Origin of the sequence: Neptunitalea lumnitzerae (genome assembly GCF_027924185.1) — a bacterium.
GTDB classification, from domain to species: Bacteria; Bacteroidota; Bacteroidia; order Flavobacteriales; family Flavobacteriaceae; genus Neptunitalea; species Neptunitalea lumnitzerae.
The window spans coordinates 230,686-288,356 of the sequence record NZ_BRVO01000004.1 but is presented as its reverse complement, the minus strand read 5'-3'; the positions used below and the strand labels follow the sequence as shown (position 1 = coordinate 288,356).

At 35.6% G+C, this 57,671-nt stretch carries 40 protein-coding genes (1 of these 40 running past the window's edge); 23 read left to right on the top strand and 17 right to left on the bottom strand.

Going from position 1 to position 57,671, the window contains the following annotated elements:
* The 3 genes from sufC to Y10_RS15970 all read right to left on the bottom strand — a co-directional run.
* Positions 1-257 carry the beginning of a Fe-S cluster assembly ATPase SufC gene (gene sufC / locus Y10_RS15980; protein WP_281766422.1) on the bottom strand. It extends 496 nt beyond the left edge of the window, so 257 of the gene's 753 nt are visible here — the first part of the coding sequence; it begins with the start codon at positions 255-257; its stop codon lies off the left edge, out of view.
* A gap of 113 nt (positions 258-370) precedes the next feature.
* Positions 371-1,816, bottom strand: coding sequence for a Fe-S cluster assembly protein SufB (sufB, locus tag Y10_RS15975; RefSeq protein WP_281766421.1), 1,446 nt, complete (start codon positions 1,814-1,816; stop codon positions 371-373).
* A 306-nt stretch (positions 1,817-2,122) separates the two neighbouring features.
* On the bottom strand, positions 2,123-2,452 hold the full coding sequence (locus Y10_RS15970; RefSeq protein WP_281766420.1) for a HesB/IscA family protein: 330 nt from the start codon (positions 2,450-2,452) through the stop codon (positions 2,123-2,125).
* A gap of 178 nt (positions 2,453-2,630) precedes the next feature.
* On the opposite strand from Y10_RS15970, the gene thiL reads away from it, so the two are divergent.
* Positions 2,631-3,707, top strand: coding sequence for a thiamine-phosphate kinase (thiL, locus tag Y10_RS15965; RefSeq protein ID WP_281766419.1), 1,077 nt, complete (start codon positions 2,631-2,633; stop codon positions 3,705-3,707).
* A 35-nt stretch (positions 3,708-3,742) separates the two neighbouring features.
* On the opposite strand, the gene Y10_RS15960 is transcribed toward thiL, so the two are convergent.
* From Y10_RS15960 to Y10_RS15945, 4 genes are all read right to left on the bottom strand, one after another.
* Entirely contained in the window at positions 3,743-4,606 is an 864-nt protein-coding gene (locus Y10_RS15960; protein ID WP_281766418.1) for a cupin-like domain-containing protein, read from the bottom strand.
* Between the two features lie 96 nt (positions 4,607-4,702).
* A complete protein-coding gene (locus Y10_RS15955; RefSeq protein ID WP_281766417.1) occupies positions 4,703-5,179 on the bottom strand; it encodes a hypothetical protein in 477 nt (158 codons plus the stop codon).
* A 69-nt stretch (positions 5,180-5,248) separates the two neighbouring features.
* A complete protein-coding gene (locus tag Y10_RS15950) occupies positions 5,249-6,682 on the bottom strand; it encodes a flotillin family protein (protein WP_281766416.1) in 1,434 nt (477 codons plus the stop codon).
* 15 nt (positions 6,683-6,697) lie between these two features.
* Positions 6,698-7,273 (bottom strand): hypothetical protein, encoded by a 576-nt coding sequence (locus Y10_RS15945; RefSeq protein ID WP_281766415.1) that lies wholly within the window; start codon positions 7,271-7,273, stop codon positions 6,698-6,700.
* 375 nt (positions 7,274-7,648) lie between these two features.
* Between Y10_RS15945 and Y10_RS15940 the strand changes: the two genes are divergently transcribed.
* From Y10_RS15940 to Y10_RS15930, 3 genes are all read left to right on the top strand, one after another.
* Positions 7,649-10,123, top strand: coding sequence for a DUF5916 domain-containing protein (locus Y10_RS15940; RefSeq protein WP_281766414.1), 2,475 nt, complete (start codon positions 7,649-7,651; stop codon positions 10,121-10,123).
* A 93-nt stretch (positions 10,124-10,216) separates the two neighbouring features.
* Positions 10,217-11,767: a glycine--tRNA ligase gene (locus Y10_RS15935; RefSeq protein ID WP_281766413.1), complete on the top strand. Its 1,551-nt coding sequence runs from the start codon at positions 10,217-10,219 to the stop codon at positions 11,765-11,767.
* 156 nt (positions 11,768-11,923) lie between these two features.
* Positions 11,924-12,517 carry a DUF3575 domain-containing protein gene (locus Y10_RS15930; protein WP_281766412.1) on the top strand — a complete coding sequence of 198 codons (594 nt, stop codon included), beginning with the start codon at positions 11,924-11,926 and terminating at the stop codon, positions 12,515-12,517.
* A 59-nt stretch (positions 12,518-12,576) separates the two neighbouring features.
* On the opposite strand, the gene Y10_RS15925 is transcribed toward Y10_RS15930, so the two are convergent.
* Both Y10_RS15925 and Y10_RS15920 read right to left on the bottom strand, forming a co-directional pair.
* The gene (locus Y10_RS15925) at positions 12,577-14,121 is read right to left on the bottom strand and encodes a ribonuclease E/G (protein WP_281766411.1); all 1,545 of its coding nucleotides are present in this window, start codon (positions 14,119-14,121) and stop codon (positions 12,577-12,579) included.
* 264 nt (positions 14,122-14,385) lie between these two features.
* Positions 14,386-14,685: an HU family DNA-binding protein gene (locus Y10_RS15920; protein ID WP_281766410.1), complete on the bottom strand. Its 300-nt coding sequence runs from the start codon at positions 14,683-14,685 to the stop codon at positions 14,386-14,388.
* Between the two features lie 131 nt (positions 14,686-14,816).
* Between Y10_RS15920 and mutY the strand changes: the two genes are divergently transcribed.
* From mutY to Y10_RS15870, 10 genes are all read left to right on the top strand, one after another.
* On the top strand, positions 14,817-15,851 hold the full coding sequence (gene mutY, locus Y10_RS15915) for an A/G-specific adenine glycosylase (protein ID WP_281766409.1): 1,035 nt from the start codon (positions 14,817-14,819) through the stop codon (positions 15,849-15,851).
* A gap of 44 nt (positions 15,852-15,895) precedes the next feature.
* Positions 15,896-16,372: a single-stranded DNA-binding protein gene (locus Y10_RS15910; protein ID WP_281766408.1), complete on the top strand. Its 477-nt coding sequence runs from the start codon at positions 15,896-15,898 to the stop codon at positions 16,370-16,372.
* A gap of 26 nt (positions 16,373-16,398) precedes the next feature.
* Positions 16,399-17,724 carry a gliding motility-associated protein GldE gene (locus Y10_RS15905; RefSeq protein WP_281766407.1) on the top strand — a complete coding sequence of 442 codons (1,326 nt, stop codon included), beginning with the start codon at positions 16,399-16,401 and terminating at the stop codon, positions 17,722-17,724.
* A complete protein-coding gene (gene gldD / locus Y10_RS15900) occupies positions 17,714-18,298 on the top strand; it encodes a gliding motility lipoprotein GldD (protein ID WP_281766406.1) in 585 nt (194 codons plus the stop codon). Before Y10_RS15905 ends, gldD begins: the two co-directional genes overlap by 11 nt.
* Before the next feature lie 134 nt (positions 18,299-18,432).
* Positions 18,433-20,736 carry a type IX secretion system anionic LPS delivery protein PorZ gene (gene porZ, locus Y10_RS15895; protein WP_281766405.1) on the top strand — a complete coding sequence of 768 codons (2,304 nt, stop codon included), beginning with the start codon at positions 18,433-18,435 and terminating at the stop codon, positions 20,734-20,736.
* The gene (gene recO / locus Y10_RS15890) at positions 20,737-21,456 is read left to right on the top strand and encodes a DNA repair protein RecO (protein ID WP_281766404.1); all 720 of its coding nucleotides are present in this window, start codon (positions 20,737-20,739) and stop codon (positions 21,454-21,456) included.
* 78 nt (positions 21,457-21,534) lie between these two features.
* Positions 21,535-24,933, top strand: coding sequence for an isoleucine--tRNA ligase (gene ileS / locus Y10_RS15885; RefSeq protein ID WP_281766403.1), 3,399 nt, complete (start codon positions 21,535-21,537; stop codon positions 24,931-24,933).
* A gap of 5 nt (positions 24,934-24,938) precedes the next feature.
* A complete protein-coding gene (locus Y10_RS15880) occupies positions 24,939-25,325 on the top strand; it encodes a TraR/DksA family transcriptional regulator (protein WP_281766402.1) in 387 nt (128 codons plus the stop codon).
* A gap of 43 nt (positions 25,326-25,368) precedes the next feature.
* On the top strand, positions 25,369-25,992 hold the full coding sequence (locus Y10_RS15875; RefSeq protein ID WP_281766401.1) for a hypothetical protein: 624 nt from the start codon (positions 25,369-25,371) through the stop codon (positions 25,990-25,992).
* Between the two features lie 53 nt (positions 25,993-26,045).
* Positions 26,046-26,687, top strand: a complete 642-nt coding sequence (locus tag Y10_RS15870) for a lipoprotein signal peptidase (protein WP_281766400.1) — start codon at positions 26,046-26,048, stop codon at positions 26,685-26,687.
* Here Y10_RS15870 and Y10_RS15865 read toward each other — a convergent pair.
* Entirely contained in the window at positions 26,684-27,256 is a 573-nt protein-coding gene (locus Y10_RS15865) for a 5-formyltetrahydrofolate cyclo-ligase (RefSeq protein WP_281766399.1), read from the bottom strand. The genes Y10_RS15870 and Y10_RS15865 overlap by 4 nt on opposite strands.
* A gap of 222 nt (positions 27,257-27,478) precedes the next feature.
* Between Y10_RS15865 and uvrC the strand changes: the two genes are divergently transcribed.
* Both uvrC and Y10_RS15855 read left to right on the top strand, forming a co-directional pair.
* Positions 27,479-29,266, top strand: coding sequence for an excinuclease ABC subunit UvrC (gene uvrC, locus Y10_RS15860; RefSeq protein WP_281766398.1), 1,788 nt, complete (start codon positions 27,479-27,481; stop codon positions 29,264-29,266).
* Positions 29,267-29,297: 31 nt separating this feature from the next.
* A complete protein-coding gene (locus Y10_RS15855) occupies positions 29,298-31,523 on the top strand; it encodes a patatin-like phospholipase family protein (RefSeq protein WP_281766397.1) in 2,226 nt (741 codons plus the stop codon).
* 333 nt (positions 31,524-31,856) lie between these two features.
* Here Y10_RS15855 and Y10_RS15850 read toward each other — a convergent pair whose 3' ends face one another.
* The 3 genes from Y10_RS15850 to Y10_RS15840 form a co-directional block, all read right to left on the bottom strand.
* Positions 31,857-32,729 (bottom strand): hypothetical protein, encoded by an 873-nt coding sequence (locus tag Y10_RS15850; protein WP_281766396.1) that lies wholly within the window; start codon positions 32,727-32,729, stop codon positions 31,857-31,859.
* 25 nt (positions 32,730-32,754) lie between these two features.
* A complete protein-coding gene (locus Y10_RS15845) occupies positions 32,755-40,383 on the bottom strand; it encodes a T9SS type A sorting domain-containing protein (RefSeq protein ID WP_281766395.1) in 7,629 nt (2,542 codons plus the stop codon).
* 130 nt (positions 40,384-40,513) lie between these two features.
* Entirely contained in the window at positions 40,514-41,080 is a 567-nt protein-coding gene (locus Y10_RS15840; RefSeq protein ID WP_281766394.1) for a phage tail protein, read from the bottom strand.
* A gap of 606 nt (positions 41,081-41,686) precedes the next feature.
* Here Y10_RS15840 and Y10_RS15835 point away from each other — a divergent pair.
* The 7 genes from Y10_RS15835 (at position 41,687) to Y10_RS15805 (ending at position 51,781) form a co-directional block, all read left to right on the top strand.
* The gene (locus Y10_RS15835; protein ID WP_281766393.1) at positions 41,687-42,472 is read left to right on the top strand and encodes a DUF3108 domain-containing protein; all 786 of its coding nucleotides are present in this window, start codon (positions 41,687-41,689) and stop codon (positions 42,470-42,472) included.
* Entirely contained in the window at positions 42,472-43,431 is a 960-nt protein-coding gene (locus Y10_RS15830; protein WP_281766392.1) for a tryptophan 2,3-dioxygenase family protein, read from the top strand. Before Y10_RS15835 ends, Y10_RS15830 begins: the two co-directional genes overlap by 1 nt.
* Positions 43,432-43,440: 9 nt before the next feature.
* Entirely contained in the window at positions 43,441-44,718 is a 1,278-nt protein-coding gene (locus tag Y10_RS15825; protein WP_281766391.1) for a M23 family metallopeptidase, read from the top strand.
* Positions 44,719-44,727: 9 nt separating this feature from the next.
* Positions 44,728-46,371 (top strand): glucose-6-phosphate isomerase, encoded by a 1,644-nt coding sequence (gene pgi, locus Y10_RS15820; RefSeq protein WP_281766390.1) that lies wholly within the window; start codon positions 44,728-44,730, stop codon positions 46,369-46,371.
* Between the two features lie 157 nt (positions 46,372-46,528).
* The gene (locus tag Y10_RS15815) at positions 46,529-49,117 is read left to right on the top strand and encodes a TonB-dependent receptor (protein ID WP_281766389.1); all 2,589 of its coding nucleotides are present in this window, start codon (positions 46,529-46,531) and stop codon (positions 49,115-49,117) included.
* A 117-nt stretch (positions 49,118-49,234) separates the two neighbouring features.
* Positions 49,235-51,004 (top strand): MutS-related protein, encoded by a 1,770-nt coding sequence (locus tag Y10_RS15810; protein WP_281766388.1) that lies wholly within the window; start codon positions 49,235-49,237, stop codon positions 51,002-51,004.
* A gap of 3 nt (positions 51,005-51,007) precedes the next feature.
* Positions 51,008-51,781, top strand: a complete 774-nt coding sequence (locus tag Y10_RS15805; RefSeq protein WP_281766387.1) for a nitrilase family protein — start codon at positions 51,008-51,010, stop codon at positions 51,779-51,781.
* A 37-nt stretch (positions 51,782-51,818) separates the two neighbouring features.
* On the opposite strand, the gene Y10_RS15800 is transcribed toward Y10_RS15805, so the two are convergent.
* The 4 genes from Y10_RS15800 to Y10_RS15785 all read right to left on the bottom strand — a co-directional run bounded on the left by Y10_RS15800 (position 51,819) and on the right by Y10_RS15785 (position 57,614).
* On the bottom strand, positions 51,819-53,435 hold the full coding sequence (locus tag Y10_RS15800) for an Ig-like domain-containing protein (protein WP_281766386.1): 1,617 nt from the start codon (positions 53,433-53,435) through the stop codon (positions 51,819-51,821).
* Positions 53,436-53,487: 52 nt separating this feature from the next.
* Positions 53,488-54,174, bottom strand: a complete 687-nt coding sequence (locus tag Y10_RS15795) for a ComF family protein (RefSeq protein WP_281766385.1) — start codon at positions 54,172-54,174, stop codon at positions 53,488-53,490.
* Between the two features lie 104 nt (positions 54,175-54,278).
* Positions 54,279-55,496: a porin gene (locus Y10_RS15790; protein ID WP_281766384.1), complete on the bottom strand. Its 1,218-nt coding sequence runs from the start codon at positions 55,494-55,496 to the stop codon at positions 54,279-54,281.
* A 288-nt stretch (positions 55,497-55,784) separates the two neighbouring features.
* Positions 55,785-57,614 (bottom strand): TonB-dependent receptor, encoded by a 1,830-nt coding sequence (locus Y10_RS15785; RefSeq protein WP_281766383.1) that lies wholly within the window; start codon positions 57,612-57,614, stop codon positions 55,785-55,787.
* Between the last annotated feature and the right edge of the window lie 57 nt (positions 57,615-57,671).

Below are 57,671 nucleotides of genomic sequence, written 5' to 3'. Positions count from 1 at the left end.
TATTGAAATGACATAAAGATACCTTTGTGCGCTCTTTCATCAGCTTCCATTTCTGTAATATCTTCTCCATTAAATTCAATAGTACCTTCAGTAACTTCAAATTCTTCTCTTCCTGCAATTACAGAAGAAAGGGTACTTTTACCAGCTCCGTTAGGTCCCATAATAGCGTGTACCTCTCCTGGCTTTACTTCTATACCTAAGCCTTTTAATATTTCTTTATCTTCTACTGAAGCATGTAAATTCTCTATCTTTAACATTGTCTTTTTAAGTTTAGAGTTGATGGTTGAAAGTTAACACTACTTTGTTCCAAAAACCTTTATTGCTATTTATATCGTATTCTTAATTTTAATTTCTTATTGCTATATGTGCATTAACCTACAGATCCCTCTAAGCTAATTTCAAGTAATTTTTGAGCTTCTACCGCAAACTCCATTGGTAATTTGTTTAATACCTCTTTACTAAAACCATTTACAATTAAAGCAATGGCTTTCTCAGTATCAATACCTCTTTGGTTACAATAGAAAATTTGATCTTCACCAATTTTACTTGTGGTAGCCTCGTGCTCTATTTGTGCTGTTTTGTTTTTAGCCTCAATATACGGGAAGGTATGTGCACCACAATCGTTCCCCATTAGTAACGAATCACATTGAGAAAAGTTACGGGCGTTGTCTGCTCTTGAGCTTACTTGTACCAAACCTCTATAAGAGTTTTGAGATTTACCAGCAGAGATACCTTTAGATATAATGGTACTACGTGTGTTTTTACCAAGGTGAATCATTTTTGTACCCGTATCAGCTTGCTGATAGTTGTTGGTTACAGCAATAGAGTAAAACTCACCAATTGAGTTGTCACCTTTTAATACGCAAGAAGGATATTTCCAAGTAACTGCAGAACCTGTTTCTACCTGTGTCCAAGAAATTTTAGCATTCTTTTCGCATAAACCTCTTTTGGTTACAAAGTTGAAAACTCCACCTTTACCATCTTTACCACCAGGGAACCAGTTTTGCACTGTAGAATATTTAATTTCAGCATCATCTAATGCAATTAATTCTACTACCGCAGCGTGTAATTGGTTTTCGTCACGCATGGGTGCGGTACAACCTTCTAAGTAACTTACATAACTACCTTCGTCAGCTATAACCAAAGTTCTTTCAAACTGTCCGGTACCTGCTTGGTTAATTCTAAAGTAGGTAGATAATTCCATAGGGCAACGAACGCCTTTAGGAATGTAACAAAAAGAACCATCTGAAAATACAGCTGAATTTAAGGCTGCATAGAAATTGTCTTTTTGCGGTACTACAGTACCCAAATATTTCTTTACTAATTCCGGATGCTCTTTAATAGCTTCAGAAATAGAACAGAAAATAATTCCTTTTTCTGCCAATGTTTTTTTGAAAGTAGTAGCAACAGAAACCGAATCCATTACAATATCTACAGCAACACCGGCTAATTTTTTCTGCTCGTCAATAGAAATTCCAAGTTTGTTGAAAGTGTCTAATAGCTCAGGGTCAACTTCGTCTAAACTTTCGTATTTAGGTTTTTTCTTAGGAGCAGAATAATAAGAAATGTTCTGAAAATTTGGTTTTTCATAATGTACGTTTGCCCAATCTGGCTCTTTCATTTCTTCCCAAGCACGAAAAGCCTCCAGACGCCATTCGGTCATCCATTCTGGTTCTTCTTTTTTCTTAGAAATTGCACGTACAATATCTTCATTTAAACCAACCGGTAGCGTATCTGCTTCAATATCGGTATAAAATCCGTACGCATACTCTTGTGTTTCCAGTTCTTTTTTTAATTCTTCTTCGGTATATGCCATGTGTTATCTATGATAATTCAATGTTCTATATTTGGTATTCAATGTTTGAGGTTCAAGGCTTAACGTTGTGGGTTATTGAATTTTGATCCTTTAAAACTTCTTTTTTCCGTTACTCTCAAAACTCATTTAGATGTTGTTCATATAAATCTTGAAGTCCCATCTGTTTGTGAGTAGCGCCTGTAATCGTTCTTTAGTTTGGTTTGTTGCGCAATCTTATAAATGTTTGAACACAGTGTTCTGGCTAAATTCTAAATTTTTAAAATCCCGCCGTTACTTATAATATTGAACTTTAAACTTAGCCAAATGTTATAGCGAAAAACTTTCACCACAACCACAAGTGCGTTGTGCATTGGGGTTGTTAAAAACAAAACCTTTTCCGTTAAGTCCTCCAGAATATTCGAGGGTTGTACCTATCAGATACAAAAAGCTCTTTTTGTCTACAGCTATTTTTATATTATTGTCTTCAAACACTTTGTCCGTCTCTGTAATGTTGTGGTCAAAATTTAATTCGTAAGACAATCCGCTGCAGCCTCCGCTTTTCACACCTACTCGTACGTAATCTACAGTAGCATCAAAGCCGTCGTCAGACATTAGCTCCGCTACTTTTTTCTTTGCAGTTTCAGATACTTTAATCATTGCTCTTACCTTATTTAGTTTTCGAGTATTCAGTTATTTACAAATAACGAATACTTTATGATAATGCAAAAATACTATATTATATATGATATTCCATATCGAAAACATATATTAATTAAATTCTACGATAGTTTTATCTTATACCTAAGGAAATTGAGAAAATTGATACCTTTGCAATATGATAGAAGATAAAAATCCGCAACGAACTTCGTTGTCTGAGTTAGGTGAGTTTGGGCTTATTGAACATTTGTCTAAAAATCTGAAAATTAAACAGGAATCTACCTTGAAAGGAATAGGGGATGATGCTGCTGTGTTAGATTTTAAAGATAAGAAAACAGTGGTGTCTACCGACCTCTTGGTGGAAGGTGTACATTTTGATTTGGCTTATGTGCCTTTAAAACATTTAGGATATAAAGCTGTAATGGTAAACCTGTCTGATATTTACGCAATGAATGCAAAAGCAACACAGGTTACGGTTTCTATTGCTGTTTCTAACAGATTTCCGTTAGAGGCTTTAGAAGAGTTGTATGAAGGTATTGCTGTTGCTGCTAAAATTTATAATGTAGATGTTGTTGGTGGAGATACCACCTCGTCTACTAGAGGACTTATCATTTCGGTTACGGCTATTGGTGAAGCTGATGAAAATGATTTGGTGTACCGTGATGGTGCTAAAGAAAACGACTTACTTGTGGTAAGTGGTGATTTAGGAGGTGCTTACTTAGGATTGCAGGTGTTAGAGCGTGAGAAAGAAGTTTTTAAGGTAAACCCTAATAACCAGCCAGATATTTCTATGTATAGTTATATTATTGAACGCCAGTTAAAACCAGAGGCGCGTAAAGATATTCCTGAATTATTAAAAGAGTTAGGGGTAAAACCTACCGCTATGATTGATATTAGTGACGGACTTTCTTCTGAAATTCTGCATATAAGTAAGCAGTCTAAAGTGGGGTGTAATTTGCATGAGGATAAAATACCACTAGACCCTCAGGTAATTTCTACTGCAGAAGAGTTTAATATGAATAGTACTACTGTAGCATTAAGTGGTGGTGAAGATTATGAATTGTTGTTTACCATTAGTCAGGAAGATTATCCTAAAATAAAGGCTAACCCACATTTTACTGTAATTGGGTATATGACCCAAGAAAGTGAAGGTGTGCACATGGTTACAAGGGCCAATACTAAAATTCCTATTACAGCGAGAGGTTGGAACGCTTTGTCTGGGGGTGTGGAAGAAAATAAAGCAACGGAAGAATAAATTTGTACAACATAATACAACCAAAAAGTCGCAGTTTACACTGCGACTTTTTTATGGGTTCTTGTAATGGCTTGTTCGTTTTTCCAATCTATCCAGGCTTGTCCTTTCCTTTTGCGCATGAAATTATCATAATTGCGCATTACAAAAATATTGTAAAGTGCTTTAGATAAATTTTTAGGGTTACGGGCAATAGCACGTAAACTCATAGAAAAACCAGGTGTTAAATAACGCATGTAGTGCCAATAACCTTCTGGCATGTATAATACTTCTCCATGATTTAAGTTGGCAATATACCCTTGGGCATGTTTTAATGCTGGCCACTTCTCATAATCAGGGTTTACAAAATCAATATCTTCTCGAGTAATTAACGAGTGTGGTATTTTGTATAAGTATTTACTCTGCGATTGGTCAAACAAAATACATTGTTTTTTACCATGAAAATGAAAATGGAAAATATTTGCCAAATCAATATCATAGTGCATAAAGGTGTAAGAGTCTGTGCCACCAAAAAATAGCATGGGTAGCCCTTTCATAAGTCGTAACCCAAAATTAGGATATGAAAAGTCTTTTTGTAACTCAGGTACCTCTTTTAAAATGTTCCAAAGAAATATACGGAACTTGGTAGGTTCTTTTTCTAGAAGGTCAATGTACTCACTCATTTTCATTTCGGCATGCGGTTGGTTAAAACCTTCATCATGCTTTACTGGGCGGTCATCATAAAGCGGTACAGTTTTGTCTCCGGCAACTTCTTTAATATAATCTAAAGACCATTTGGAGTATGCCGGCCAGTCTTCAATAAATTTTTCAATAACAACGGGTTTCTGAGGTTTAAAATAATTGTCTAAGAACTCTTGCCGTGTTATCGATTTTACTCTGGGGATTTCTTTTAAATTAAGCATGTGTTTTCTATAGCAATTAGTACATCAAAGTTAAGAAAAGGTTATGTGAATTTTTGATGCTTTAACATTTGTTATAGATTGTGCTATCAGTAAAACTTATAGCCACTTCTGGTGTATGGAGTCAAATACATTGGTATTTAAGATTTTTCCTAGTTCAATGATGTTGGTGTAAGCTTCTGTTTCATGTTCACATCTAAATATTTCAATGTATTCGGTTTCATTGTAAAATAAGTTGATTTTGTAAAAGCTATTTTCTACTCGGGTAGATGCACTGGCAACCCAAACACGTTGACTTTCTTTAGCGGCAAGTAAAGTAAGGTAATCTGGTTTTGGTAGTTGTTTCCATTGCCCAAAGGTTATACCTAGTAATTTACCATAAATTCTGTATTTTTTATCTTTTGTATTAATGGCTGTTCCTTTGCGGTATAAGGCTTTTAAACCAAAACTAACAAATATTAGAAAGAAAGATGAAATTAGTAAGGTTAATAATAATCCAAAAAGTACCAAGATGTAGCCAGTAATTTTTAGGAATAGAGAGGGTTTGTCTTCAAAAGATATATTATTAGACGGCATAATAGAGGATATTTTTAGTAAAGAAGCCCCGCAAAATGCGAGGCTTCAAGGTAGTTGTTATTGGAAAGGTTACGCTTCTGATTCAGGGTTAGGATCTTCCTCAGAAGTTACTTGTGTAGGGGTAGGTTGTGTTACATCTTTCCCTTTAAGGTATTCTGGTAACTCCATCCCCGCCATGTTAAACATATCTTGTAATGGTGGTACACTTTGGTATAAGCCAGATAAGAAATTAGCAGTAGAGCCTTTTCCGTCTTTGTTCTGACCATTTTCCCAAACAGTAACTTTATCAATTTTAATGTTTTTAATAGCTTCAGACTGCGTTTTAACCAATTCAGGAAGTTTGTCGGCAATCATTAATAATACCGCATCTCTTGAGTTGTTGCCAGCAGCTTCCACAATTTTGTCTAAACCTTGTGCTTGCTTGGTTAATATTTCATATAAACCTTGTGCTTCTGCTTGTGCTTTAAATAAAATAGCATCTGCTTCCCCTTTAGCTCTTCTTCTAATACGTTCTGCCTCTGCTTCTGCATCAATTTCAGCTTTGCGCTTGTCAATTTCTGCTGGGACAATAATATCGGCTTGTTGAGAAGAGCGCTCTCTTTCTGCTCTGGCTATTTCGGCTTCTCTTTCCGCAGCATACGATTCCTCTAATGCTTTAGCAGATTGTACTTTTTCAGAAGCTGCCGCTAAACGTTCTGCTTCTGCTTCACGTTGTCTACGGGTAGCGTTAGAGTTAGCCATTTCAATTTTAGCGGTGTTTTCTCCATCTACCGCTTTGGCGTTTGCAGCAGCTACCTGAGTACGCTCATCTTGTAAGGCGTTGGCTTCACCAATAGAACCGTCTCTGTTTTTCTCTGCAACCGATTTACGTGCTGCGTTGATAGCGTGTGCTGCAGCTTCTTTACCTAAAGCTTCAATATATCCTGACTCATCTACAATATCGGTAATGTTAACGTTGATTAATTTTAAACCAACTTTCTTCAATTCCGATTCAACACTTTGTGAGATGTTTGTTAAGAATTTGTCACGGTCAGAGTTAATCTCTTCAATATCCATAGAGGCAACAACCAAACGCAATTGACCAAAAATGATTTCTTTTGCCAATTCCTGAATGCTATCTAAGCCTAAACCTAAAAGACGTTCAGCAGCATTTTGCATTACTCCTGGTTCTGTAGAGATACCAATGGTAAAACGTGATGGTACATTTACACGAATGTTTTGTTTACTTAAAGCATTGTAAAGGTTTACCTCTATAGACATAGGGGTTAGGTCTAAGTACTCATAGTCATGAATAACCGGCCAAATAAAGGCAGCACCCCCGTGAATACATTTGGCAGATTGTCCGCCACCTACTTTACCGTATACCACCAAAATTCTATCAGATGGGCAACGTTTGTAGCGCTTAATACCGCTTACTAAAATGATGATAATGAATAAGGCGGCAACTACGAACCCGATGAGGCCAAAACCAATCCCGAGTCCTGAAGCAAATAGTAAATTCATAGATTTAAAAATAAATTAATGGTTAAGTTTATCAATAATTAAAATTCCGTTAGGTGTAACATCTTTTACAATAATTACCGTGCCAGAAGGTAAGTCAGTTTCTGAGTCGGTGAGCGCTTCTAGCTCTCTTAGAGAGCCTTGTATACGTACGTGGGCTTTACCTATGTTTCCTCTTTTGGCACGCACTGTTAAGTATACTTCGCCAACAGTATCTATGGCATTCTTATAATTTAGGGTACCGCTAGCATTAAGCTTTTGCATATAGTAAAATATGGTAGCCATAAGTGCCATCATAATAAGTCCGCTAATTACCGAGACAATTACAGTAACAGTTGGTGAACATCCTGCATCTATACAGCTTAGCCCACTCCAACCAAAAAGCGTAAAAAATCCAACGGAGTTTTTAAGTGAGAAAAATTGAAACCCTATACCGTTATCGGCTTCAATTTCCATATCTACATCTCCCATGTCTCCGGTATCGCCACCAATAAAGGTAAGTACCAAGAGTACAAGCAGAAATAGCGTACCAATAATAGCTGTTGTCCAGTATATTTTTGGAAAAATGGCAAGTTCGGTGTACCAATTAAGCATAACTTATCAGTTTAAAAAATGTTTTCGAATATAAGATAATTGTAATTTTTATGTACTAAAAGTATAGCATAAAATGAAAAATAAAATACGTGTATAAAAGGAAGAAGTTCCTTAGCCTATTTTCAGTATAACTACAAAATGTTTCGTACATGCTTCGCGGATTTACCTCGAAGTGGTTTGGTAAAAGTGATGTTTATTTGTTTGAAGTACTTCTGTTTACATTAACTGTAAACCCTCGGTTGGTTGCGCATCACAGTGTATTAGTCGCAGATAGGATATAAATGTTACAATGCTTTTTTAGAAAAAATTTAAAAAAAGTGTAACAGATGTTTCGTAAGAACGTCTTTAAGGTACATCAATCAATCAAAATATAAAATGAAACAGTTATATGTAACCCTTTTCCTGTGTCTGGGAATACTGGTTGGGAAAGCACAGGAAAAGGATACTATACCAAGAAAGCATATTACCATAACAAGGGTGACAGTGCCACCGGTAATAGATGGTAAGTTAGATGATGCTGCTTGGATAGATGCTCCTATTGCTACAAATTTTATAGAGCGGCAACCTGTTAATGGTCTTATTGTTCCAGATAGCCTGAAAACCGAAGTGAAAATAGTGTATGATAATTTAGGGATTTACTTTGGTGCCTTTATGCGCGACCCAGAGCCTGAAAAAATTCAAAGAGAACTTACCGAAAGAGATAATATAGGGAATGACGATTTCTTTTTTGTACTACTGAATGGATATAATGACAGGCAGCAGAGTTTAGAGTTTGTGGTAACCGCTGCAGGTGTACAATGGGATTCTAGAATGACTAATGATAGTGAAGACGATTCTTGGAATGCCGTTTGGTATAGTGATGTTTCTATACAGAAAGATGGTTGGGTGGCAGAAATGTTTATACCTTATTCGCAATTGCGTTTTCCTAAAAAAGATGTACAAACTTGGGGGCTTAATATGGAGCGCGAATTTAGACGAGACCGCAGAAGGTTTAGTTGGTCGCATATCGATAATACCAAAGGCTCTTTTTCTATTTATGATGGTGTGTTGCATGGTATAGAAAATATAGATACGCCAACACGTTTATCATTTCAACCTTATATATCAACCTATGTAGCAGATTACGATGGGCAATCTGAAGTAACCGTAAACGGGGGGTTAGACGTAAAGTATGGTATTAATGATGCTTTTACGTTAGATATGATTTTAATACCCGACTTTGGGCAAACTAAGTTTGATAATAAAGTATTGAACTTATCTGCTTTTGAGGTGCAGTACGATGAACAGCGCCCTTTTTTTACAGAGGGTACCGAGTTGTTTAGCAAAGGGGAGTTGGTGTATTCTAGACGGATAGGAGGTAGCCCAAGTGGTTCGGTAAATTTAGGGGATAATGAACAGTTGGTAGATTACCCAAGTAAGGTAGATCTTATTAATGCTATGAAGATATCTGGTAGAACAGACAAAGGGTTAGGGCTTGGTTTTTTTAATGCAGTGACTAAGAAAACCAAAGCAACTGTAGAGAATACCATTACAGGAGAAAGAAGAGAAGAAGTAGTAGAGCCTTTGGCTAACTATAATGTATTGGTTTTAGATCAGCGTTTTGGTGATAATTCATCGGTATCTTTTGTAAATACCAACGTGACAAGAGATGGTGGTTTTAGAGATGCAAACGCTACAGGGGCGTACATGAATTTAACCAATAAAAAGAACACTTATAATTACTATGCACAAGCGGAAGGTAGCTGGGTGTGGGATGATGATACCAAAATAGGGCTTGAAAGTACTGCTGGTTTTTCTAAAATTAGTGGAGCGCATAGAGTACAAGGGCAAGTAAGTTTGCGTACCAAAGATTATGATATTAATGATTTGGGATATTCGTCTATTACCAACTATATTAATTATTATGGGTATTATGGTTACCGATACTTACAACCTAAGGGCAACCTTAATAATATGTACTTGAATTTTAATTTACATTTGAACAGACGTTTACAACCAGATTTGTATAGTGAGTTTATCTTTAATTTTAATTCTAGTTTTACTACTAAAAAATTCTTGGCTTATGGTGGTGGTTTTGAAACAACGCCCATTGGGGTAAATGATATTTATGAGCCGCGTATTGATGGCAAACATCTAGATGAGCCGGCGTATTACAATCCGTGGGTTTGGATATCTACCGATTACCGCAAGAAGTTTGCTATGGATCTTACCTTTGATTGGTATGCCTACGATGCAAAGAATAGAAATAATATAAATGTATATTTTTCTCCTAGGTATCGTTTTTCTGATAAGTGGAAGATGTTTTATAATATGAATTTCTATTTTGATACTAATGATAGAGGTTTTGTAAACTATACCAATCCTAATATTATCATTGGGGAGCGTAATAGAAATACTGTAGAAACCTCGTTAGAGTCGCAATATATATTTAATCCCACTATGTCTGTTAATTTAGCATTTCGTCATTACTACTCAGAAGTGAGTTACGACAGGTATTTTACATTACAAAATAATGGTAGCGTTCTGGAGGATGCAGGGTATGCAGAAAATCATGATGGTACGTACAATAGCTGGAATATAGATTTAAGTTACTCTTGGTGGTTTGCGCCTGGTAGTCAGCTTACATTTTTATACAGAAACTCTATAGAGAGTTATGAAGCGCTTTCGGGTAGACCTTTAAATGATAATTTTGATGCGCTTTTTGCACAACCGCAGTCCAATACATTTTCTATTCGTATTAGTTATTTCTTAGACTATAACAGAGTGAAAAATTGGTTCGGGAAAAATGATAACCAGGCATTCTATAGCCAACACCGAAATGCCCATACCGGAAAAATAATGCATTTCTAAGTATTTTGTTGTAGAAATTGTATTTTCCTATGGAATAATTAAATGCATCTGCTACATTTGTAATCAGGAATTTAAAACAGTTATTTTTGCGTTATGGCAAATCAAGACGATCAATTTAAGAAGGTTATATCTCATGCTAAAGAGTATGGATACATTTTTCAATCGAGTGAAATATACGATGGATTAAGTGCTATTTACGATTACGGACAAAATGGTTCTGAGTTAAAGAAAAACATCCGTGAGTATTGGTGGAAAGCAATGGTGCAAATGCATGATAATATAGTAGGTATTGATGCTGCTATTTTTATGCACCCTACAACATGGAAAGCTTCTGGACACGTAGATGCTTTTAACGATCCGTTGATTGATAATAAAGATTCTAAAAAAAGATACCGCGCAGATGTATTGGTAGAAGACTACGCTGCAAAGTACGATACCAAAATAGATAAAGAAGTAGCGAAAGCGGCAAAACGTTTTGGCGACTCTTTTGATAAAGAACAGTTTTTAGCTACCAACCCTAGAGTATTAAAGTATACCGAAGAGCGCGATGCTATACTAAAACGTTTAGGGCAATCTTTAGAAAAAGAAGATTTGGCCGATGTAAAAGCGTTGATAGAAGAATTAGGAATTGCTGACCCAGATACAGGTTCTAAGAACTGGACAGATGTGAAGCAATTTAACCTTATGTTTGGTACTAAGTTAGGTGCATCTGCAGAATCGGCTACCGATTTGTATTTAAGACCAGAAACAGCGCAAGGTATTTTTGTAAACTTCTTGAATGTTCAGAAAACAGGAAGAATGAAGATTCCTTTTGGTATTGCCCAAACAGGTAAAGCCTTCCGTAACGAGATTATTGCACGTCAGTTTATTTTCCGTATGCGTGAATTTGAACAAATGGAAATGCAATTTTTTATTAAGCCAGGTACGCAGCAAGAGTGGTACGATTACTGGAAAGAAACACGTTTAAAATGGCATTTATCATTAGGTTTAGGAAGTGATAACTACCGTTTCCACGACCATGAAAAACTGGCGCATTATGCAGATGCGGCGGCAGATATTGAGTTTAAATTCCCGTTTGGTTTTAAAGAGTTAGAGGGTATTCACTCTAGAACCGATTTCGACTTAAGTCAGCATGAGCAATTCTCAGGTAAAAAATTACAGTATTTTGATCCGGAAGAGAACAAAAACTATGTGCCATATGTTTTAGAAACCTCAATTGGTTTAGATCGTATGTTCTTAGCAGTATTTTCTAATGCCTTACAAGAGGAAGATTTAGGAGATGGTAAATCTAGAACGGTACTTAAGTTGCCAGCAGTACTTGCACCAACAAAAGCTGCGATACTGCCTTTAGTTAAAAAAGATGGGTTGCCAGAACTTTCTAAGAAAATTGTAGATGAGTTGAAATGGGATTTCAATGTTACGTATGATGAGAAAGATGCAGTTGGTAGACGTTACAGAAGACAAGATGCAGCGGGTACTCCGTTTTGTATTACTGTAGATCACCAGAGTTTAGAAGATAATACGGTAACTATACGTCATAGAGACTCTATGGAGCAAGAGCGTGTTGCTATAGCTGAATTACGTGATATGATACTGAAAGAAGTAGATATGCGTTATTGGTTACAGAAGATAGAGGATAAGTAAAAAATATATTTTCTTTAAAGATATAAGAGCTGTTATATATATAACAGCTCTTTTTTTATGGGTAAGCGGTAATTTAATACACTTAATTTAAGTATTTTATTACATTTGGCAAGGTTCTTGAAAATCAGAGTAAGAATCAATTCACTTTAAAAAATTATGAAAAAACTTTTATTTAGTTTGATGTTACTTACTGTGGGGGTAAGTAATGCACAAGATGCAGATGTGCCTATGGCTATAAAGAATGAGGTGTCTGTCAATCTTTTAGATTTAGTAGCTGCCGGAACCTTAGATGTGGGGTACGAACGGTTTTTAGGAGGTAACCAATCGTTGTCTTTAGATGTTAGCTTTTTTGATACTTTTGGGTATTATGATGTTGGGTATATAGATAAAAGTACAGGTGTTAGTGCGCGCTTAGCTTATAATTTATACTTTAGTAAACGTAAAGAGTATGGAGGGTTTTATTTTTATCCTATGGTAAAATATAGAACGGGTAAAGTGAGTACTAGTGAAGATTATTATGATGTTCAATATGTAGGGAATGATGTAATTTCTGAACAGTATGATTTTAAACAAAAGTATAGTATTGAGGGGTTTGCTGCTGGTTTTGGTGTAGGTAATAAATGGGTCTTAAAAGATAAGTTTACCTTAGATATTACTGCTAACCTTTCTAGAACATTAGGTAGTTTTGATAGCTACTATATAGACTCGGTAGAATTTAGAGCCGGAGTAAGTTTCGCGTATAGATTTTAAATAAATAAAACATTGATAAAACAAAAAAGCCGCAATACATAATGTATGCGGCTTTTCTGTTAATTTAAATGTGTTCCGTCTTTATCTTTAAAGCGGTACTCTAAATACGTGTAAGCATCTCTAGGTAATATCTTAACCCATTTTTTGTGTTCTAAAAACCATTTAGAACGTACGGATGGAAATCCTTTTGTTAAGTAAGCTGCTACAAACGGGTGTGTGTTTAACACAATGCCGCTAGTTTTAGGTTTACTTGTAATAATTCTTTCTAAATCAGAAGTAATCTTATTAATAATCAGAATAGGAGCTTCTATTTCCCCGTTACCATTAGGATTTTCCTCTCTGGTTTTAATGTTACGTTCTGGTCTTACTCGTTGTCTTGTAATTTGTATCAGGCCAAATTTACTAGGAGGTAACACTTTATGTTTGGCCTTGTCCTCTTTCATTTCTTCTCTAAGGAAGTCGTAAAGTTTTTTTCGGTTGTCAGGTTTCCCCATATCAATAAAATCAATCACAATAATACCTCCCATGTCACGCAATCGTAATTGACGTGCAATTTCAGAGGCTGCTATGAGATTTACTTCAAGGGCTGTTTCTTCCTGAGTTTTGGCTTTATTAGATCGGTTTCCGCTGTTTACGTCAATAACGTGGAGGGCTTCGGTGTGTTCTATCACAAGATAGGCACCTTTACTCATGGAAACGGTTCTGCCGAAAGAGGTTTTAATTTGTCGTTCAATTCCGTATTTTTCAAAAATAGGAACGTTCGATTGATACAGCTTTACAATAGATTCTTTTTGAGGTGCAATTTCATGCACATAATCTCTAATTTTTAGGTAAAGTGATTCGTCGTCTACATAAATTCCGGTGAAGTCATCATTAAAAATGTCTCTTAAAAAAGAGGCAGCTCGGTTTACTTCACTCAAAACCTTAGACGGGTAATTAGCTTTTACCATTTTTTTACACATCGTATTCCATTTCTGCATAAGATTGTGTAAATCTTTGTCCAGTTCAGCAACTTTTTTGCCTTCTGCAACAGTACGAACAATAATACCAAACCCTTTTGGTTTGATACTTTGTACCAAACGTTTAAGTCGGTCTTTTTCTTCTCTGCTTTCAATTTTTTGAGAAACTGAAATACGTTCAGAAAAAGGAACTAAAACTAAGTATCTACCTGCCAATGAAAGTTCAGAACTAATTCTTGGTCCTTTAGTAGATATAGGTTCTTTTACTATTTGTACTAAAATAGATTGATTTGCCTTTAGTACGTCTGTAATAAGGCCATTTTTATCTATTTCTTGCTCAAATGGGAAATCTTTTAAAGCATAATCTTTAAGTTTACCTGTGCTTACACGTTTTACAAATTTCAGTAAAGACAACAGCTTTGGCCCAAGGTCATGATAATGCAAAAAAGCATCTTTTTCATACCCAACATTTACAAATGCTGCGTTAAGACCTTGAACAGGTTTTCTGATTTTGGCAAGCATAATATCTCCTACCGAAAAATCATCACTGTCTTTGTCTTTCTGTAATTCGATTAATTTTCCATCCTTAAGTAAGGCAAAATCAATGTCAGAGGAACCGGATCTAATAATCAGCTCTTTATTCACTCTGAATGAATTTGTATCTGCTTGAAAAATCAAACAGATGGATTAAACAAAATTTTCACAGGTAATAATCCCCGTTGAAACTTAACTATAGTTTCTATTTCAAAGAACATTAATTCTTTAAAAAGAAATAGTAGTTTAAAAACTACTATTTCTTCTTTTTGTGACGGTTAGCTCTTGCTCTTTTCTTACGTTTGTGCGTAGCAACCTTATGTCTTTTTCTTTTCTTACCACTAGGCATACTTAAAACTTTTTATAAATTAATAATTATTTTTCTTCTTTAACTTCTACGTTAGTCTTAACACCTTCAACAAAAACTTTTGCAGGTTTAAATGCAGGTATGTTGTGAGAAGGGATTTTAATAGTAGTGTTCTTTGAGATATTTCTTCCTGTTTTTTCAGCTCTTGTTTTAATAATAAAACTTCCAAAACCTCTTAGGTAAACATTGTCTCCGTTTTCCAAGGAATTCTTAACTTCATCCATAAAAGCTTCAACGGTTTCCTGAACGTCGCCTTTTTCAATTCCCAACTTTTCTGAGATCTTCGCTACAATGTCTGCTTTCGTCATCTTATTTATTCTTTTATAAGTGTTTATATTTTAGGGGTTGCAAATATAAAAATTAATTAAACATAAATTGCAACCTAAATAATTAAAATTTAACCAACTAAACTTTTATTTTTGGCGTTTATTTTTTAGAGATGGATTTTGCTAAGTGTTTAATAGAATGGTATTTATCAAATAAACGAGATTTGCCGTGGCGTAGAACCCGTAATCCGTATAAAATTTGGTTGTCAGAAATTATGCTTCAGCAAACGCGAGTTGCTCAAGGATTACCATATTATTTAAAGTTTTTAGAAGCTTTCCCAAAGGTGGAAGATTTGGCTAATGCCGATGAAGATGAGGTGTTAAAGTTATGGCAAGGTCTTGGGTATTATTCTAGAGCTCGGAATTTACATGCTACGGCCAAAAAAGTAGCTTTTGAATTGAATGGCAATTTTCCAGATACGTACAAAGCGCTCTTGAAACTAAAAGGGGTTGGTGATTATACTGCTAGTGCTATAGCATCTATAAGTTTTGGTGAGGCACAGCCGGTAGTAGATGGTAATGTATATAGAGTGTTGGCGCGTTTTTTTGGAGTAGATACTCCTATTAATAGTGCAGAGGGTGTAAAATATTTTAAAGAACTTGCGCACAAAGTAAAGAATGTTGAACAGATAGCAGTGTATAACCAGGCTATTATGGAGTTTGGGGCTACTCAGTGCAAACCTCAAAGTCCAGATTGTTCAGTATGTCCTTTGCAAAAAGAGTGTGTGGCTTTAGCTACTAATAAGGTAAAGGAGTTGCCTGTTAAGTTGAAGAAAACTAAAGTTACCAAGCGTTACTTTAATTATATAGTATATATAGATAAGGAGGGTAAAACAATTTTAACCAAAAGAACGGCTAAAGGAATATGGTATAATTTATATGAGTTTCCATTGATAGAAACCGTAAAACCTGTTAAAAGTAAAAATGTACTTTTGGAAGACGAGGGTTTAAGAGAAATGAATATTGAGCGATTAGCCTTGTATAATACAAAGGAGATTGTGCATAAATTATCGCATCAGCATCTGTATACCAAGTTTTGGGTTGTACATTTGCAAGATGTTTTGCCAAACGGTATCCCGTTTGAGAAGGTTAAGGAGTTTGCGGTGCCTGTTTTGGTGGCAAACTTTATAGAAGATTTTGGTTTTTAAAACTATCTTATTTTTACTACATTTGAATTAATTGAAAGAATATTATGAGTGGAACACTAAATAAAGTGATGTTAATAGGTCATTTAGGAGATGATGTTAAAATGAACTATTTTGAAGGAGGAAATTGTATTGGGCGTTTTCCGTTGGCTACTAATGAAACGTATGTTAACAGACAAACGGGAGAGCGTGTAACAAATACAGATTGGCATAATATAGTGGTTCGAAACAAGGCTGCTGAGGTGTGTGAAAAATATCTTTCTAAGGGAGATAAGGTGTATGTAGAAGGTCGTTTGAAAAACAGACAATGGCAGGGTGAAGATGGAGTTACCCGTTACACCACTGAAGTGCATGTAAACGATTTTACATTTTTGACAAATAAAGGAGAAGGACAGCAGCAATCAACAGGTGCGTCGCAGTCATCTTACAATCAGTCGTCTTCACCTGCGCAGCAGGCTAGGCCACAAGCTGCCCCACAACAGGATAGTTTTGTAGAAGAAGAGGAAGACGATTTACCATTCTAAATTAATGTTTAACTAATTTATCAATATTGGACCCGGAACCCTCGAGTTTATTTATTAGTCTATTATTAACAGAAGACACAATTCTTGTCTTTAGATTTTTATTGCTTTTTTTATTGTTAGTAGGTTCTGCCTTGGTTTCAGGTGCAGAGGTTGCTTATTTTTCATTTACACCTAGTGATATTAGAGAAGTAGATGAAGAAAAATCACCAACCGGACGTATAATTTATAAGCTTTTATCAAGGCCTAAAAAGTTTTTAGCTACTTTACTAATAGCTAATAATACCATTAATATTGCTGTGGTATTATTGTTTGATTCTGTAAACCCTGTATTGTTTGGTAAGGTAGAACCATTGTGGTTAAAATTTACCTTAGAAGTAGGGGTGGTTACTTTTCTGATTTTGATGTTTGGTGAAATTTTGCCAAAGGTATATGCTAATAGAAATAAAAGGCAATTTGCTTCATTTATGGCATATCCGTTAAATATTCTAGATGTTATTTTTTCTCCGTTGAGTATTCCTATGAGAAATACTACCTTGTTTTTTCAAAAGCATTTATCTAGACAGAAATCTAATCTTTCGGTAGATCAATTATCGCATGCATTAGAGTTAGCCTCTGGAGAAGATACTACTATGGAAGAGCATAAGATATTGAAAGGTATTGTTTCTTTTGGTAGTACAGAAACCAAACAGGTGATGCGCCCGCGTATAGATATTTTTGCAGTGTCTGAAGATATGACTTTTGCAGAAGTGTTAGAGGAGGTAATAGCTAATGGCTATTCTAGAATACCCGTATTTAAAGAAAATATAGATGAAATTACCGGGGTGCTATTTGTAAAGGATATTTTGCCTCATTTAGATAAGGAAGAGTTTGATTGGGTTACCCTAAAACAGAGTCCTTATTATGTGCCAGAGAATAAGAAGTTAGATGATTTATTGATAGAATTTCAGGAGAAGAAAAAGCACTTGGCTATTGTGGTAGATGAGTATGGGGGTACTTCTGGTTTGGTAACTTTGGAAGATATTATAGAAGAAATTGTTGGAGATATATCAGATGAGTTTGATGATGAAGATGTGATATTCTCTATGCTAGATGAAAGTACTTATATATTTGAAGGTAAAACTGCCTTAAAGGATTTTTATAGGGTTATTAAACTAGAGGAGGATGCTGTTTTTGAAGATCATAAAGGAGAAGCAGAAACTATAGCAGGGTTTGTGCTAGAGATAGCTGGTAACTTTCCTAAAAAAGGAGAAACAATAGTTTTTAAGAATTATACGTTTACTGTAGAAGCACTAGATAAAAAACGTATTAAACAAATAAAGGTAATTATAGCGCCTGCTGAAAATGAAGAGTAATAAAGGTAAGATATTAGTTGTAGTAAGTTTATGTGTAGCACTAATGGGGTTGATTTCTTGTGAAGAAACACTTCCGAAACCAAATGCAATGTTGAGGTTAGAGTATCCGCAGCCAGAATATGAAAGTTTTCAGTTGCCTTCTTGTCCTTATACTTTTGAGAAAAGTTACTTGGCTTTTGCAGATAAACCAAACGGATGCAGTGTAAACTTAGTGTATCCTAAAATGAAAGGTACTATTTATTTGAGTTACCGAAATGTTCAAGGGGATATTAAACAGTTGCTAACAGATGTTCAGAAATTAACCTATGAGCATGTAGTGAAAGCAGATAATATTGTAGAGCAACCTTATGTAAATGCCGACGCAAAAAAATATGGGATGTTTTATGAGGTGTCTGGTAATGCAGCTTCTCAATCTCAATTCTACTTAACAGATAGTGTTTCTCATTTTATTACCGGTTCTATTTACTTTGATAGCAAACCTAATTACGATTCTATTCTTCCGGCTGCAGTATATCTTAGAGAGGATGTTAGAAAGATTATGGAGAGTTTAGAGTGGAAAGATATCGAAGATTAATTGCTAACTTAGATAACAATTATACTAGAATATACGTTACTTACTAATTGAGGTTAGAGTTAATTTTCAAGTAATTCCTCTTAGGTTTAAGCCTGAGGTGTTTCAATAAGAATAAAGAAGTACTTACTAGACGAATGAAACAAATTTTTACAATTTTTGCTTTTTTATTGGTAGCTGTAGTTTCTGCGCAAGATTGGGAGGGTACATGGAAACCTTATTTCTCTTATAATAAGGTTATGGATATTTCTGATGGCGGAGATCTGTTGTATGTGGCTACAGAGAATGCTTTTTTTAAGGTAGATAAATCTACTTTAGAAATGCAAACATATTCTACCGTAGATGGATTGTCTGGTGGTAGTGTAGTAAGTGGTTATTATAGTGATTATGCCGATGCTTATGTGTTAGGGTATGAGGATGGTTTACTTCAGGTATATGAAAATGGAATTAATGAGGTAACCTCGGTTGTAGAAATTAGAAATAAAGTAACCATTCCTGGTGATAGCAAGGCTATCAATAATATCATGGAGTATAATGGGTATGTGTACTTGTCTTGCGGGTTTGGTATCTCGGTATATGATTTGGTGAATTTAGAGTTTGATGATACTTATTTTCTTGGTGCTAACGGTTCTCAATTAAATGTTAGTCAGACAGCGGTGTATCAAGGGTATTTGTACGCGGCAACGTCTGAAGGGGTGTACCGTGCCATGATATCTAACGATAATATTATTGACTTTGCTAACTGGGAGTTGGTAACTACCGGAAATTGGACGGGTATAGTGGTAAACCAAGGTACTTTAGTAGGTACCTATAATAATAGATTGTATTCTTATAATGGATCAAGTTTTGTTCAGGAGGCAATAGTTTGGCAGATAAATGAGTTACGAGCATCAGATGGATATGTGTTGGTGACTAGAGATGCTAGAATGTATGTGTATAATGCAGATTTAGATTTTGAGTTTTCTTTATTAAATACAGATCTACCAGAGTATGCTACGGTTACCTATACAAGTTCTTTTTATGAAGATGGTTTATTGTATCTAGGTACAGAAGAGCACGGCTTGCTAGTGTTGTCTTATCCAGATGTTGAAAATGTATTACAGTTATTACCTGATGGACCTTATTTTAATAATGCCTTCTCGGTAAATATGGTGAGTAGAAATTTATGGATAACCTTTGGGGAGTATACCAACCAGTATAATCCTACTCCTAATAATCAAAGAGGTATAAGTGTTTATAAGCCACCTACAGAAGAGTGGTTGCAAATACCTTATGATAGTTTGTTGGGGAGTAGAAATTTATCAAACATAACGTATAGTCGTAATCAGGTAAATGAAGTTTTTATAAGTTCTTATATAGACGGAATTGTAAAAGTGCGCAATGAAGGCGATGAGATAACAAGGTATGATGAAACCAATAGTCCTTTAGATTATGTGGTGTATACTGACAACCCAAACAATACAAGTGATGTGAGGGTGCTTGGTAGTGCGTTTGATGATGAGGATAATTTATGGATTGCCAATGGGTATACCAATAATGCAATTAAAGTTTTAAGAGAGAATGATACCTGGTCCTCTTATAGTGTGGAAGAGGTGATTGGTGATCCGTTTTCTGATTTAGGGTATAAAGAAATGGTAATAGCTTCTAATGGATTTAAGTTTGTAACTACTTCTGCGCATGGTGTATTAGGGTTTTATGAAAATTCAGGTTCGCCATCTGTAAAGTTGTTAGAGCAAGGAGATGGTTCAGGGAATCTGCCAAGTAATGATGTGAGGGCTTTAGCTTTTGATAATAATAATTTGTTGTGGATAGGAACTACAAGAGGGTTAAGGGTTTTATATAATATATCAGGCTTTTTTACCAATGATGTTGAAGCGAGTCAGATAGTGATTTTAGAAAATGGAGAGGCTAGTGAATTGTTGTATCAACAATGGATTAACGATATTTTTGTAGATGGAGCTAATAATAAATGGATAAGTACTGCAGATTCCGGAGCATTTTATATAAGTAGTGACGGACAAGAAACTATTTATCATTTTACTACAGAGAATTCTCCTATGCCGTCTAATAACGTGAATCAGATTGTGGTAAGTGAAGATACTGGGGAAGTGTTTTTTGCAACAGATAGAGGTATTGTTTCGTTTGAGGGTGTAGCTACAGGAGGTAGAGAAACGTTGTCTGATGTGTATGCGTATCCAAATCCTGTACGTCCAGAATATAGTGGTATGGTAACTATTACAAATTTAACCGATAATTCTAGGGTTAAGATAACCGATATTGCGGGTAATTTGGTGTTTGATACGGTGGCTCAGGGTGGTACTGTTCAGTGGAACTTAACGGCATTTAATAATCATAATGTTGTGAGTGGTGTGTATATGGTGTTAGTAAGTAGCGAAGATGGAGAAGAAGTAGAGGCTACAAAAATTATGGTGGTGAGATAAATGAAAGTTACTACAAGAGCTATAGTGTTGCATGCGCATAAATATGGAGATACATCGCTCATAGTAAAATTATATACTGAAACTTCAGGTGTAAAATCATACTTGTTAAGAGGGGTGCTTACCTCTAAAAAAGGAAAAACAAAAGCGGCATACTTTCAGCCGTTAATGCAGTTAGAGGTGGTTGCAACACACAAGCAATCGGCTGCATTAAATTCAATTTCAGAAGTTAAAGTTGCTTATCCGTATGTTTCGGTGCATACCAATATTGTAAAAAATACGTTGGTGTTTTTTCTAGTTGAGGTGCTATATGCGGTGCTTCAAGAAGAGGAAGAAAATAAGGCTCTTTTTCAATATGTAAGTAGCTTGCTACAGTGGTTAGATGTGCATGATGAGGTAGCTAATTTTCACGTCTATTTTATGTTGCATTTAACTCGTTTCTTAGGATTTTTTCCGGATGAGGATTCAGAAGGGGCTCCTTATTTCGATTTAGTAGAAGGGATGTTTTTAGATAGAAAGGTGTCTGAGCAGTATTTGGAAGATGAGCAATTAGAGCTGTTTAAGAGGTTGTTGAAAACAAATTTAGACGCGCTTCATTCTATTAAAATGTCGAAGGTAAATAGACGGGAGTTGTTGGAGAAAATGCTGGTTTTTTATCAGTTACATTTAGATGGTTTTAGAAAACCAAAATCACTCAAGGTATTGTCGGGTATTATGGCGTAACTTTTAGCGGTAATTTAAAGTTCAATTCGTTGAAATTTAGTATTTTCGCTGACTTAATAAAAGTAACGACGTTTTATAATGAAGTTTGCAGAATATAAAGGACTTGATTTACCAAAAGTTGCCGAAGAAATACTAAATTTTTGGGAAGAGCAGGATATTTTTGGAAAGAGTGTAACTAGCCGAGAAGGAAATGAACCATTTGTGTTTTTCGAAGGGCCGCCATCTGCTAATGGGTTGCCAGGAATTCACCACGTAATGGCGCGTTCTATTAAAGATATTTTTTGTAGATATAAAACCCAAAAAGGGTATCAGGTTAAACGTAAAGCAGGATGGGATACCCACGGGTTACCTGTAGAGTTAGGCGTTGAAAAAGAACTTGGAATTACCAAAGAAGATATAGGTAAGAAAATTACCGTAGAAGAATATAATCAGGCATGTAAAAGTGCAGTAATGCGCTATACTGATATTTGGAATAACCTAACCAGAGAAATGGGGTATTGGGTAGATATGAATGACCCATATATTACCTACAAACCAAAATACATGGAGAGTGTATGGTGGTTATTAAAGCAAATCTATAACAAAGAGTTGCTTTACAAAGGGTATACTATTCAACCATATTCTCCTAAAGCGGGTACAGGGTTAAGTTCTCATGAGTTGAATCAGCCAGGTTGTTATAGAGATGTGTCAGATACTACAGTAGTTGCCCAGTTTAAGGCAATAAATGCTTCTTTACCTGAGTTTTTATTAGGGTACGGAGATATTCATATTCTAGCTTGGACAACCACTCCTTGGACGTTGCCTTCTAATACCGCGTTAACTGTAGGTCCTAAAATTGATTATGTTTTAGTAAAAACATTTAATCAGTATACTTTTGAGCCTATTAATGTTATTGTTGGGAAGCCTTTAGTTGCAAAACAGTTTGCTGGTAAGTTTAAGCAGTTTGAAACTGAGGATGCTTTAGAAAGTTACAAACAAGGCGATAAAAAGATTCCTTTTGTTGTTGTAAAAGAGTTTAAAGGTGCAGATCTAGTAGGTATCAAGTATGAGCAATTATTGCAATATGCGCTTCCGTATGAGAAACCAGAAAATGCTTTTAGAGTAATTGCGGGTGATTTTGTTACAACAGAAGATGGTACAGGTATTGTACATACAGCGCCTACTTTTGGTGCAGATGATGCTAAGGTAGCTAAAGAGGCTACACCTGAGGTGCCGCCTATGTTGGTAATGGACGAGAATGATAATTTGGTTCCGTTAGTAGATTTACAAGGTAGATTTAGAGCAGAGCTTCCGGAAGTTGGAGGTAAGTATGTGAAGAATGAATACTATGATGAGGGTACTGCTCCTGAAAAATCGGTAGATGTAGAAATAGCTATCAAATTAAAAGAAGAGAATAAAGCCTTTAAGGTTGAAAAATATGTACACAGCTATCCGCACTGTTGGAGAACTGATAAGCCAGTTTTATATTATCCATTAGATAGCTGGTTTATTAAGGTTACCGAGGTTAAGGATAGAATGTTTGAGTTAAACGAAACTATTAACTGGAAGCCTAAGGCTACTGGTGAAGGACGTTTTGGAAACTGGCTTAAAAACGCAAACGATTGGAATTTATCTCGTTCTCGTTTTTGGGGTATTCCTTTACCTATCTGGAGAACAGAAGATGGTAAGGAAGAGCTTATTATTGGTTCTGTAGAAGAATTGAAGGCTGAAATGGCAAAAGCTATTGAAGCCGGTGTGATGAAAGAAGATTTGTTTGCTGACTTTGAAGTTGGTAACATGAGTGAAGAGAATTATGATAAAATTGATCTTCATAAAAATGTAGTAGATAAAATTACACTTGTTTCTGCTAGTGGTAAACCAATGAAACGTGAGAGTGATTTAATTGATGTTTGGTTTGATTCTGGTTCAATGCCTTATGCACAATGGCATTACCCATTTGAAAACAAAGCGTTAATTGAAGATAAACTTTCATATCCAGCAGATTATATTGCAGAGGGTGTAGACCAAACTAGAGGATGGTTCTATACATTGCATGCTATTGGTACGTTGGTGTTTGATTCTGTTGCGTACAAGAATGTAGTGTCTAACGGTTTGGTGTTAGATAAAAACGGGCAAAAGATGTCTAAGCGTTTAGGGAATGCAGTAGATCCTTTTGAAACTCTGGCCGCTTATGGTCCAGATGCTACCCGTTGGTACATGATTAGCAACGCTAACCCATGGGATAACCTAAAGTTTGATGTAGAAGGTATTGCTGAGGTTAGAAGAAAATTCTTTGGTACACTTTACAATACATACTCTTTCTTTAGCTTGTATGCTAATATAGATAACTTCACCTATGCAGAAGCAGATGTGCCTTTAGAAGAGCGCCCAGAGATTGATAGATGGATTTTATCTGAACTTCATACATTGATTAATAGAGTAGATGAAGCTTATGCAGAATACGAGCCTACAAGAGCGGCTAGAGCTATTTCAGATTTCGTTCAAGAAAACTTGAGTAACTGGTTTGTTCGTTTAAGTAGAAGACGTTTCTGGAAAGGGGAATATGGTCAAGATAAAATATCTGCATACCAAACATTGTACAATTGTTTGGTAACGGTAGCGAAGCTTGCAGCGCCTATTGCCCCATTTTTTACAGATAGACTTTATAAAGATTTAGTGGCAGCCACAGGAAAAGAGCATTTTGAGAGTGTTCACGTTGCAGAATTCCCTGTTTTTGTAGAAAACTTTGTTGATAAATCTTTGGAGAGCAAAATGGCTAAGGCTCAAACAATTTCTTCATTAGTACTATCGTTACGTAAGAAAGAAATGATAAGAGTGCGTCAACCGTTACAAAAAGTAATGATTCCGGTACTTAGCGAGGCAGATAGAGAAGAGATAACTGCTGTTGCAGATCTCATAAAATCAGAGGTTAACGTGAAGGAAGTGGAGCTTTTAGATGATGCTTCCGGGGTTTTAGTGAAGCAAATTAAGCCAAATTTCAAGGTTTTAGGGCCTCGTTTTGGTAAAGATATGAAGTTGATAGCCAGTAAGATAGCTGCTTTAGGTCAAGAAGAAATACAACAAATTGAGCGTGAGGGTAGTATTACTGTTGATATTAACGGAAAAAGTGTTATTTTAGAAACCGAAGAAGTAGAGATAACTTCTCAGGATATTGAAGGATGGTTGGTAGCAAACTCAGGTGCTTTAACAGTTGCTTTAGATGTTACATTAACCGAAGAATTACGAAGTGAAGGAATTGCGAGAGAGTTGGTAAATCGTATTCAAAATATCCGAAAAGATTCAGGATTTGAAGTAACCGATAAAATTAACATAAAACTTCTGAAGAACGACACTATTGAAAAAGCAGTATTAGCTAATGAGGAATATATTAAAGCAGAAACCTTAACAGCTAACTTGCAGTTTGAAGAAACATTAGATGGTGGTTTAGAGGTAGAGTTTGATGATTTACAAACTAAATTGTCTATTGAAAAACAATAAGGCCTATGCAAACAGATGATGTGAAAGTAAGGTACTCCGATAAAGACCTTGAGGAGTTTAGAGTTGTTATACAAGCGAAAATAGAAAAAGCTCAAGAAGGGCTAGATCTTATTAAGAGTGCTTATATGAACGACGGGAACAATGGTACCGATGACACTTCACCAACCTTTAAAGCGTTTGAAGAAGGGTCTGAGACCATGAGCAAAGAAGCGAATACACAATTGGCTTTGAGACAAGAGAAATTCATCAGAGATTTAAAAAATGCTTTGATTAGAATTGAAAACAAGACCTACGGAATTTGTAGGGTTACTGGAAAACTTATTAATAAAGAGCGTTTGAAATTAGTTCCGCATGCTACTTTAAGCATCGAAGCTAAGAAAATGCAAAAATAAATAGAGAAGCGCCTTTACGGCGCTTTTTTTATATCTTGTGCCCATGATAAAAGCAGTGTGGTTTTGTGTGGTGTGCATGGCGTGTGGGGTATTGTCTGCTCAAAAAATAATTAGTAAAGAAATTGCGGTGCCTTCGGTTTCTTTGTTTACTATTAATACTACGCATGTTTTTGATCTTACCATAACAACAGGTGCAACCGATAAGGTTTTTGTAGAAGCTTTTTTTGATGGAGAATACAAAGAAGGCTTGTTTATAACAACACAAATAGATTTGAATAAACTTGTTGTTGGTGTAGATTATAGTCCTGTATTTGAATCTTTTGATGATAAGTTGGCGGCGCATAAGGTATTGTCGGTTAAAATGAAATTGGTGCTGCCTAAGGATAAAGTAGTTATTGTTAATGGAGCTAATACAACCTCTCATGTTACAGGAACTTACAAGAACTTGCAGTTGTATATGAATACAGGAGATTGTTTTTTAGATGCCTTTGAGGGAAATGCTACTATAGAAACCTTTAATGGTAGTGTGATAGCAGGTAATTACAAAGGTATTGTAAAGGCCGCTTCAGATTATGGTAAGGTACAGGTTTTGCCTAATGAGGTAAAGCTTACAACGCTAAATATTCATACGGTTAACGGTAATATAAGCGTTAATACAAAGAAATAATTATTATTTTTGAGCCTTGGAGCTTAGAAGGTTCTAGGAATAAAAACGAACAGATGAATTTAAAAAAATCAATACTGCTAATAGTTGCGGTATTACTTATAGATCAGATTTTTAAGATATACATAAAAACCAACTTTAAATTGCATGAAGCCGTGGAGGTTTTTAGTTGGTTTAGAATAGAGTTTGTAGAAAATGAAGGTGCTGCTTGGGGTACTAAACTGAGCGATATATTACCAATTTCAGATAAAACAGGAAAGCTTATTTTAACGGTGTTTAGGTTGTTTGCTATTTCAGGAATTGGCTACTGGCTCTATGAAAGTGTAAAAGATAAAAAGCCTGCAGTTTTACTAGCATCAATAGCGCTTATTTTTGCAGGTGCTTTTGGTAACATCATAGACTCTGTTTTTTATGGACTTATCTTTGATCATAGCTATAACCAAGTAGCTACATTGTTTGCAGAAGACCCGTATGGAACCTTATTTCATGGAAAAGTTGTAGATATGCTTCACTTTCCGTTAATCGATACAACTTTGCCAGACTGGGTACCAGGTATGGGAGGTGAGCGCTTTACCTTTTTTGATCCAGTATTTAACATAGCTGATTCTGCTATTAGTGTAGGTGTTGCTATATTATTGGTATTTCACAAAAAAGCATTTCCTAAAGACGCAGAAGAGTCTCAGGAAAACGCTGTTTAAGCTTTTGTAAAGTCGTATACTTTGGTTGGTGTAACACAGTAATCAAGTGGTACGTCAAACTCATAAATATCATCAAAATTTGATTCAGCCTCAAAAAAGGAAAGCCCTATTTTAAGTGTTTCTGGTTTGCAGTCACTTAAAAACTTATCATAGTATCCTTTGCCGTATCCAATACGTTGTCCGGTGGTATCAAAAGCTAATAAGGGAACAAAAACAACATCAATTTTTGGGGTAGGCACTTCAATGCCATCTACAGGCTCTGGTATGTTTAAACTGTTTTTTACAAATCGGGTGTTTTCGGTAAGCAAGTAATTTGTGAGAGTATGGTCATCCAAATTGCTTTTACTTACTACTACTTCTTTGTCTTTTCCTTGTAAAACACTAAGCACAAAAGAGGTGTCTATTTCTTTTTTTTCTGCTATAGATATAAATAAATGATAGTAAGTATGGTCCCATATTGGTAGGGTAAGTACATTATTTGCTATAGCAATGCTTAGGTCTTCAATGTCAGTAATGGTAAGTGAAGCTCTAAGAAGTTTAAATTTCTTTCTTAAGTCTGATTTATTCAAAACAATTGTTTTTAAGTTTTTGGGTTAGCCAAATGTGATGGTTTGACCGGTTGGAGGAATTTTAATAAAAAAGCTATTGATAGTGCTAAAATACTACAGAACAATGTACTGAAATGAGTAGCTGTGAAATTTTAATTAAAAATTTGCTGTTAATAAAGTATGTTTTGCCTTAGTTTAAGATAAGTTTAGAAAGAAGGTTTCAGAATTTATTAATTTTGTAGCATGTCAAAATTACCTATAGCACTGCAGTTAGATACCCTACCCGATAGTCCGGGAGTATACCAGTATTACGATAAAGATGGAAAAATTTTATACGTAGGAAAGGCTAAAAACCTTAAAAAGCGGGTTTCTTCATACTTTCATAAAAACCATGAGTATGGTAAAACAAGGGTGTTGGTTAAAAAGATTGCAGACATTAAGCATATCGTAGTACCTACCGAAACCGATGCATTGCTATTAGAGAATAATTTGATTAAGAAATACCAGCCTAGGTACAATGTAATGCTAAAGGACGATAAATCGTATCCGTGGTTGTGTATTAAAAATGAACGTTTCCCAAGAGTTTTTTCCACCAGAAATGTAATTAGAGATGGTTCAGAGTACTTTGGGCCTTATACCAGTGTTAAAACGGTACGGGTGTTATTAGACCTAATAAAAGGTTTATACCCGCTAAGAACTTGTAATTACGATTTATCTAGAGAGAAAATTGATGCTGGTAAATATAAGGTGTGCTTAGAGTATCATTTAGGTAACTGCAAAGGACCTTGTGAAGGCTACCAATCCGTGCAGGAATATGATAACCAGATAAAAGCTATTAGAGAGATTATTAAGGGTAACTTTAAAGACTCGCTACAACATTTTAAAAAACAAATGAAGGAGTTAGCTGCCGATATGCAGTTTGAAGAAGCTCAAAAGATAAAAGAGAAAATAGAGGTTTTAGAGAATTATCAGGCAAAATCTACGGTGGTAAATCCGCGTATTAGTGATGTTGATGTATTCTCTATCGTATCTGACGAAAGCTATGGTTATGTGAATTTTTTACAAGTATCATATGGTTCTATTATTCGCTCACACACCATAGAGATGAAAAAGAAGTTAGATGAAACTGATGAGGAGTTGTTGGCACTTGCTATTGCAGAAATTAGAAATAGGTTTCACTCGCAATCTAAAGAGATATTAGTGCCTTTTGAAGTTGCTATTGGTGAAATGGCTAGAATAACCATACCTAAGCTTGGTGATAAAAAGAAATTGTTAGAACTCTCTGAGCGTAATGCTAAATTTTACAGGTTAGAGCGTTTTAAACAGGTAAAAGTTACCGACCCCGACAGGCACGTGAATAGAATTATGGCGCAAATGAAAAAAGATTTGCGTTTAAGCGTAGAGCCACGCCATATAGAGTGTTTTGATAACTCTAATATTCAGGGTACAAATCCTGTGGCTGCTTGCGTAGTGTTTAAAAACGGAAAACCAAGTAAAAAAGATTACCGCCATTTTAATATTAAAACGGTAGAAGGTCCTGACGATTTTGCATCTATGGAAGAGGTGGTTTTTAGAAGGTATAAACGTTTGTTGGAAGAAGGCGAGCCTTTGCCTCAATTAATTATTATAGATGGTGGTAAGGGGCAATTGTCTTCTGCTTTAAAAAGTTTAGACTTATTAGGGTTACGAGGAAAAATAGCCATTGTGGGTATAGCAAAGCGATTGGAAGAAATATTCTATCCAGGAGATTCTATACCGTTATACCTTGATAAGAAATCAGAATCTTTAAAAGTAATTCAGTACTTGCGTAACGAGGCGCATAGATTTGGTATTACTTTTCACCGTAATAAAAGAAGTAAGGCGGCCATTAACTCAGAATTAGAGGCTATTTCTGGTATTGGAGAAAAAACAATTGAAGATCTGCTAAGAGCTTTTAAATCTGTAAAACGAGTAAAAGAAGCTTCATTAGAACAGCTAATAGCTGTGGTTGGTGCTTCAAGAGCTAAAAAAGTTTATGAGCATTTTCATTAATTGTGTACTTTTATACAAATAATGCTCCGGAATGAAAAAGTATCTTCCATTAGTGCTCTTTAGCATTTTATCTATAACCACCTTATCTGCTCAAACAGATTCTATACCAAAAGATTTAAAGGTTGGGCTAGTACTTAGCGGTGGTGGTGCCAAAGGGTTTGCACACATTGGGGCTTTAAAAGTGTTAGAAAAGGCAGGTGTTAGGGTAGATTATATTGGTGGTACCAGTATGGGTGCTATTATTGGCGCTATGTATGCATCTGGGTATACGCCAGATGAAATGGACTCTATTTTTAAGGCTGCTGACTTTGATATTCTTATTCAAGATTTATTACCCCGATCTGCTAAAACATTTTATGAAAAAGAAGATGCCGAACGGTACGCTATTACTTTGCCGTTTAATGATTTTAAGGTAGGGTTCCCAAAATCAATTTCTAAAGGACAAAATATATACAATTTACTTGCTAGGTTACTTTCTCCGGTAAGTGATATAAATAACTTTAATGAGTTGCCAATTCCATTTTTCTGTATGGCTACCGATATTGAAACAGGTGAAGCAGTTAAGTTGGATAAAGGATATCTCCCAGAAGCTATTTTGGCAAGTGGTGCATTTCCATCACTTTTTCAACCCGTAGAAATAGACGGTAAAGTACTTATTGATGGAGGAGTAGTAAATAACTACCCAATTGATGAGGTAAAAAGTATGGGGGTTGATTTGGTAATAGGGATAGATGTACAAGATGATTTAGCAACCGTAGATGAGTTGAACTCAGCAGTTAGGGTGTTGTTGCAAATTAACAATTACCGAACTGTGCACGATATGAAAGAAAAGCAAAAGAAAACCGATTTATATATACACCCATACATAGATGATTATACGGTGGTATCTTTTGATGAAGGTTCAGAAATTATAGACCAGGGTGAGAAGGCTGCTTTTTTACGTTATGCCGATTTAAAAGAGATTGCTCTTAAACAAAAGCATACCGAAAAAAGGCCAAGTTGCATTGTAAACGATTCTATTATAATAGATGGTATAGAGTTGCATGGTAATAACCACTATTCTAGAGCTTATATCAAAGGAAAACTTCGATTTAGAAACGGTGAAAAAATTAGTTTTGAAGACTTAAATAATGGTATTGGAAACATGTTGGCAACTAATAACTTTAACGCTGTAAAGTATAAATTGCATCATGTAGAGGGAGATAATTATAAGCTGAGTTTAAATATTGAAGAAAATAAAGATAGATGGCTGTTACGTTTAGGCGTGCATTATGACGATTTGTATAAATCTTCTGCATTAATTAATGTAACCGGTAAAAATTTATTACAAGATGATGATAGGGCTGCACTAGATTTTATTATTGGTGATAATATCCGTTATAATTTTGAGTATTACGTAGATAAAGGATTTTATACAAGTTATGGGTTTCGATCTAAATTCAACTATTTTAGGTTTGATGTAGATGGTAATTTATTTAACACAGACGAAATTCCTTTTGAATTGAATAAGGTTAATTTAAGTGTGGCTAATTTGGTTAATCAATTATATATTCAAACAGTTTTTAGAGAAGAGTTTGTTATAGGTTTAGGGGCTGAGCATTCTAGATATGTTTTAGAAACAGAGAACCTTATTAATGGAGAGAGTACAAAAACTTATTTTGATAGAAGCAATTATTACAGTGCATTTGGCTATATGAAGTTAGATACCTATGATAATAAGTACTTCCCTAAATCTGGTATTTTATTTGACGGGCGAGTACATACTTATTTATTCTCTACAGACTATACAGATACATTTGATGAAATAACCGTGGCAAACGGTAAGTTTGGGGTTGCGTATCCGTTTTTTACAGATAAACTAGCTTTAAATTTAAATTTTGAAGGAGGGTTTAGTCTTGGAGATTCTGAGGTGAGAACGCTTGATTTTTTGTTGGGCGGTTATGGTAATAAGTTTATCAATAATATGATTCCGTTCTACGGATATGATTTTGGTTCTTTAGGAGGTAATAGTTATATAAAAGCCTTAGGAACTTTAGATTATGAATTTGTAAGAAGAAATCATGTTAATTTTTCCTATAATGTAGCTAATGTTGGGTATGATATATTTACCGAAGAGTGGCTTGAATGGCCTGAATATTCTGGGTATGCACTGGGTTATGGTTTAGAAACCTTTATGGGACCAATAGAAATGAAGTATACTTGGTCTCCTGAAAGAGGAGAGGGGAATTGGTTTTTTAGTGTAGGGTATTGGTTTTAGCATAATGTTAATGTTTTTATTCTGTATTTCAGGTAGTTAACCCCATTTTAGAGCAGTTTTTAATATTGCATTATTTTCTAAGAAAATAATAAAAACATGTGTTTTATTTAAAGAATTTCATTTTTTGTTAGCAAAGCATTCTTAAAAAAGTTAAAGTAAAAAAAACAGGTATTTTTTTTAGGTTACCTATCTATATTTGCCTCCGCTAAAAAGGGTGGTGCCTTTTTAGTAAACTTAATAGTAAAAGTTTTCATAAGTAAGAGTTTTTAGTTGGTAAAGAAAACCCCGGATGTATAATCCGGGGTTTTTTATTTTAGTATGTGAGTAGATTACTTAGAAATTAAGAAAAGCATATCTAATTTTAATTCCGAAGGCTAACGTTTTAATTTCACCTGAAATGTTAGAATTTAAGATACTACTGCTTGTAAAGCCAGCACCATTACTTTCTAATGTGTATTCTACAGGATGATTATCTCCTTTTCTAATATCGGTTAAACCATAGTCTAGGTAAACACCTCCGTATAGGTTTTTAATTTTTAGAGGCTGTTTTACACCCAATTCAAAAGTAGCTATGTAATTGGTGTTTAAATCAATATTACTACCCTCGTTGCTAATACCGTTAAAAGAGCCAAACCCCATAAACTGAGGGTCAAATAGCTCTACATTGTACTGCTCATAAAAACCACTGGTTTCTAGATTATAGCTATTGGTGTACTTGCTGTATATAGGAAGTCCAATTTTAGCCCCTGCTTTAATATAGAATCCATGTTCTTGGTTTTGGTAGGTAAATATTAAAGGAATATTTACAAAGCCAACTTGTTGCTCTTCTACAAAATTTTGTGCTGTATATCTAAACTCAAAACTTTCTTGTTCATAGTCTGTGGTTTGGTATGCGCCAGTATAATAATCTGTAGTTGATTTGGCACCAAAGCCTTGATATTCTGCTCCTGTAGAGAAGCCAAAATTCTTTGAGAACATATAAGTGTATTCTAAACCTAAAGATATATCTCTACCATCTCTACTATCGGTTTGTGGAATATCGTATTCTAATGAAGAATATAATCCGCCAAGAGTAACAGCTACTTCATGTTTGTGTTGCGAATCGGGTCTTAGTGCCTGAGCGTTTACTGAGCAGGAACATAGTAACCATATTCCTGTAAGGAATATGGTTGACATACTTATGTTAAATAATTTATATGATTTCATGTGATACATTTATAAGGTCTATTACTTATCGAACAATGATTTTAAAGGTTTTTTGGCGGTTTGGTGTAACGCATCTTACTAAATAAGGAGCCGGTTGTATAGAAACAGGTAACTGTACTATGTTAATACGATCAGAGGCTTGGGTAGTAAATACCTTTTTACCGTATAAATCGTATATGGCTATTTCCATGTTGTCTAGCTCTTCTATAGGGAAGTCTACCGTTACCGTAATTTGCTTACCGGACCATACCGGGTTTGGAGTAATGGACATGCTATAATCATGTTCTAAAGTAATGGTAGAAACACAGGTTTGTAATACATCACCGTCAACCGTAGTTAAACGTAAATAGTACAACGCAGATTCATCTAATAAATCGTTGTTTGTTGGTCCGGCAGAAAAGTATTGGTCTGTGCTAATTAACTCATTGTTTACATACCACTCATAAGCTACAAACTGGTAACCTCCATTGTTTTGAGGGTTGTTGTTAGCTAATAACACGTTATCAAATTTTTGTTCAACAATATCAAAGAATTGGAACATTTTTTCAATTACAATGTAGTAGGTATGTGTAGTAGTTCCATCTTGAGATGTTACTGTTACCTCTTGCTCATAAATACCAGGCTGCGGTGTGCTCATAGTAAACTCATGAGAAGGGTCTACTGTAGCATTGGCTTCTGTTTCAATAGAAATATAAATTTCATCGGCAGTATTATTACATTCCATTAAGTAGTAAATGTTTTCTCCCGGACTATCGTAAACCACACCATCAATAATTATGGTATGAATAGTAGAGTCACTACTAATGATTTCAAGTTCTCTGGTTACAGAAGGTGCTGGCAAGTAATTTGCATTACCATCTTGGTGTGCCGTAATTTGAACAATACCAGAGGTAAGCATATCTACCCAACCTGCACTAGTTACCGTTGCTGGCGGATTTATTGCAGTGTATGTATAGGTGTAGTACACAGGTAATCCTGAAGTAGCATAAGCTGTTAATTGGAAATCAACATCATTCTCTAAATGCTTCACAGGAATTGGATCAAAGATAATTTGCTGTGTAGCTTGCTCTATAATTAACGTAGCTGTTAATGTTACAGGGCTACAGTTTGGTGCGTTTGGTGCAGGAGAAACTACTGCGGTTACAGTGTAAGTTCCGGCATCAATAGCTCCGTTGTTTAAACCTGTATCAGGTAAAATAGTGTAAGTAACACCTGCTCCGGCAGGTAAGTTATTCACTGTAGCGTACTGTGCAGCTCCGTTATAAGTATATGTGGTGTTGTTAAAAGTAACAGCACTCAAATCAGATTCAGTAACAGTTACCGTTTGTGTTTGTGTGCTTACATTACCGTTTGCATCATCATACTCCCAAGTAATTGTATAACTACCTACTGTGGTGTAGTTTAACGGGCTACTAGTAGTAGCAGTTATAGTACCCGAGCAGTTATCGGTAGCTAATGGGAACGGTATGTTACTAGGTAATACTTCACATTGCATTGTAATATCTGGAAGTGATGTTACATTAGGAACAGGAGCCGTAACATCATCTACTATTACGTTTTGTGTTTGCGTAGTGGTGTTGCCATTAACATCAGTATATGTCCAAGTGATAATGGTAGTTCCTTGTGTTGTAATAGGGAACGTAGCATCATTAGTAACTGTTATGGTACCCACGCAATTATCGGTTGCTGTAGGTGTAGGAACATCTGAAGCAACAACACTACATTCTGCTGTAATGTTAGGTAAGTTTGCTACATCTGGTACTGGTGCTGTAGTGTCATTAAAGTTAATGGTTACCGTAGCGGTAGTAGTACATCCGTTTGCATCAGTAATTGTTACTGTGTGTGTAGCTACTGATAGGTTGATAGCCGTATCTGTAGTTTCACCATTATCCCATAGGTAACTGTAAGGAGCTGTTCCTCCGGTTGCCATGGCAGTAGCAGAACCATCTAAACTTTCAGAGCACTGCGGAGTATTGTTTGCAGTGGCAGTAGCAGAAAGGGCAGTAGGTTCGGTTATAATTACTGTTGCATCGGTAGTACAACCGTTAGCATCGGTAATATCTACAGTGTATGTTCCTGCAGCTAAATTCATAGCTGTAGCATTGGTATCTCCGTTAGACCATGCATAAGTATATGGTGCAGTACCTCCGGTAGCAGTAACTGTAGCGCTTCCATCCATACCTCCGTTACAAGAAACCATTATGTCTGCACTTGCACTAGCTGTTAGAACAGTAGGTTCTGTTATAATTAGTGCTTCTGATGTAATACAACCATTAGCATCGGTAATATCAACAGAATATATTCCTGCTAGTAGGTTTGCAATAGTAGCAGTTGTAGCACCATTAGACCATAAGTATGTGTAAGGAGCAGTACCACCAGATACCGCTGCTGTAGCGCTACCGTCTGTACCACCATTACAAGAAACAGGTACATCTGTTATGGTTGTAGAAAGTGGTAAAGGTTCTGTTATGGTTGCCGTATCGGAAGTTGTACATCCGTTAGCATCTGTAATATCAATCGTATAAGTTCCTGCTGCAACTCCGGTAATAGTAGCCGTTGTAGCACCGTTAGACCATGCGTAAGTATATGGTGCAGTACCGTCATTTACTGTGACTGTAGCACTACCATCATTACCACCATTACATGATACCATAGTGGTAGCCGTTGAGGTAGTGATAGGTGTTGGTTCTGTAATTACAATTGTTTCGGAAGCTATACATCCGTTAGCGTCTGTAACATCTACAGAATAAGTGCCTGCAGCTAAGTTGGTAGCAGTGGCAGCGGTATCACCATTAGACCATGCGTAAGTATATGGTGCTGTACCACCATTTGCAGTAACTGATGCGCTTCCGTCCATACCACCATTACAAGAAGCCATAGTTCCTGAAATAGATGTAGTAATAGCCGTAGGTTCTGTTATTATTACTGTAGCTGAGGTTGTACATCCGTTAGCGTCTGTAATAGTTACGTTATAGGTTCCTGCTGCTAAATTAGTGTTTGTAGCCGTAGTGGCACCGTTAGACCATGCATAAGTGTATGGTGCAGTACCTCCGTTTGCGGTAGCAGTAGCACTTCCGTCATTATTTCCGTTACAAGAAACCATAGTGTTTGCAGTTGCAGATGCTGTTAAAACAGTAGGCTCTGTAATGGTAACTGCGTCTGAAACAGTACAACCGTTAGCATCTGTAACAAGAACAGTATATGTACCTGCTGCAACTCCGGTTATAGTGTTTGTTGTGGCACCGTTAGACCAAGCAAAGGAGTAAGGTGCAGTTCCGTTATTAGCAACAATTGTAACTTCACCATTTGTATCGCCATTACAAGCAATAGGTGTATTCACGGTTATTAAAGTGGCAATAGCATTGGGCTCTGTAATAGTAACTGTGTCTGAGTTTGTACATCCGTTAGCATCGGTAACAAAAACAGTATATGTACCTGCTGCAACTCCGGTTATAGTGGCTGTTGTAGCCCCATTAGACCACAAATAGGTGTAAGGTGCTAAACCGCTAGTTGCATTAGCCGTAGCGCTACCATCTGTAGATCCGTTACAAGAAACGTTGTTGTTAACTGTAGTAGTTATTATAATAGGTGCCGGCTCTGTAATAGTTACTGTAGTGCTATCTGAACATCCATTGGCATCTGTAATATTTACAGTATAAGTACCTGCCGCAACTCCTGCAATACTAGCAGTAGTGGCACCGTTAGACCATGCATAAGTGTAAGGTGCAGTACCTCCGTTTGCGGTAGCAGTAGCACTTCCGTCAGCAGCGCCATTGCAAGAAACCATAGTGTTTGCAGTTGCAGATGCTGTTAAAACAGTAGGCTCTGTAATAGTAACCGCGTCTGAAGTAGTACAACCATTAGCATCTGTAACATTAACCGAATAGGTTCCTGCTGCTAAATTGGTTATAGTATTTGTTGTAGCACCGTTAGACCAAGCAAAGGAGTAAGGTGCAGTTCCGTTAGAAGCAACAATTGTAACTTCACCATTTGTATCGCCATTACAAGCGATAGGTGTATTCACGGTTATTAAAGTGGCAATAGCATTAGGCTCTGTAATAGTAACTGTGTCTGAGTTTGTACATCCGTTCATATCGGTAACAAAAACAGTATATGTACCTGCTGCAACTCCGGTTATAGTGGCTGTTGTAGCCCCATTAGACCATGCATAACTATAAGGGCCAACACCTCCAGTAGCGTTGACTGTAGCGCTACCATCAGTAAGTCCGTTGCAAGAAACATTGCTATTTACCGTAGCAGCTATTGAAATAGGTGCCGGTTCTGTAATAGTAACGGTAGCTGTAGAACTACATCCGTTAGCATCAGTAACGTTTACAGTATAAACTCCTGCTGCTAAGTTAGTATTGGTTGCATTGGTAGCACCGTTAGACCATGCATACGTATAAGGAGCCGTTCCATTACTTGCCGTTACTGTTGCACTTCCTGTAGTGTCTCCATTACAGCTTACATTGGTTTGTGCAGTAATGTTAACATTAATTTCAGCGGGTTGCGTAATTGTAACAGATGTAGTACTAGAACATCCGTTAGTATCTGATACCGTAACATTATAAGTGCCAGCTGGCACTCCTGCAATGGTAGCTGTTGTAGCTCCATTAGACCATAAATAGGTGTAAGGAGGTGTGCCCGTTGTAGGTGTTACAGTAGCACTACCATCGTTTTGATTATAACAGCTCACATTTGTTTGTGATGTTGTTAAGGTAATACTATTGTTTAAGATCACTGTTACCGCAACACGGTCGCTCTCACAACCATTTTCTGTCTGGGTTACATAATAAGTGCCAGAAATCAGTGTATCTGTAGGGTTTAAAGGAGTTGGTGTAGTGCTGTCTGCATACCATTGTATGTTGGTTCCGGTAGCTGTAAGTTCAGCTACGGTGATACCTCCATTAGTACATATTTCTTGAGGAGAAGTTACCGTAGGTGTTGCTGTACTTGTTACATTTACAGTAAAGCTTTCGTATGAGGTACATCCTAAAACACTGGTAGCGCTATAAGATACTGTGGTGGTTCCTACTGGGAAAACACTGCCCGAAGGTAAACCAGCTTCTAATGTTAGTAAAGGCTCATTTAATATTCTACTATCAAAGTTTAAAATTAAATGATTATTAGTAAAGCCTATGCTACTATAGGATACAGGATCATTTACCCCACAGTCAGATGCTAAAATGTAAGAATCTCCAGTTTCACCTCCGTCATTTGCTCCTGGATAAAACCCAGTACCTGGATTAGAAGAAATACCTAAAACTAATATGGTGTTTCCAGGTACGGTTATACCTCCCATATCGGCACTATAATTAGCTAATGATGCAGAAGTAATAGGAACTACATCAGACGCTAAAAGTGTTAAGTTACTTAAAGTAAACGAACCTGATAGCGTGTATGCACTTACTGTGATATTTTGCGCTGCTGATTGTTCAACTGCAAAATGTACCGTGTCTAGTAGTAAGCCATTAGAATATCCTAATGTTGAAAGGTTAAAAACTCTAAAATATGAATTTGGTCCTGTAGAACATGATATTCCGTAGCCAGGTAATGGTGTGTCACTTGTGTTTTGTGTTATAAACGTTGACGCTGCGTCTGGCATTGGATCTGACGAGATCGTGTAATTAACAATTTCGTCTTCACAAACTGTAATATCTGAAGGTGCATTTATAACCGGAGCAGGATTTGTGATAATAGTAATTGAAGCAGTGTCTGAACAACCTTCATTATTTGTTACTGTAACAGTGTATGTTCCAGGTGCTAAATTAGATGCGGTAGCAGTGGTGGTTCCGTTACTCCATAAATAAGTATAAGGCGTAGACCCACCTGTAGCAGTAACTGTTGCCGATCCGTTATTTTCGGTTCCACAGTTGTTTGTATATGCAGATATGTTTGCGCTTACTAATGGCGCTGTTATGGTAGCGTTAGCTGTGGTAGAACAACCTTGAGCATCTGTAACGGTTACCATATATGTACCTGTGGTTAATCCTGTAATACTTGCAGTGGTAGCGGTATTACTCCATAAATAAGTATAAGGAGCAGTACCTCCAGAAACACTTGCTGTAATACTACCATCGTTATCAGAACAGCCAGGGTTGGTTGCAATAGCCGTAGCTGTCAATTGAGAAGGTTGGGTTATGGTGTATGAAAATGATTGTATACATCCGTTCCCATCAATGATATCTACAGTGTAGTTACCTGCTGTAATATTAAAAATATCTTCCGTAGTAGCACCATTACTCCATGCGAAACTGTAAGGCGCAACACCACCTAAAGGTAGAATATCTATAGCGCCATCATTGTTGCTAAAACAAGATACATTTGTAGTTGTTGCGTTAGCAGAAATTGCGGCGGGTTCGTTAACCGTAAAAAATTCGGTTTCCATACAACCGTTTGCGTCGGTTACTGTAAGGCTATAATTGCCTGCAATTAATCCTGATAAACTAGGTGTTGTGGCTAAGTTATTCCATAAATAACTGTATGGGGTGGCTCCGCCTGTAATGGTTATAGCAACCGCTCCATCACTACCACCATTACAAGTAACATCGGTAACTGTAGAGTTTATAGAAAACGCTGCAGGTTCTGTGATGGTAAAACTTTGAGAGGCAGTACATCCGTTTGCATCGGTTACTGTACATGTCCAAGTTCCTGCGTATAATCCAGAAACAGAAGAAGTTCCGTCTCCAGTAGGAGTGCCTGACCAATCATAGCTGTAAGGTGCAGTACCACCGGTGGCACCGTTTACAGAAGCAGCTCCAGAAAAATCACCATTACATAAAATATTGGTTTGCGAAGCAGCTGTTAAAACAATTGCTGAAGGCTCCGTAATAGTAGTAGAAGTTGTAGCTGTACATCCATTTGCATCTTGAATTGTAACAGAATACGTTCCTGCTGATAAGGCTCCTATGGTATTAAATGTACTAGAAGTGTTTGATGTTGTTGATCCGTTGCTCCATGAATATGTGTATGGGCCAGTACCGCCACTAGCTGTGGCTGTTATAGCGCCCGTATTATTGCCATTACATGCAACGTTGGTTTGTGAAGTTACAGATGCAGACAAACTACAGGCAGGTGTTGCTGGAGACCAACTCATGGCATCTACGGCAACATATTCAAAATTACCCGTGGTAGTAATTACAAACTCATCAATAGTGGTGTTAGAATTATCTGAACCGCCAACCGAAGACATATCAAAATATGTAAATCCATTGTTGACAGTAAATGAAGTAACAAATCCTGAACTTTTAGTAGCAGTGAATTGCGTGCTTCCGGCAAGCTTACCTGTAATTGTACAGGTTGATCCTGAGGAAGGGAAAACCAAATTGTATCTAGATAAAAATATGTATAAGCCTTTTAAAGTAAAGGTAGCTCCACTATTTGCTGATATGGTGAATTGAACAGGTACATTAGCAGCGGTACCTCCCGTATTATCAATAAATTTATTGTCACTAGTAGTACCATTGTACCCTCCTCCTGAAAATAAGAAAATATCAAAAGGTCCTTGCGCTTGGCTAGTAATATTAAATATTTGGCCATTGCTTGTAAACGATGCAGAGCCTAAACTCTCATCTTCAAAATTTTCCTGATAAACTTGTCCCCAAGATATCTGGAATAGCAGCAGTAAACTGCATAGAAAATAAATGTGTTTCATAGAATTATTTTAAAAGATTGATCTCAAGTGTTTTAAAAGCTTCATTTTTAGTGTTTAAACAGACAAAGCACTCCTAAGAGTGCTGTAGTTACTGTTGGTATAAAAAATGTATATTTATCATAGTAGATAATTAAGATCTAGGGGGGTATAGCCCATCAATACAAATAATATAGTTTAAGGCTACATAAGGCTGTCTTATGTCAAAAGGTGCATTTCCTCCGGTACTGCCATTAACTACAGAAGTACTATTTAGTGGAGTGTTTGGACTTTCGTTTATATAATTAAGAAATGGAGCGAATTCTCTTCCGTTTAATTCGCCGTTAACAGCTAATGATGAAACGCCTGAAGCATCTGGTGTTCGCAAGTTTGCGTTTTCATTACTAATCATCAAATGCGCATTATGTGTATGTGCTGGTAAATTGCTGGTGGTTAAGTAGGTAGTTTCATTTCCGCCTAACTGACCCAATTCATAATTAATATGTCCTGGCGAAGCTCCCATACCTACGGGAACTCTACTTCTTAAATCTGGTAGTGCAAAAGTGGTTCTTCCGTCCCCGCCGTAAAAATTTCCTATTACAGAGAATAAAGCTTGATATTTACTAATTTCTAATAAAGCTCCATTGCAAAAACTCCAGTTAAGCGGAGCATAGTTTCCAGCAAAAAGTTTTACCATACCTAGGTATTCGTTCGTTTCCATAATTTTTTTAAAGTTTATAATTAAGTTGTGTAATATTTGGTTGTATTGAAAAAGGCTACAGAGAGCTTCCTCAATTTTTAAATTAAGTTTATGGAATAAGATAAGGGGGAGGGGATAGTTCTTTATAAGAACTTATGGGTCTAATAAAAATGAGCTAAAACTCAATATTAAAAGTTAAACAAAGGTATTTTTAATAAGGTAGGGGAAAAGATATAAATGTTCAAATTAGCGGTTTTTATGGGTCATATCTTTGCAATTTTTAGTGTTAAATCGTTGTAAATATAGTGATTATTTCAATTTTGATGCTGTGATAATTGAAAAATACTTATAAATGAGGATATATTTTAACAGTATCTTAATCCTGTAAGATTTTGCTTTTTTGTATTTATGTAGTGAGTAGGAATGCTGTTTTAAGAATTAAACTTAAAAAGGAGCATTACATCTAAAAAGCAATTAATTTGAATTACAAATACAATACCTTTACTGGTTATTTAGTTGTGATTGTTCAATGAAAACTATTTCGGTATAGTAATTGTAATATAACGTTCTGTAAAAAGATAAATATTAATCAATTTGCTATTTTTACAGCACAATCAGTCAAAAAATATGAAAAAGAAGATTTTAAAATTACTTGTTTTATTTGCTATTATTGGAGTTGCAGAGGTAAACGCTCAAGGCAATTCTTATAAGGCGGGTGAGTGGTTTAAATTTAGAATACACTACGGAATTTTTAATGCTAGTTATGCTACGTTAGAATTAAAGGATGCCTATCTTAATGGTAAATGGATGTACCATGCAGTAGGGTATGGCGAAACAACCGGACTAGCTAGTTGGTTTTTTAAGGTTGAAGATACCTATGAGAGCTATTTTGATAAGTTTTCTAATAAACCGTATAAGTTTATTAGAAAAATTGATGAGGGTGGCTATACCAAAGATATGGAGATTAATTTTGACTATGAGAAAGACAAAGCTGAAGTTTTAGACCATAAAAATGATAAAACTACTTATATAGATTTTACTAAAGATGTTCAAGATCTTATCTCTGGATTTTATTATTTGAGAAACAATGTAGATAGAGATCATTTAAAAGTAGATGATTATATAGAGATTGATATGTTATATGATGATGATGAGGTTTTTAAGTTTAAATTGAAGTTTTTAGGCAAAGAAGAGTTAAAGACAAAGTTTGGAAAGGTTGAATGTTTAAAATTTAGACCATATGTTCAGTCTGGAAGAGTGTTTAAAGAAAAAGAAAGTTTAACTTTGTGGGTGTCTAATGACGATAATAAAATTCCTTTGAGAATTCAAGCCGATTTAAGAGTGGGTTCTCTTAAAGCAGATTTGGATGCTTACAAAGGGTTGAAAAACCAATTTAAAATTAATTTTGACTGATGAACATAGATTCCGAAATTGCGGAAAGAGTTAAAAAACTTGAAGAAAAATATAAAAACTCGGGGCAAGATTTAGGCTCTTACTTAGATGGGCTTTTGCACCAAAGATATTTAACCTATTGGGATTATATACATCTTGATACTTTGTTGAGTTTACAAATACCTAGAACTCACTTTCCGGATGAGGAGATATTCATCATGTATCATCAAATTACCGAATTGTATTTTAAGCTTATCATTCATGAGCAAAAACAAATTATTGATGATAAACTTCAGAATGCCGATTTTTTTATAAAAAAAGTTAATAGAATAAATACGTATTTTAAAACGCTTATCTCTTCTTTTGAAATTATGATCAATGGAATGGATAAAGAGCAGTTTTTACAATACCGTATGTCGTTATTGCCAGCAAGTGGTTTTCAGTCGGCTCAATATCGAATGATTGAGTTGTATGCTACCCCATTAAAAAATTTAATACATCATACTGTAAGAGATCAATTTGCAACTTCAGAAAATCTTGAAGAGCAGTATGAAAATATTTATTGGAAAAAAGGTGCTGTAGATACCAAAACTGGTGAAAAAACGTTAACCCTGAAACAATTTGAATACCGTTATACCCCTCGTTTTATGCGTATAGCAAATGAGGTGGTAAATACTTCTATTTACCAAAAATACTTGCAGTTGCCAGAAGAGGTGAAAGCTGATGAGAAATTAATTTCAGCGATGCGTGCTTTAGATGTGAGTGCCAACGTTCATTGGCCTTTAATGCACATGGGGTCTGCATATAGGTATTTACGCAAAGAGGTTGGTGAGGTTGCCGCTACAGGTGGTACTAACTGGAGAAATTATTTGCCTCCAAGTTTTCAAAAAGTTATATTTTTTCCTGAACTTTGGACTGAACAAGAACAAAATGATTGGGGAAAACAATGGGTAGATCATATGTTTAATCCTGAAAAATAGTAAATGATAATGAAGCGAATTTTTCTTTTAGTGTGGGTTTTGGTGAGTGTTTTTGCATGTAGTGAGAAACCTAAAAATGACAAGGAATTAGTAGAAAATGAAGAAGTAAAAGAAATTAAAGAGATTCAACCTGTAGTAGAGTTTGGGTACGACTTAAATGACTTTGTAGTTATAAAAGATACCATTAAATCTGGGGATAGTTTTGGTGAGTTATTAGCTAGAAACCATATTAGCTACCCTAGGGTTTATGAAATAGCTAATAAAGCTAGAGATACTTTTGATATACGTAAATTACAAATAGGGAAACCTTACACTATCTTGTGCTCTAAAGATTCGCTACAAGCAGCACAATGTTTTATATATCAGCCTAATAGTATAGATTATGTAGTGTTAGATTTTACAGATTCTATTATAACATATAAAGATAGAAAACCTGTTAAGTTTGTAGAGAAAAAAGTTTCTGGGGTTATTACAGAAAATAGCTCGCTTTCTCAAACCATGTTAGAAGCGGGTATGGGGTATGATGTAGCGGAACGTATGGCCAGAGTTTTTGACTATACAATTGACTTTTTTACACTACAAGAAGGTGATAAATTTAAACTTATCTACGACGAAAAATTTATAGATGACACCATTTATGCGGGTTCCGGAAGAATTAAAGGGGCGCTTTTTGAGCATAGAGGGAAAGAGTTTTATGCATTTGATTTTGTAACCGATAAGAAAAAAGGGGCTAGAGGCTATTATGATGAAGATGCTAACGAGATGAAGCGTTTTTTCTTAAAAGCTCCGTTAGATATTTTTAGAATTACCTCTCGTTATTCTCCAAGAAGATTTCACCCGGTACAAAAAAGATGGAAAGCGCATAAAGGTACAGATTATGCTGCGCCAACAGGTACCCCAATTAGGGTAACTGCTAGTGGTACCGTTATAAAATCTAGCTACACCGCTGGTAATGGTAATTATGTAAAAGTAAAACACAATAATACCTATACAACACAATATTTGCACATGAGTAAGCGCTTGGTAAAACCAGGGCAATACGTACAACAAGGAGACATTATTGGGTTGGTAGGTAGTACAGGGTTGGCAACCGGACCTCACGTTTGTTATCGTTTTTGGAAAAACGGAAAACAAGTAGATCCGCTAAGAGAAGTATTGCCACCATCTGATCCGTTAGACGAAAATTTAAAAGAAGAATTCTTTAAAGCTATAAAACCATTAAAGAAGAGACTAGATGCTATTCCGTATGATGATTTTGTAGATGAAGAGTTGGTAACAGAATTATAAAATTATTTTATGGCACTACAAACAACAAACCCAACTACTACAGAAAGTTGGAAAAAACTGCAAGAGCACTACGAGTCAATTAAAGGGGTTCAAATGAAAGACCTTTTTAAGGAAGATGCTGACAGAGCCGAAAAATTCACATTAAAACAAGGCGGTTATTATTATGATTATTCTAAGAATAGAATAACCGAAGAAACTATTGAATTACTTTTAGAGTTAGCAAACGAGCTTGGTTTGTCTGAAGCTATTACAAAGTATTTTGAGGGCGATCATATAAATAAAACAGAAGACAGAGCTGTATTGCATACAGCATTACGAGCACCAGAAGACGCAGAAATTTTTGTAGATGGTATAAATGTAGTACCTGAGGTGTATGAAGTAAGAGGAAAGATTAAAGACTTTTCTGAAAAAGTAATTAATGGAGCGTTTAAAGGGTACACTGGTAAAGCATTTACAGATGTGGTAAATATTGGTATTGGAGGGTCAGATTTAGGTCCTGCAATGGTAGTAGAGGCATTAAAGTACTATAAGAATCACTTAAATGTTCACTTTGTTAGTAATGTAGATGGCGATCATGTAAATGAAACCATTGCAACTTTAGACCCTGAGACTACTTTGTTTGTAATTGTTTCTAAAACTTTTACTACACAAGAAACTATTAGTAATGCAACTACTATTAAAAACTGGTTCTTAAAGCATGGTACGCAAGCAGATGTTGCAAAACACTTTGTGGCGGTATCTACTAACTTAGAAAAGGTATCAGAATTTGGTATAGCAAGTGAAAATGTGTTCCCTATGTGGGACTGGGTAGGTGGTCGTTTCTCTTTATGGAGTGCTGTAGGACTTTCTATTAGTTTGGCAGTAGGTTATGAGCATTTTGATGGCATGTTAGAAGGTGCTATGGAAATGGATAGCCATTTTGAAACTACTCCATTTGAAGAGAATGTGCCGGTTATTTTAGGATTATTGACGGTATGGTATAACAATTTCTTCGGGTCAGAAAGTGAAGCTATCATTCCTTACACACAATATTTATCAAGATTTTCTGCGTACTTACAACAAGGTATTATGGAAAGTAATGGTAAGGGGGTAGATAGAGCTGGAAAACCTGTAGATTACCAAACGGGTACTATTATTTGGGGAGAACCAGGAACTAATTCTCAGCACGCATTCTTCCAATTAATTCACCAGGGTACAAAATTAATCCCTACAGACTTTATTGGGTACATTGCATCCTTACACGGAGATACAGATCACCACAATAAGTTAATGGCAAACTTTTTTGCACAAACGGAAGCTTTGTTAAACGGAAAAACAAAGAAACAAGTAATTGCAGAGTTTGAAGAAAAAGGGGTAGCTAAAGAAGAATATGAGGCGCTTGTAAACTTTAAAATGTTTACAGGTAATAGACCTACAACAACTATACTAGGTGAGAAATTAACTCCAAAATCTTTAGGAAATTTAATTGCACTGTATGAGCATAGAATCTTCATACAAGGATTTATATGGAATATTTTTAGTTATGACCAATGGGGAGTAGAGCTTGGTAAGCAGTTAGCCTCTGGTATACTGAAAGATATAACTTCAGACGAGATTTCAGAACATGACAATTCTACTGTTAATCTTTTGAAGATTTTCAAGGGAATTAATTAAAATATTGATAAAATATCATGTGTAAAAATGCGGTTTTAAAACCGCATTTTTTGTTTATAACAATTATCTTTGACTGTGTTAAAATATTTAACATTCGCTTAATATACGTTAAGTGAGAATAGTACAATTTTGTTGCGCTTAATTAAACTAATAACACATGAAAGCAATCAAACAATTAATTCTAACTGCTGCCTTTTTATTAATAGGTGCAGTAGGTTTTTCTCAGGTTACAGGTACTGTAACTGACGGTGACGGTTTGGCGTTGCCGGGTGCTACGGTTTCTGTTAAAGGAACTTCAAATGGTACAACTACCGATTATGACGGTAAATTTACAATTAACGCTACTTCTGCTGGTGTTTTAACAATTTCTTACGTAGGTTTTATTACTAAAGAGGTTTCTTTCTCTAGTACTACTGAAAATGTTGGTACAATTGCCTTATCAGCTGATGCTGAAGAATTAGAAGGTGTTGTAGTAATTGGTAAAGGGGTTATCGATTTAGAGGACGATAGAAAAACTCCTATTGCTGTTTCTACTATTACAACAGAAGAAATTCAAGCACAAGGTGTAGGTAACGTTGAATTTCCTGAGATTATGAAGAATACTCCTAACGTTTATGTAGCTAGTCAAGCTGGAGGTTTTGGAGATTCTCAAATGTATTTAAGAGGTTTTGATCAGTCTAACACTGCATTCTTATTAAATGGGCAACCAATTAACGGAATGGAAGATGGAAATATGTATTGGTCTAACTGGTCTGGTTTAGCAGATATTGCTAATGCAGTTCAGGTTCAAAGAGGTTTAGGTTCTTCTAAATTAGCTATTTCTTCTGTAGGGGGTACTGTAAACATTGTAACAAAAGCAACTGATCTTAAAAAAGGTGGTTTTGCTAGATTTATGACTGGTAACGATAGTTACTTTAAAGGAACTGTTTCTTACAATACTGGTGTTAACGAGAATGGATGGGGATTCTCATTCATGGTTGACCACTGGCAAGGTTATAGAGATTGGGCTGCTGGTACTCAAGGTGAAGGACAAAACTACTTCTTCTCTGTTGGTAAATTAGCAGGAGATCACAAATTTAACTTTATGGTTGTTGGTGCTCCTCAGTCTCACGGTCAGAACTATACTAAAGATGCTTCTCTTTACGAAACATATGGAAGAAAGTATAACAGTAACTATGGTTATTTAAATGGTGAGTTCTTAACAATTAGAAAGAACTTCTATCATAAGCCAGTTATGAACTTAAACTGGGACTGGGATATTAATGATACATCTAGTCTTTCAACTGTTGTTTATGCTTCTGTTGGTAGAGGTGGTGGAACAGGTACTTTAGGTAACGGACCTGGATATATTGATAATGGTATTAATTCTACTCCATCTGGAGCTTATACAGCTGATGGTTTAGTTGACTGGGATTATATTGTAAATGATTATAACCCAACAGTTGCAGGTGGTATTTCTTCAGCATACAATGGTACTGTTTTAAGAGCTTCTATGAATAACCACGCTTGGTATGGTTTAGTAACTAACTACGAAAAAGAATTCTCTGAGAATTTTACTGTGAATGTTGGTGCTGATGTACGTTTTTATAAAGGAGATCACTTCCGTCAGTTAGTTGATTTATTAGGATTAACTGGTAGACAAGTTGGTGATATCGTTCAGTATGATGGAGATATTGTTACTGCTACTTTTGATGCAGATCCATGGTCTTCATTATTTGATTTTGCAGACGAGGGAGAAAGAGTTGCTTACGATTACTCTGAAAACTTAAACTATCAAGGTGTTTTTGGACAAGCTGAATATGCAAATGATGTATTCTCTGTTTTTGTTCAAGGTGCAGTATCTAATCAATCTTATAAAAGAGAAGATAGAACAAATTTTGCTACTAACGTAGAAGGTTCTACTGTAAGTAAAATTGGTTATAACGTTAAGGGGGGAGCTTCTTATACTTTTGTTGAAAACAATAAAGTGTTCTTTAATGCAGGGTTCTATTCTAGACAACCTTATTTAGATAATGTATTCCCATCTTATGATGATTATACAGCTGAAGCTGAAAATGGAACGGATAATGAAGAAATTATTGGTTTAGAGGCTGGTTACCGTTTTGGTACTCAAGATTTCTCTTTAAACCTTAATGCTTTCTATACAGAGTGGTCTAATAGATTTGATACTTCTGGTGGTCAAAATGCAGGTGGTGAGTCTATTTTAACTAGATTTACTAACATTACTCAAAGACACAAAGGTTTAGAGTTAGATATGAAATATACTCCTACTTTAGCTCTTAAATTAAATGGTTATTTTACATTCGGTGAGTATAGATATGAAGGAACAACTCCTTTTACAACTATCAATACCGATAATAACAATGCTTTAGAGGCTGAAGGTGAAGTTGATTTATCTGGTACACGTGTAGGTGGTGCTCCTCAATTAACTGGAGGTTTAGGTGCTTCTTATGATATTATTTTAAACAAATTAAGTGTAAACAGTAACTTTAACTTTGTTGGAAATATTTACCAAGAAACAGATGGTGGTACTGCTACTTCTTCTGTAGAGCCAGAAAAATTAAACGATTTTGGTTTAGTTGATTTAGGTGCTAGTTACAACTGGGCTATAGGAAATGATAACTTAATTTTTAGAGCTAACGTATTTAACTTATTCGACAGAAAATATGTGAGCCAAAAAGATAGTTATGGTATCTTTTACGGACCTGGAACAACTTGGAACTTTTCTGTAAAATATAGCTTCTAAGAATTAGCTAGGTTTTAAAACCGAATTATATATAACAAAACCCTTAAGCAAAAGCTTAAGGGTTTTTTGTTTTTTGTAGTGTTTGTTTTTAGTATTTTTCCGTATTAATTGTTATACATGAAAAAATCGACACAATTTTATACCAAGCAAATAGATGTTTTTACTACTGAGGTAGCGGTACTAAAAAAACGATTATGGTACTTTAGTATGTTCAGGCTATCGGTTTTCTTGCTTACGGTGCTGTTAGTTTATTTGTTTTGGAATAGTTGGCAAGTGGCTTTAGTATGTGGTGTGCTTGGTACTGCGGCATTTCTGTTTTTAATATCAAGATATACCGATTTAAAAGATCATAGAAACTTTGTAAAGGCACTTTTAGCGCTTAACCAAAGAGAAATAGAAATAGGTAAGGGTAACTACTCTAATGAGCCAGCTGGAGAAGCTTATGTAAACCCAACACATTTTTATAGCTTAGATATAGATTTGTTTGGTAAAGGTTCTTTTTTTCAATACATCAACCGAACCGGTTTAAAAGAAGGAACAGATTACTTTGCTCATTTACTTACCGAAAATAGTATTACCGATATAGATAAGAAGCAAGCTGTGATACAGGAATTAGCAAGTAAAACTAAATTTAGACAGTCTTTTACCGCAGCTTCTACACTTATCAAAACCGAGACCCCTAATAAAGAAATATTAGGTTGGTTAAAATTGCATACACATTTTACAAAACCATTTTTTTTGTATGCCGCTTATGGGTTGTCTGCTGTTACGGTTATTGCTTTTGTGTTGGTACTTATGGGGGTAATACCTATGGATGCTATGGGGTATGTTTTAGCGGTAGGATTATTTAGTACGGCTGCATATCTTAAAAAGGTTACTGCACTTGCTGCTAATACAGAAAAGGCAAGAGATACTTTTAAGCAATATTCGGTACTGTTAAAGGCGATAGAAGAAGAGTCCTTTTCTTGTGAACTTTTAAAGCGTAAACAAGCAGCTATAAAAGAATCTGAAAAGCTGGCGTCTACCATTTTTAAAGATTTTTCTAAATTGTTAGATGCCCTTGACAGTAGAAACAATATGCTGGGGGCCATTTTTGGAAATGGTTTCTTTCTAATGGATCTTAGAAATAGTTACCGTATTGAAAAGTGGATGCAACAATACGGGGCAAAGGTTTCAGATTGGTTTGAAGTGGTAGCCTGGTTTGATGCCTATAACACTCTAGGTAACTTTGCGTTTAACCATGAAGCGTATGTATACCCCGTACTTACTAATGATGCTAAATGTATACATGCAGAAGGGTTGGGGCATCCGTTGTTAAATCCTGAAAAACGAGTAGACAATAACTTAAGTATTGATAATCGTCAATTTTTTATTGTTACCGGGGCTAATATGGCGGGTAAGAGTACTTTTCTACGTACGGTATCTTTACATATTGTAATGGCTAATTTAGGGTTGCCGGTATGTGCAGTGTCTAGTAAATATACCCCTGTAAAACTTATTACAAGTATGCGTACAAGCGATTCGTTGAATGATGATAGCTCTTACTTCTTTTCAGAGTTAACGCGTCTTAAATACATTGTAGATGCTTTACAGGACGATGCCTATTTTATTATACTAGACGAAATATTAAAAGGTACAAATAGTACCGATAAGGCAATTGGATCTAGAAAGTTTGTAGAGAAATTGGTAAAGGCAAATGCTACGGGTATTATTGCTACACATGATTTAAGTTTATGTGAACTTGAGGATGAGATTCCGCAGGTGGCAAATCATTATTTTGATGCTGAAATTGTAAATGATGAATTGTATTTTGATTATAGATTTAAAGATGGGGTATGCCAAAATATGAATGCCTCTTTCTTACTTCGTAAAATGGAAATTATTTAAGAAATGGTAGCTAATTTACAAATAGCATTAGTGCAGGCTAATTTAGCTTGGGAACAACCCGAGGTTAACAGAACCCATTTAAAAGAATTGGTTTTAAAAGCAGCGCAAGCAGATGTTTATGTATTACCTGAAATGTTTACTACAGGGTTTACTATGAATGCTGAATCTTATGCTGAAACTTTACAAGGAGCAACAATTGAATGGATGCAAGGGCTAGCTGCTGAAAGAGGAGCTGCTATTTGTGGTAGTTTTATTTGTACAGAAGATAACAACTATTATAACAGATTTGTGTTTGTAACTGCGGAAGGGGTACTTGCTAATTACGATAAGCGACATACATTTACTTTGGCAGGAGAAGAAAAAGTGTTTACCAAAGGCAATGTACCAACCATAGTAACCTATAAAGGTTGGAAATTATGTTTACAAGTATGTTATGATTTAAGATTCCCTGTTTGGGCAAGGAACACGGTAGGATATGATGTTTTATTGTATTGCGCTAATTGGCCCGTAAAACGTATAGCAGCATGGGATGCGCTTTTAAAGGCTAGGGCTATAGAAAATATGAGTTATTGTGTGGGTGTTAACAGAGTAGGGAACGATGGTAATGAAATACCCTATAATGGGCACTCCGCAGTGTATGATACTTTAGGAGATCAAATGACTTTTAGTGAAGCTACTGAAACGGTTTTAGTTGTTAGCTTATCTTATGAAGCGCAACAGCAAGCAAGAATGCGTTTTAAGTTTTTACAAGATGCAGATGAGTTTACTATTCTATAAAACAAAAAGAGACGTTACATAACGTCTCTTTTTTTGTTTATTCTTTATTCAAATTGAATTGCTGTTCAAATTCCCAGTTGGCTCTTAATTCAATAGGTTCTGGGTAATAGTATATTTGTTCCGGTTGTATGTTTTTTAAGTAGTTACCGGTATCCCATTTTTTATTGTTATTATCATCATAAATTACCCGTATATAATAAGTAGCTGTTTCAATGCTACTAAAATTAAAAGTGGTTTCTGGAGTTTCTGCAAATTGCTCTTCCTTTACAACCCCTTTAGCATCTGTTAATTGTACAATAATAGGGTAGCGTTCTACATTAGAAAGTTTTACTACTATGGTACCGTAGGTAGTGTATTTGTTGCGCTTTAAGCTATAGGTGGTGGTGTCAATAGTTTTTCCAAACATATCGGTTATACTTCCTGGGAATAATTTTATTTGATAGGAGCTTTCTTCTTCCGGGTCAAAATCGGTAAATCTAATTTCGTTACTGTCTTTTAATAAATCGGCAGTAAAATCTATAAACACAGAGTCTTTGCTCATCACTGTAATAGAGTCGGTGTTTATCTTTGAAATAGGTGTATTAGCGCCAATTTTAAATGTTTTATAAGGCGGTAATATAGACTTGTAATTAGGTTTAAGCGTAATGGAGTCTGCATAAAGTTCTTTTATTCTCACCGTAAAGGTGTCAATAACCTCTTCTTTGGCTACGGTGAAAATAAGAGAGTCTGCTTCAAAAGGAGTAAACCAATATTGTAACGTATCTTTTTCGGTATCGGGTAAAATACGGTATTTAAAATCTTCAGGAGCTTCAGATAACATTTTAATATCCATGCCAACGCTATCCCCTTCAAATCCAAAATCAATTCGGTTTTTAGCAACTAGGGCAGGTTTGGTAGCTCTATAGTTATTTATTTCTTTAAATAAGTTTAGGGTGTAAGTGCTATCTGAAGGTATCGTAATAATACCTTCGTGAAATGCAATTTTATCGGTCTTTTGATTAAAAACAAAGTTGTTAGCTTTGTCCTTTAAAGCAAAAAGTTTGTATTTGCCTTCTCTTATATTGGTAATTTCAAAAGTGCTTAAACTATCTAATGTATTGGTTACATACATCGGTTTTTCATTAAACACTAAAGAGTCTGTATAATTCTCATCATACGGGTATAGCATTACGGTAACAAAGTTTTCTGCTTCTCTGTCGTATGCATCTCTAATAGATCCTTTAACGGTTAGCGAGTCTATATAATCGCCTGTAGAAAACACATATTTAAAAAATGGAAACGGGTTTCCTTCATGATAATCGGCAATACTTTGTCCAAAATTTAAAACGTAGGTTGTATTTGCTTTTAAAGTATCATTAATGGTAATTGTAAAAACCTTTGAAGCCGAGGTAGAAGGATTGATGTTTGGTTCATTATCCATCGGTGGCGAAATAATCAACTGCTTTTGTATGTCGTTAAGCTTTACAAATTCATCAAAGTATAGCTTAATTTCTTTCGATTTAAAGTTGGTAGTATTTAAAGGAGGCGTTGCTTTTAGTAAAACAGGTGGTGTTTCATCTTTTGGTCCACCTGACGGAGTACCTCTTTTGGCGCATTCGGTTAACAATACCGATATAAAAACTACCAATAATACCTTTATAAAAATGTGTCTCATGCGTAATGCTATAATAGGTTACAAAGTAACATTAAATTTGTGATATTTGAAATCATTCTGTAAAAGCTATTGCTGCTACAGATACCTTTACGTTGGGTATTTTTTGTAACACCTTTACACAGCTAATAATAGTAGCGCCAGTGGTTATTACATCATCTACCAATAATATATGTTTAGGGGTTCTAAAGTTATTGGGGTGTACATCAAAAACCTCTTTTTTATACTGGCGCAAAAGTCGGTTTTTAAAAGTTTGTGTTTTGGTGTATCTGGTTCTAATAAGAATGTCTTCTTCTAGAGGAATTTTCAAAGCAAAAGAAAGTTCCTTAGCAAATGTGGTTACTTGGTTATACCCGCGTTGCCTTTTTCTTCTAGGGTGTAGTGGTACTGGTACAATAGCGTCTATATTTTTAAAGCGGTGAACATCTTTCAATAGGTCGCCATACCATGCCCCTAATACGGTACCTACTTGTTGTTGCCCTTTGTATTTTAAGTTGTGAATAAGGTGTTGTACCGTACTTTCTTTTTTAAATATAAACATTGCAGTAGCATTTTCTATGCTGCATTTACCGTACAAAGTTCTTGCCAATATATTCTCGGTGTCTTCATGAAAATTTGTAATACCTAGTGTATGTCTGCAATCTAAACATAAGGTGTGTTGCGAAAGGTCTAAATAGTTGTTGCAACCCGGACAGGTTTTAGGAAAGAAAATGTTAGTTATGTTTTTTATAGCTTGTAACATGAGTAATGCTAAAAGTACAAGTTTACTTTAGCTCATGTTTGTGGAATACCATAAAAAAAGCCAACCTATCTGGTTAGCTTTTGTCTATCTATTGAAAGTTTATTTTAAAAAGAGATATCCCACTGTATTCTGAATCTAAATTCATTTTTTGTATTTAATTCAGGAGTTTCATAATCAAACGAAGAACATTCTAGTGTTAGTTTGTTTAAGTGGTTTTTAAAAAACCAGTTGAAAGCAATAGATTTTTCTTGTAAGTTATTAGTAGCACTGGTATTTCTATCGGGGTTGTAATGCGCAAATCTAGCTGCAATTTCTAAAGGTTTTGGCCACCAATCAAAAGATTGATGAGCAAGGTAACCTCCCTGAAGATAATACCCGGTCATGTGTGTCATGCTGTTGTTATCATATTTATCTATAATTTCTTTGGTATGAAATTCAGATTGCCAGCTAAAGCCATTATACACAAAAGCTGTTTCTATGTTTAACTGATTTACTCTGTACTGGCCATTTTCACCTTCTTCAAAGCGCTCTAATGCACCTCCTCCAGAAGTTGAAAATCTGGTGTACGGACTTTCATTGGTAACTACCGCAGCAGCAATGTTGGCTTCGGGTGTTTTGTGTAGCGTCAAATCAGTAGATCTAAAGCCAATATCGTCTCCTAATACATTCCATTGTAATCGTCCAAAGTACATTAAGTTATGGTCGTCATTAGCAGGGTTTCCTCTACCTGTACCAGTAAAAACCCCAGCCCAGTAGCTCATGTTCAACATGCCTTTGCCTTTTAGATTACCATATACTTCAACACCTTGTTGGCGGTCTACGGTAAAATGCCTGTTTAAAATAGAGCGGTCTACTAATTGTTGGGCACCACTACTAATTCGTCGTTCTCTAGAATATTCTACTTTCCATTGTCCTACTTTAAAGTTAAGCCACTTCCATTTTTCAATCATAATTCTATAATCCAATAGGTTCGATTGATTAATATCGTATTCCCAATAGTATTTAAGCCATTCTTTGTAGGCATGTCCTCCTACTTTTACACGGGCTCTGTTTACTTTAAATAGTGTGTTATCTTTCTCGTTGTAATTGTCTAATGTAACAGGGTCAATATCATTAGGGGTTGCAAACCTAAATTGAAACCTGCTTTGTAGGTGTAATGAAAATGAATTGTCGGAAGATTTTATTTCTAAACCTCTTTTGCCATAGTCTAAGGAAAACTTAGGAACCGAGTCGTTGGTATTGGTTTGTGAAAAACCTATTACAGTAATACACAAACAAAATAAGCTCAATAATGTAGTTAGTTGGGTGCTGATTATTCTCATGGGTTTTACTCGATAATCGAGATTAAATGCTCCAAGATGTACCTTGAAGATAGTTACTTTAAACCTCAGTTTTTTAATTCAGCTCGCTAAAGTATAAATTTGATTTGAGAGCGTATAATATTAATTTAACAATTTATAAACTTTAACCTAACATATAAAGAGACTTCCTCAACAATTTAGATAAGAAACTTTGTTGCTTGTTATAGGTAGTTATAAAAAAAACAGGTTTATTGAATAATTCAATAAACCTGTTTTTTTTGTTTGTGTAGCTCTTGTAAGAGCCTAAAATTATTTAAATGTGTAGCTACACCCAAATAAGATATTGCCTTTAGGCATAGGTACTAAGTTAGTCTCGGTGTACTCCTCGTTAAATATGTTATTTGCCTGTATGTTAAAAGTTGCATTTTGTACTTCATAAGCAATACCTGCATCAATTACTTTATAAGCAAAGCCAGAAGTTCTTTCAATATATCGGTAACTAATTACTTGACTAAGGTTTTTAATAAACTGCGATCTGTAAGATGCTGTAAAATGGTGCTTGGTAGAGTTGATAGAGTATTGAGAATAGTTAAGGTCTAAATTCTTAACATCATCATCTAAATACATATAGCCCGACTTTAAAGTGTTTTTAAAGTCTCCTATGTTGAAATGATAGGTTACTTCTGCTTCAAAACCTAATGATTGTACATCTCTAATGTTTTGCGCTTGCCATAGGTCGGCTTCATTTTCTTTTACGTAATCAATTAACTTTTTAGCATCACGATTAAAACCTGCTAGGGTAACCTGAAAATTAGGTGCTAAATATTTAATTCCTATTTCTTCAGATAAAGCTTCTTCAGTGTCAAGATTACTGTTACCAATGGTAGTAGCAGAAGTATAGTATAAATCTGTATAGGTAGGTACTCTGTATGTGTATCCAACGTTCGCATATGCTTTAATGTAATCGGTAATAACATAGCCTACATCAATACCCGGAAAGGCATGAAATTTAAAATCTGAAAAATAATTAACGGCAACACCTGGCGTAATATCTAATTTATCGTTCAACAAATTAAACTGATGTTCTAGGAAAACATTCGTCATAAAACGGTTGTTATCACCTAGGTTATTACTTGATATAAATACTTTAGCCACATCTACACCAAACCCAGTTACCCCTAAATCACTTTTGTAGGCGGCATTCACTTCTGTACCTACCTTATTGGTAATATGTAAGTTTCGGTATGCAGGCGGATTATTTCTAATGTATAAATACATATCCTCGTTACGTCTCCAGTAGGCTCGTGGCTTTAAGGTAAGGTTTCCTTTTTCAATAATAGTAGAAACACCTACCAAACTAGCTTTTGTTTCTTCATATTGGTCGGTAGCGGCAGGAGTTGCATAAAATCCGTTAGCACCAAACTTACGCTCTGCTAAGGTGGCTATTACATTAATAGGGTTGTGGTTTTTATTAAAGGTACTTTTTACAAAATACGTTTGATTGTCAAAATCAGTATTATATCTGTAACCTTCAGACCTATTTCTTTGGTAGCTCACAACATGCGAAGATTTTTCAAAATCGGTACCAATAGTAACATTTCCGTTTAGTTGGTGGAAAGAGCCCGTTTCAGCAGCTACTTTCACCATTTTTTCTGGTTTAGTTTTGGTTACAATGTTTACTGCACCGGTAAAAGCATTTTGTCCAAACACCCTTGCAGCAGGCCCTTTTATAATTTCAATGCGTTCTATAACTTCAATAGGTAATGCTAAGTTTAAAGAATGATGGCCTGTTTGTGCATCTTCTACTTTAATACCGTCTATCAATAGTAAGGTTTGGTCAAAACTACCACCTCTTATATACAAGTCGGCTTGTGATCCTTTTAAACCACGTTGTCTAATATCTACCCCAGCAACTTGCTGTAATGCCTCTACAACCGTAGTAGCACCACTTTGTTTGATGTCTGTTGCGGTAATTACCTGAATGGTTCGGCTGTTTTCAGGAAACGGAAGGTCAATTCGGGTAGAGGAAACTACCACCTCTTCTAGGTTTTCTTCTTTTTCTTTAGGGGTTTGATCCTGTGCATTGGCAATCATGGTATAGCCTAATGCTAGTCCTATAAAAAAACTGATTTTTTTCATTTGGTTGATTTACTGATTTGGTAATCTTGTAAGAAGATTATCAATACAAATAATAGC

Bases quoted from the DNA above. Each gene is read 5' to 3' on its own strand.
- sufB (WP_281766421.1), bottom strand. From the start codon at position 1,816: ATGGCATATACCGAAGAAGAATTAAAAAAAGAACTGGAAACACAAGAG.
- Y10_RS15970 (WP_281766420.1), bottom strand. From the start codon at position 2,452: ATGATTAAAGTATCTGAAACTGCAAAGAAAAAAGTAGCGGAGCTAATG.
- thiL (WP_281766419.1), top strand. From the start codon at position 2,631: ATGATAGAAGATAAAAATCCGCAACGAACTTCGTTGTCTGAGTTAGGT.
- Y10_RS15960 (WP_281766418.1), bottom strand. From the start codon at position 4,606: ATGCTTAATTTAAAAGAAATCCCCAGAGTAAAATCGATAACACGGCAA.
- Y10_RS15955 (WP_281766417.1), bottom strand. From the start codon at position 5,179: ATGCCGTCTAATAATATATCTTTTGAAGACAAACCCTCTCTATTCCTA.
- Y10_RS15950 (WP_281766416.1), bottom strand. From the start codon at position 6,682: ATGAATTTACTATTTGCTTCAGGACTCGGGATTGGTTTTGGCCTCATC.
- Y10_RS15945 (WP_281766415.1), bottom strand. From the start codon at position 7,273: ATGCTTAATTGGTACACCGAACTTGCCATTTTTCCAAAAATATACTGG.
- Y10_RS15940 (WP_281766414.1), top strand. From the start codon at position 7,649: ATGAAACAGTTATATGTAACCCTTTTCCTGTGTCTGGGAATACTGGTT.
- Y10_RS15935 (WP_281766413.1), top strand. From the start codon at position 10,217: ATGGCAAATCAAGACGATCAATTTAAGAAGGTTATATCTCATGCTAAA.
- Y10_RS15930 (WP_281766412.1), top strand. From the start codon at position 11,924: ATGAAAAAACTTTTATTTAGTTTGATGTTACTTACTGTGGGGGTAAGT.
- Y10_RS15920 (WP_281766410.1), bottom strand. From the start codon at position 14,685: ATGACGAAAGCAGACATTGTAGCGAAGATCTCAGAAAAGTTGGGAATT.
- mutY (WP_281766409.1), top strand. From the start codon at position 14,817: ATGGATTTTGCTAAGTGTTTAATAGAATGGTATTTATCAAATAAACGA.
- Y10_RS15910 (WP_281766408.1), top strand. From the start codon at position 15,896: ATGAGTGGAACACTAAATAAAGTGATGTTAATAGGTCATTTAGGAGAT.
- gldD (WP_281766406.1), top strand. From the start codon at position 17,714: ATGAAGAGTAATAAAGGTAAGATATTAGTTGTAGTAAGTTTATGTGTA.
- porZ (WP_281766405.1), top strand. From the start codon at position 18,433: ATGAAACAAATTTTTACAATTTTTGCTTTTTTATTGGTAGCTGTAGTT.
- recO (WP_281766404.1), top strand. From the start codon at position 20,737: ATGAAAGTTACTACAAGAGCTATAGTGTTGCATGCGCATAAATATGGA.
- ileS (WP_281766403.1), top strand. From the start codon at position 21,535: ATGAAGTTTGCAGAATATAAAGGACTTGATTTACCAAAAGTTGCCGAA.
- Y10_RS15880 (WP_281766402.1), top strand. From the start codon at position 24,939: ATGCAAACAGATGATGTGAAAGTAAGGTACTCCGATAAAGACCTTGAG.
- Y10_RS15875 (WP_281766401.1), top strand. From the start codon at position 25,369: ATGATAAAAGCAGTGTGGTTTTGTGTGGTGTGCATGGCGTGTGGGGTA.
- Y10_RS15870 (WP_281766400.1), top strand. From the start codon at position 26,046: ATGAATTTAAAAAAATCAATACTGCTAATAGTTGCGGTATTACTTATA.
- uvrC (WP_281766398.1), top strand. From the start codon at position 27,479: ATGTCAAAATTACCTATAGCACTGCAGTTAGATACCCTACCCGATAGT.
- Y10_RS15855 (WP_281766397.1), top strand. From the start codon at position 29,298: ATGAAAAAGTATCTTCCATTAGTGCTCTTTAGCATTTTATCTATAACC.
- Y10_RS15850 (WP_281766396.1), bottom strand. From the start codon at position 32,729: ATGAAATCATATAAATTATTTAACATAAGTATGTCAACCATATTCCTT.
- Y10_RS15845 (WP_281766395.1), bottom strand. From the start codon at position 40,383: ATGAAACACATTTATTTTCTATGCAGTTTACTGCTGCTATTCCAGATA.
- Y10_RS15840 (WP_281766394.1), bottom strand. From the start codon at position 41,080: ATGGAAACGAACGAATACCTAGGTATGGTAAAACTTTTTGCTGGAAAC.
- Y10_RS15835 (WP_281766393.1), top strand. From the start codon at position 41,687: ATGAAAAAGAAGATTTTAAAATTACTTGTTTTATTTGCTATTATTGGA.
- Y10_RS15830 (WP_281766392.1), top strand. From the start codon at position 42,472: ATGAACATAGATTCCGAAATTGCGGAAAGAGTTAAAAAACTTGAAGAA.
- Y10_RS15825 (WP_281766391.1), top strand. From the start codon at position 43,441: ATGAAGCGAATTTTTCTTTTAGTGTGGGTTTTGGTGAGTGTTTTTGCA.
- pgi (WP_281766390.1), top strand. From the start codon at position 44,728: ATGGCACTACAAACAACAAACCCAACTACTACAGAAAGTTGGAAAAAA.
- Y10_RS15815 (WP_281766389.1), top strand. From the start codon at position 46,529: ATGAAAGCAATCAAACAATTAATTCTAACTGCTGCCTTTTTATTAATA.
- Y10_RS15810 (WP_281766388.1), top strand. From the start codon at position 49,235: ATGAAAAAATCGACACAATTTTATACCAAGCAAATAGATGTTTTTACT.
- Y10_RS15805 (WP_281766387.1), top strand. From the start codon at position 51,008: ATGGTAGCTAATTTACAAATAGCATTAGTGCAGGCTAATTTAGCTTGG.
- Y10_RS15800 (WP_281766386.1), bottom strand. From the start codon at position 53,435: ATGAGACACATTTTTATAAAGGTATTATTGGTAGTTTTTATATCGGTA.
- Y10_RS15795 (WP_281766385.1), bottom strand. From the start codon at position 54,174: ATGTTACAAGCTATAAAAAACATAACTAACATTTTCTTTCCTAAAACC.
- Y10_RS15790 (WP_281766384.1), bottom strand. From the start codon at position 55,496: ATGAGAATAATCAGCACCCAACTAACTACATTATTGAGCTTATTTTGT.
- Y10_RS15785 (WP_281766383.1), bottom strand. From the start codon at position 57,614: ATGAAAAAAATCAGTTTTTTTATAGGACTAGCATTAGGCTATACCATG.